This is a genomic window from Bradyrhizobium sp. AUGA SZCCT0222, from assembly GCF_018130205.1.
GTDB lineage: Bacteria > Pseudomonadota > Alphaproteobacteria > Rhizobiales > Xanthobacteraceae > Bradyrhizobium.
Window position 1 is genome coordinate 1 of record NZ_JAFCLX010000006.1, and the last position, 55,343, is coordinate 55,343.

Consider the following 55,343-nt stretch of genomic DNA (forward strand, 5'->3'; position numbering starts at 1 on the left):
TCGTGTGCATTTTGTTTTGTGCAAACCGCACGCGAGACCGCGGGTGCAGCGCGCACCCGGTCTTCCCTGCGCCCTCTTATTTTGGGGGCAAGGAAATTTCTGGCAAAGCTCGGACGCAATGCGCCGCGAGAGTGCGAAGCTGCGTTTGGATGACGGTGCAACAACAAACACCGCCGTCGTCCCGGCCTTGAGCCGGGACCCATACGCCGCGGCCTATCCGTGAGAGCGCTGACGTTAGATACCTTTCGCAAAATAACCGCCGCGGCGTATGGGTCCCGGCGTTCGCCGGGACGACATTTAGCAGAATGCGCGCTTCACCAGAATGTAACCGCCGGATGGCGCAAGCCTCCCCCGCACTCACCTTTTCGCCATTGCGGCATTTCACAAGGAGCGAAAACGCTTTAAGGTGCCGCGCGCTTTGTCGTTGGCGAAGGGTAATAATTCACAGATATCAAAGGGTTAGCGGAAGCTAGCGCCTTTGGAGGGCGGTTTGACGCGGTATATTTCGACGCGGGGGGAGGCTCCCACCCTGGGTTTTTGCGATGTGATGCTGACCGGGCTTGCCCGCGACGGCGGTCTCTATGTGCCTGAAACCTGGCCGCAGCTTTCGCCCGAGACCATCGCCGGATTTTTCGGACGGCCCTATTGGGAAGTCGCGGTCGAGGTGATCCGGCCGTTCGCCGGCGGCGAGATCTCCGACGCCGATCTCGGCCGCATGGCCAATGAAGCCTACGCCACCTTCCGCCATCCCGCGGTCGTGCCGTTGCGGCAGACCGGCTCCAGCCAGTTCGTGCTCGAACTTTTCCATGGCCCGACGCTCGCGTTCAAGGACGTCGCGATGCAGTTGATCTCGCGGCTGATGGATCACGTGCTGGCCAAGCGCGCGCAGCGCACCACCATCGTCGTGGCGACCTCGGGCGATACCGGCGGCGCCGCGGTCGACGCCTTTGCCGGTCTCGACAATGTCGATCTGATCGTGCTGTTTCCGCATGGCCGGATTTCCGACGTGCAGCGGCGGATGATGACGACGACGGGCGCGGCCAACGTGCACGCGCTGGCGATCGAAGGCAATTTCGACGACTGCCAGGCGATCGTGAAGGAGATGTTCAATCATCACGGCTTTCGCGATGCGGTCTCGCTGTCGGGTGTCAATTCGATCAACTGGGCGCGGGTGGTTGCGCAGGTGGTTTATTATTTCACCTCGGCGGTGGCGCTCGGCGCGCCCGCGCGCACGGTCGATTTCACGGTGCCGACCGGGAATTTCGGCGATATCTTTGCCGGCTACGCCGCCAAGAAAATGGGCCTGCCGATCCGCTGGTTGCGCATCGCGTCGAACATCAACGACATCCTGCCGCGCACGCTGAAGACCGGCATCTACGAGGTGCGCGAGGTCCATGCGTCCGCGTCGCCCTCGATGGATATCCAGGTGTCCTCGAATTTCGAGCGGCTGCTGTTCGAGGCTGGTCAACGCGATGCCGCCAGCGTGCGGCGGCTGATGGGTTCGCTGAAACAGTCCGGACGCTTCGTGCTGCCGGATGCGACGCTGGCCGCGATTCGCGAGGAGTTCGACGCCGGCCGCGCCGACGAGACCGAGACCGCGGCCACGATCCGCGCCGCCTGGCGCGAGGCCGGCGACCTCGTCGATCCCCATACCGCGGTGGCGCTGGCGGTGGCCGACCGCGACACCTCGGATTCGAAGATCCCCAATATCGTGCTGTCGACCGCGCATCCGGCCAAGTTCCCCGATGCGGTCGAGGCGGCCTGCGGCGTGCGACCGCAATTGCCGGCCTGGCTCGACGGCCTGATGACCAAATCTGAACACATCACGGTGATGAAAAACGATTCAGCCGAAGTGGAGCTATTCGTGCGCTCGGTGAGCCGTGCGGCGAAGCAGGGAGTTGCCGGATGAGTGTTGACGTCACCAAGCTAGTATCCGGCCTTACCGTCATTACCGATAGCATGCCCCATCTGGAGACCGCCGCACTTGGCGTGTGGGCCGGCGTCGGCGGCCGCGACGAAAAGCCCGACGAGCACGGCATCTCGCATCTGCTCGAACACATGGCATTCAAAGGCACCACGCGGCGCTCCTCGCGCGAGATCGTGGAAGAGATCGAAGCGGTTGGCGGCGACCTCAATGCGGGGACCTCGACCGAGACCACCGCCTATTATGCACGGGTGCTGAAGGCCGACGTGCCGCTGGCGCTCGACGTGCTCTCCGACATCCTCGCCAATCCGTCCTTCGTGCCAGATGAACTCGAGCGCGAGAAGGGCGTCATCGCCCAGGAAATCGGCGCGGCGCAGGATACGCCCGATGACGTCGTGTTCGAGCATCTCAACGAGCTCTGCTATCCGGACCAGCCGATGGGGCGGTCGCTGCTCGGCACCACCAAGACGCTGAAGAAATTCGATCGCGACATGCTGCGCGGCTATCTGACCAGGCATTATCGCGGGCCGGACATGGTGGTGGCAGCGGCGGGCGCCGTCGATCACAAGCGCGTCGTCGAGGAAGTGACGGAGCGCTTTGCAAGTTTTGAAGCAACGCCGGCGCCGAAACCGCAAGCAGCGATGTTCGGCAAGGGCGGCTCGCGCGTGGTGCATCGCGACCTCGAACAGGCGCATATGACGCTGGCGCTCGAGGGCGTGCCGCAGACCGACCTGTCGCTGTTCTCGCTGCAGGTGTTCACCAACACGCTCGGCGGCGGGATGTCGTCGCGGCTGTTCCAGGAAGTGCGCGAGAAGCGCGGGCTGTGCTACTCGATCTACACCTTCCATGCGCCCTATAGCGACACCGGGTTTTTCGGCCTCTATACCGGCACCGATCCGAACGATGCGCCGGAAATGATGGAAGTGATCGTCGACGTCATCAACGACGCGGTGGAAACCCTGACCGAGGCCGAGATCGCCCGCGCCAAGGCGCAGATGAAGGCGGGGCTCTTGATGGCGCTGGAAAGCTGCTCCTCCCGCGCCGAGCAGCTGGCCCGCCATATGCTGGCTTACGGCCGGCCGCTGACGGCGGAGGAACTGGTTGCCCGGATCGACGCGGTCAGCGTGGAATCGACCCGCAATGCCGCACGGGGCCTGCTTTCGCGCAGCCGGCCGGCGGTCGTGGCGCTCGGCAGCGGCAGGGGTCTGGACACGGCGGTGACTTTTGCGGAAGGATTGACCAAGGTGAAGGCAAAGACGCTGCTCCATTAGGGCATGATCCGGAAAAGTGGATACCGGTTTTCCGACAAGATCATGCCCAGATGGACAAGCGGGCGTTCTGGGAGTTAGGGCATGGCCCTGTTTCGGTTGCCATCCAGCGGACCGGCCGCACTCGTGCCGCGCGGCCACGGCCTGTTGCTGCGCGCCCCGCAGATGGCGGATTTCCTGCAATGGGCGCAATTGCGCGAATCGAGCCGGGCCTATCTGACTCCGTGGGAGCCGATCTGGCCGTCGGATGACCTTACCCGGGCCGGCTTCCGGCGGCGGCTGCGGCGCTATGCCGAGGATATCGCGGCCGACCGGTCCTATCCGTTCATCATTTTCCGCGAATCTGATGGCACCATGATCGGCGGCATCACGCTGGCCAATGTCCGCCGCGGCATCGTGCAGGCCGGCACCATCGGCTATTGGGTCGGCCAGCCCCATGCCCATCGCGGTTACATGACGACGGCGCTGCGGGTGCTGCTGCCGTCGCTGTTCGGCGAGCTCAATTTGCACCGTATCGAGGCCGCCTGCATTCCCACCAATACGCCCTCGATCCGGGTGCTCGAGAAATGCGGCTTTACCCGCGAGGGGCTGGCGCGGCGCTATCTGTGCATCAACGGCGTCTGGCAGGACCATCTGCTGTTCGGCATGCTGCATGAGGATTTCCGCGGCTAACCCATGATTTCAGGCCTTGCCGGGTGCCTCACGCGCCTTCAGGTGGCCTTGGGTTCGCCGCCATTGGCCTGCTATAAGGCCCGCCGGGGGAAGATAACTTCGAGATGACGTGGATACCGGGGACGTCGCATGGGTAATGATCGGTTGTTCAGGGTAGCGCTCGCGGCCACGGTCGTGGCCGGGCTCGGCTGCGGCCTCGCGCAGCCTGCGTCGGCGCAGTCGCTGACCGACCGCTTCAAGGGCCTGTTCGGCGGCAAGTCGGACGAGCCGGCCCCGGCCCCGGGCGCAGCGCCGAAAGCTGAAGAGGATATCGGCGACCTCACCTGTCCGGAGGTGAGGGTCAGGGCCGGCGCGTCGACCTATGCCGTGGCCGCGCCCGGCAAGCAGCCGGTCGGCAACGATTTGCGGTTCCAGGCGACTATCGGCAAGACGGCGCGGGAATGCAGCCTCAATGGCGGCGTCATCACCGCGCGGATCGGGATTCAGGGGCGCGTCATTGCCGGTCCTGCCGGCGCGCCGTCGTCGGTGCAGGTTCCGCTTCGCATCGCGGTGGTGCAGGGCGGGGTCAGCGAAAAGACCATTGCCACCAAGGCCTATCAGACCACGGTCACCATGACCGAGACCGGGAGCGAGCCCTTTACGCTGGTGGTCGAAGATCTGGTCTATCCGGTGCCTGCGCCCGGGACCAGCGACAACTACATCTTCTACATCGGCTTCGACCCGCAGGCCCTGAAGCCGGAGCGGCCGGCGCCGCGCAAGAAGGCGGCGCCCACGCAATAAAAAAACCGGCGCGAAATGATCGCGCCGGCTTCCGTCTCTTGATTTGAAACCGCTCAGTTCAGCTTGTCAGTTCAGCTTGGCGCGAACCTCGGCGATACCCTTGGCCATCAGGTCATCGGCCACCGAGCCCTTCACCGACTGCGACAGGATGGTCGACGCTGCGGCGACTGCGGCATTGGCCGCGGCGGAACGGACGTCGGCGAGCGCCTGCGCTTCGGCGAGGGCGATCTTGCTCTCGGCGGTCTTGGTGCGGCGTGCGACGAAGTCTTCCATCTTGGCCTTGGCTTCGACCGCGATCCGCTCGGCTTCGGCCCTGGCGTTGGAGATGATTTCCTCGGCCTCACGCTCGGCGCTGGTGCGCTTGGTCTTGTATTCCGCGAGCAATGCGGCGGCCTCGTCCTTCAGGCGGCGGGCGTCGTCGAGTTCGGCCTTGATGCGCTCGGCGCGATGGTCGAGCGCCTTGAACACCGTGCGATGGATGCCGAGATAGGCAAACAGCGCCATCAGGATGACGAACGCAATGGCAACCCAGGTTTCTGGCAGGGCGAACATCATCTATCCCTTCAACGAAGCATCGACGGCGCTGTTCAGCGCGCCGCCGTCGGGCAGCACGCCGGTCAGCCGCTGCACGATCGCGCCGGCCGCATCCGCGGCAATGCCACGGACGTTGCTCATGGCGGTCTCGCGCGTTGCCGCGATAGTTTTCTCGGCCTGGGCGAGCTTGGCGGAGAGCTGGTCTTCCAGCGTCTTGCGCTCGGCTTCCGAGGCCGCGTTCAGCTTCTCGCGGGTCTCGGCGCCGATGGCCTGGGCGCGGGAGCGCGCCGAAGCCAGATCGGCTTCATACGCCTTCAGCGCCGCGGCTGACTCGTCCTTCAGCTTCTGCGCTGCCGCCAGATCGCCTTCGATCGCATTCTGACGTGCATCGATCACGCCGCCGACGCGCGGCAGCGCAATGCGCGACACGATCAGGTAAAGCGCGACGAATGCGATGACCAGCGACACCAGCTGCGAAGCGAAGGTGCTCGACTCGAACGGAGGAAATCCTCCGCCGTGATGGCCACCATCGGCTTCGGTGTGGGCGCCGGTCTTCTGGCCCTTCGCGGGGGCGCCCTGACTCTTTTCAGCCACGGGGTACTCCTGTTGCTGTCATGCGCGCCGCCGGAGGGCGGCGCGGGAAGGTGCAGCTCAGAGCGGAACGAACAGCAGCAGCAGCGCGATCAGCAGCGAGAAAATGCCGAGCGCTTCGGTCACGGCGAAGCCGAAGATCAGGTTGCCGAACTGGCCCTGGGCTGCGGAAGGATTGCGCACCGCTGCGGCGAGGTAGTTGCCGAAGATGATGCCCACGCCGACGCCCGCGCCGCCCATGCCGATGCATGCGATGCCCGCGCCGATGAGTTTTGCTGCTGATGCTTCCATTTTCTTGAGCTCCTTAGAGGGATAGACGAAGTTGTGGGTGGGAATTCTCCGGACCGCTTAGTGTCCCGGATGAATGGCGTCGTTGAGGTAGATGCAGGTGAGGATCGCGAACACGTAGGCCTGCAGGAACGCGACCAGCAGTTCCAGCGCGGTCAATGCGACGGTGAGCGCCAGCGGCAGGATGCCGCCGATCCAGCCGACCGCGCCCAGCGAGACGCCGAGCATCGCGACGAAGCCAGCGAACACCTTCAGCGCGATGTGCCCGGCCAGCATGTTGGCGAACAGACGCACGCTGTGCGAAACCGGCCGCAGGAAGAACGACAGGATTTCGATGAACATGACCAGCGGCAGGATGTAGATCGGAACGCCGGAGGGGACGAAAATCTTGAAGAACTTGAGGCCGTTCTTGTAGATGCCGTAGAACAGCACGGTGAAGAACACCAGGAACGCCAGCGCGGCGGTCACGATGATGTGGCTCGAAATCGTGAACGTGTAGGGAATGATGCCGACGAGGTTCGAGACGCAGATGAACATGAACAGCGTGAAGATCAGCGGGAAGAACTTCATGCCTTCCGAGCCGGCGGTGCTGCGAATGGTGCTGGCGACGAACTCGTAGGAGATTTCGGCGACCGACTGGAAACGGCCGGGAACCAGCTGTCGCCCGCCACCGAGCATCAGCACCGCCGTCAGCGCCACCGCGATGAACATGTAGAGCGACGAGTTGGTGAAGGCGATCGTCTGATTGCCGATATGGCCGATCGTGAAGAGGGGCTCGATGTTGAACTGATGAATCGGGTCGATTTTCATCGCGCGGGCCTTGGTCCGCCGGCCTAGCTTGCCGGCAATCGAATTTCAAATGTCGTGACTTCCCGTCGGCGCTCAGCGTTTGCCCGAGGCTACGCCCGCGTATCTCACCACGTTGACCACGCCGGCGACGAAGCCGAGCAGCAAAAACACGATGAAACCGAACGGCGATGTCGACAACAACCAGTCGAAACCCCAGCCAATCCCTGCCCCGACGGCAACGCCCGCAACCAACTCCGAGGAAAGGCGGAAACCAAGCGCCATCGCCGAAGCTCTGGCCGCCCTGTCGCCGCTTTCAGTACCGGGTTGATCAGTCCTGATTTTTCGGCTGTCACGAACTTCGGACAACCGGTGATCGAGACTTCCGAGCCTTGCGGAAAGCGCAGCTTCATCGGACGACGATTGATCGCGATTTCCACCTGCGTTGTCGCTTTTGTCTTCGGCCATGCCCAAGACATTAAACGATGCTGCGGTTGATGGAAATTACGCCCGTCACCCTTAAAAGCCGCGCGGACCATACTTACCGCGTCTAATCAAGTCAAGATTGCGCCGTAACCAGTTAGTGCTTTGATTTCGCTGGATTTATTTAGAGATATTCCACGAGCCTGTGGACCCGTCATCGCAGTGCAGCAGCAAAAGCGTTTTGAAGCGAAGCAGAGGCTGGTTCGCGTCAAGAAAATCCGTTCGAACATAAAGGCCATGGCGCGGCAAGGGGCGATCTTGCGCCGATTCGGCTGACCTGTTGGGATGCCGCTAGCGCCTCTCATCAGCCGTTCCCGGAGCCCGCATGCCGCGCCAGGTCGATTACTATTTCTCGTTTCAATCGCCATGGGCCTATATCGGCCATGGGCCGTTTAGCGATCTCGTAAGTACCTACGATCTCAAGGTAAATCACAAGCCCGTGGTGCTGGTCGATCTGTTCTCGGAAACCGGCGGGTTGCCACTGATGAAACGCCATCCGGTGCGGCAGCGCTACCGGATGGTCGAGCTGCAGCGCTGGCGCGACAAGCGCGGCCTGAAATTCCATCTTCAACCCGCGAATTGGCCGTTCAACGCACGGCTCGCCGACGGCGTCGTGATCGCGGCGATCGAGGCCGGGCTCGATCCCGAGCGGTTTCTGCTGCGGGGCTTTGCCGGCGTGTGGGAGGATCAGCTCAATCTGGCCGATCCCGCGACGATTGCGCAACTGGCCGACGAATCCGGGCTGCCCGGCAAGCAATTGGTGGAGCGATCCGCCACTGATGCGATCAGCACGGCCTATGAGCAGAATCGCCAGGATGCGCTGGCGGCCGACGTGTTCGGCTCGCCGGTCTATGTGCTGGATGGCGAAGTGTTCTGGGGACAGGACCGGATAGAATTGCTGGGAGACGCGTTGAAGTCCGGTCGCGCGGCCTATAGCTCAAAGGTCCAGGGCGTTGCGTGAAGAGGCGTCGTGTGATGCGCTTCTGTGTGTGTCCTGGCGGTTGAGGAAACCGGTACTGTCTTTAAGGCGGAGCAAGCCCATGAGCACAGCGTCGTCCTCCAGAATGTCTCACTGCAGATTGTTTCTCTCCGTTGTTGCCGTGCTGGCGCTGGGTGTTGCCGGCGCCGGCGCCGCGCCTCCGAAGGCAATGCCGGATACCGAGAACGGCCGTTATGCGCTGTCCTCGACGCCGGATGGCGTGCTGCGGCTCGATACCCGAACCGGCGCGATTTCAACCTGCAGCAATTCGGGCGCGGGCTGGGCCTGTTACGCGGTGCCCGATGAGCGTGCGGCGCTGGATGCGGAGATCGGCCGGCTGCAGGCCGACAACGAAAAACTCAGGAAGAACCTTGCTTCGCGCGAACCAACCGTTGCCGGCAAGATCGAAGAGCCGATGCCGAAATCCGACTCGCTGAAGAAGAACGAGCCCAAGAACGACCCAAAGATCGCCGAGGGCGAACGCAAGATCGAAATTCCACTGCCGAGCGATCGCGACATGGATCGCATGATGTCGTTCCTGGAGCGGGCCTGGCGGCGGTTGATCGAGATGGCCAACCGCGTGCAGAAGGACGTCAACGGCAGGATTTGACGGAGTGTTGCGGCTGTCGTCCCTGCGAAAGCAGGGACCCATAGCCACCGTCGCGGATTGTTTGCAAGAGGTATTAACTCCGCGCGCCCGCAATCGAGAGGCCGCGGAGTATGGGTCCCTGCTTTCGCAGGGACGACATGTGGAGAGATAATTCGTGCCTCCAAATAAATCGCTGTCCCGCACGCCATCCTCCAGCGTCACCGCGACGAGCGTCGCCTCCTCGCTGCTGACTGTACAAACCCCGGGACCGGGCTTTACCGACCTTACGGCCGAGATCGCAAAATTCGTGCGCGAGGCCGGCGCGCGCGAAGGGGCGGTGACGCTGTTCATCCGTCACACCTCGGCGTCGCTGACGATTCAGGAAAATGCCGACCCGACGGTGCTGGGCGATCTCTTGACGGCGCTGAACCGGGCCGCGCCCGAAAACGCCGGATGGCGCCACGACACCGAAGGCCCCGATGACATGCCCGCGCACATCAAGACCATGTTGACCGCGACCTCGCTGCAGGTCCCGGTGCTGCGCGGCGCGCTGGCGCTGGGAACATGGCAGGGGATCTATCTGATCGAGCACCGGGCGCGGCCGCATCGGCGCGAGATCGTGCTGCAGTTTATCGGCGTCACGGCTTGATTCGCGCCAGCCAAAAGTAGAACCGGCCGCGGATCGCTCCGCGGCCGGTTCGTGTTGTGATCGTCCGCCGGCTTCCCGACGGACGAAACCGGGTTACTTCGTGATGTCGACGTCCTTGGTTTCCGGCAGGAAGAAGAAGCCGACGACCGCGGTGATCGATGCGAAGATGATCGGGTACCAGAGACCTGCGTAGATATCGCCGGTCGAAGCCACGATCGCGAACGAGGTCGCGGGCAAGAGACCGCCGAACCAGCCGTTGCCGATGTGGTAGGGCAGCGACATCGAGGTGTAGCGGATCTTGGTCGGGAACAGTTCGACCAGCATCGCCGCGATCGGCCCGTACACCATGGTGACGAAGATCACCAGGATGAACAACAGCCCGATCACCGCCGCGACCCGCGGTTTGAAGATGTCGAACGGGTGCGCCATCTTCACGATCTGGGCGTCGCCGGCCTTCGGATAGCCTGCGCCCTGCACCGCGGCCAGCACCGCCGGGTTCGATGTCTTGGCATCCGTGTAAGCCACGTCCTTGCCGTTGACGACGACCTTCACGCCGGTGCCTTCATAGCGGGTCGAATACTTGACCGACTGCTGGGCGAGATAGGCGCGGGCGGTGTCGCAAGGCGCGGTGAAGACGCGGGTGCCGACCGGGTTGAACAGGTCGCCGCAGGCCTTGGGATCGGCGACCACCTCGACCTTGACCGTCTCGATGGCTTTCTCCAGCGCCGGGTTGGCGTTGGTGGTGATCATCTTGAAGATCGGGAAGAAGGTCAGCGCCGCGATCAGGCAGCCTGCCAGAATGATCGGCTTGCGGCCGATCTTGTCGGACAGCGCACCGAACACGATGAAGAAGCCGGTGCCGAACAGCAACGACCAGGCGATCAGCAGGTTGGCGGTGTAACCGTCGACCTTGAGGATCGATTGCATGAAGAACAGCGCGTAGAACTGGCCCGTGTACCAGACCACGCCCTGGCCCATCACGCCGCCGACCAGCGCGATAATGACGATCTTGGCATTGCTCCAGTTGGCGAAGGCTTCGGTCAGCGGAGCCTTTGAGCTCTTGCCCTCGTCCTTCATCTTCTGGAACACCGGCGATTCGTTCAGGCGAAGCCGGATCCAGACCGAGATGCCGAGCAGCAAGACCGACACCAGGAACGGAATACGCCAGCCCCATGCGGCGAAATCAGGCTCGCCCAGCGCCGTACGGGTGAACAGGATCACCAGCAGCGACAGGAACAGGCCGAGCGTTGCCGTGGTCTGGATGAACGAGGTGTAATAGCCGCGTTTGCCCATCGGGGCATGTTCGGCCACGTAGGTCGCCGCACCTCCGTATTCGCCGCCGAGTGCGAGGCCCTGCAACAGTCGCAAGCCGATCAGGATGATCGGCGCCGCGATGCCGATGGTCGCCGCATTGGGCAGGATGCCGACGATGAAGGTCGACAGGCCCATGATCAGGATGGTGACGAGGAAGGTGTATTTGCGGCCGACGATGTCGCCGACCCGGCCGAACACGATGGCGCCGAACGGACGAACGATGAAGCCCGCGGCGAACGCCAGCAGCGCGAAGATGTCGCGGGTGGCCTGGTTGAACATCGGCTGATTGGTTGCGGGATCAATGACGCCGAAGAATTGCGCGCCGATCACGCTGGCAAGCGAACCGAACAGGTAGAAATCATACCATTCGAAAACCGTGCCGAGTGACGAAGCCAGAATGACGAAACGTTCGTCCTTCGTCATTCCCCCCGTTCGCGTGGATGTTGCAGCCATTGTGGACATCTCGATCGCTCCCCTGAATATCTATTGATGCAAAGTCCGCCCGTCGCCGAACTTGGCCGGATTGAGCTGTGGGCTTCGTCTTACGGTAACATCCCCGTGAAACCTGCCCCAATACGACTTTTGGCCCTTTGCACGGCTGCAACAGGGGCGTCGGGCATCCCGGCACCGTCGATCGTGACCCGGATCGGGTCGGTCAGGCCCGCACTATTGCGGCGCACAAGCGGGCGGATTAACTGCTTTCAGACGTGATAGGATTGCGCTCTTGCACGTGGCCGCCTGCCGGGAGACAAAGCGATTACAGGCTTACCGCAAGCCGATTGCGAGACATCCATGACGACCGTTGCCAGCACCCATCTCGTCATCGCCGATGACCACCCGCTGTTCCGCGACGCCCTGCGGCAAGCGGTCGCGAGTGTCGTCAGCTCGGCCGTGATCAGCGAGGCGGGCTCGTTCGACGACCTCACGGCGCTGCTGGAACGGGACTCCGACGTCGATCTGATCCTGCTCGATCTGACCATGCCGGGGATCTCGGGCTTCTCCGGCCTGATTTACCTGCGCGCGCAATATCCGGCGATTCCGGTCGTGATCGTCTCCGCCAGCGACGACGCCGGAACCATCCGACGGTCGCTCGATTTCGGGGCCTCCGGTTTCATTCCCAAGCGCTTCGGGGTCGAGACGCTGCGCGACGCCATCATGAAGGTGATGGAAGGCGACGTCTGGGTTCCGCAGGACACCGACCTGTCTTCCGCCGCCGACCCGGACATGACGCGGCTGCGCGACCGGCTGGTGACGCTGACCCCGCAGCAGGTGAGGGTGCTGATGATGCTGTCGGAGGGGCTGCTCAACAAGCAGATCGCCTATGAACTCGGCGTCTCGGAAGCGACCATCAAGGCGCATGTCTCGGCGATCCTGCAGAAGCTCGGCGTCGAAAGCCGTACCCAGGCCGTGATCGCAGCCGCGAAAATCTCCGGCGGCCAGTGGCGCCAGGGTACGCCGACGGCGTAACGGCAAAGCAATCCGAATGCCGCCAGTATCAGGGAAAGCGCTGCTGTTCGACATCGACGGCACGCTGGCCGACACCGATGCGCTTCATCTGGAAGCGTTCAATCAGGTCCTCGGTCCCCGCGGTCACACCTTTGATCACGCGCGCTTCAGCAAGGAGCTTCAGGGCTTCTCCAACGCCTCGATCAGCGCGCGGTTTCTGGCCGAGGAACCACCGACGCGCCAGACGGCGATCATCGACGAGAAGGAAGCAACCTTCCGCAAGCTTGTTGCCGGGAAAGTCCAGCCATTGCCCGGCCTGATGGCGCTGCTTGCGCGCGCGGATCGCGCTGGCATCCCCATGGTCGCGGTGACCAACGCGCCGCGGCTGAACGCCGAGATGTTGCTCTCCGGACTTGGGATCATGGACCGGTTCAAGGCGCTCGTCATCGGCGATGAACTTGCCCACGGCAAGCCGCATCCCATGCCGTATCTGGAAGGCTTGCGCGCGGTGGGTGCCGCAGCCGCTCTGTCCGTTGCGTTCGAGGATTCCCGCTCCGGCATTCAATCCGCCTCGGCCGCAGGTATTGCGACGATCGGGATAAGAACGAGCCTTGCTCATGCTGACATGGTCGCGGCAGGCGCCGTCACGACGGCCGCGAACTTTGACGATCCGGAATTGGCTCGGATGGTCGGGGCGACGATGGATTGGTAATGGTGGCAGATTGTAGGATGGGTATCGCTGCGCTCCACCCATCCTACGCTCTTCGCGCCATGTCCGCGCCTACTCCGCCGCGACCAGTTGCTGGGCGCGCCACTGGCCGAGCAGCGCCCGCAGCGATGCCGGTTTGACCGGCTTGTTCAGCACCGCGATATTTTCCTCGCGCGCGGCCGCCCGCACGTTCGGACTGCGGTCCGCCGTGATCAGGATGGCCGGAATATTCTCGCCGAAACGGCGGCGGATCTCGCGGATCGCGGCGACGCCGTTGCCGCGGTCGAGGTGATAGTCGACCAGAAGGCCGGTGACGCTTCCGCCTGACGTCTCGATCGCGGCGATCGCAGCCTCGGGGTCAGCCACCGCGATCACCTCGGCGTCCCACGCCGTGAGCAGCGTCTTCATGCCATCAAGGATCGCCGGATCGTTTTCGATGCAGACGATCAATGCGCCGCTCATCGGCGTTTTCGAGAGCGGCGTCGCGCTGGTGACCGCGGCGGTATAGTTGACCGCCTTGGCGACCGGCACCGTCACCGAGAACACCGAGCCGCCGCCGGCATTGGCTGATAGCGCGATGCCGTGGTTGAGCACCCGCGCCAGCCGCTCGACGATCGAGAGCCCGAGGCCGAGCCCGCGCGCGATCCGCGCGCCCTGTTCGAGACGGTGGAATTCCTTGAAGATCTCGCCGCGCTTCTGCACGGGAATTCCGACGCCGGTATCATAGATGCCGATCTGTAGGGTTTGCCCGCGGCGGCGGCAGCCGACCAGCACCCGCCCGCGCGGGGTATATTTGATGGCGTTGGATATGAAGTTCTGCAGCAGCCGGCGCAGCAGCGCGCGGTCGGATTCGACCGGCAGCGAGCACGGCACGAAGGTCAGCTTCAGCCCCTTGGCGCGGGCGATCGGGGCGAATTCGATTTCCAGCGACCGCATCAAATCGGCCATCTTGAAGCTGGTGATCGAGGTGGTCATCGCGCCGGCGTCGAGCCGCGAGATGTCCAGCAGCGCGCCGAGGATTTCCTCGATCGCTTCCAGCGAGTCGTCGATGTTCTCGACCAGGCGCGAATCCTCGCCGCCGCTCTGGCGCTCGACCAGGCTCGTGACATAAAGCCGCGCCGCGTTCAGCGGCTGCAGGATGTCGTGGCTGGCGGCCGCGAGAAACCGCGTCTTCGAGATGTTGGCGTCCTCGGCGGTGCTCTTGGCCAGCGCCAGTTCGGAATTCAGCCGGGTGAGTTCCTCGGTGCGGTCCCGTACCCGCTTCTCCAGCGTCGCATTGGCGCGCTCCAGCGCTTCCGCCGCCTCGAAGCTCGGCGTGACGTCGGAGAAGGTGATCACGAGCCCGCCGCCCGGCATCCGGTTGGAGCGGACCTCGATCACCATGTGGCGGTCGGGCAGGCGTTCCAGATAGGGCTCGCCCTCGGTGGTGTAGGCTTTCAGCCGCAGCGCCAGCAGGGCGTCGCTGTTGCCGGAGCCGGGAGGGCTGACGGCGTCCATGAATTCGAGGATTTCCTGCAAGGGAATCCCGAGCTGGACCAGATGCGGCGGCAGCGCGAGGATTTCGCCGAACTGCGCGTTCGAGCAGATCAGCTGCAGATCGGCGTCGAATACCGCAATGCCCTGGCGCACATGGTTTAGCGCGGTCTGCAGGATCTCGCGGTTGAAATGCAGCGCGGCATGGGAATCGTCGAGCAGTTTCAGCGCCGCCTTGGCGGAGACGGTGCGTTTGCGCAGCAACAGCGACATCACGAGGCGCGAGGAGGCCGCTCCGATCGAGGACGCGATCAGGCGCTCGGCGTGCTGCAGCAATTCGAAATCGGCGGGCGCGGCCGGATCGAGATGGCCGGGATGGTCGGCGGTAAACGTCTCGAACGCCTGGCGGGCGCGGTCGGGGCCGAGATATTGCGCCACCGTGCTCTGGATATCCTGCACCGTGACCGTGGTGCGCCAGCGCCGGAAAGTCGGCGTGATCGGCGTCAGCGTGCTCGGCACGAACAGGTCGGCCTGCAACCGTTCGATCGACGACGGCTGGCGCGCCATCGACATCGCGACGTAGGTCAGGATGTTGAGCCCGAGCGACCACAGCACGCCATGCATCAGCGGCGGCAGATCGGCGCCGAACAGCGCCCGTGGTCGCAGCGCCTCGATGCCGAACGGTCCGTGCTGCAGGAATTGCAAACCCGCAGTGGTGGTTTCGAGGAAGCTCGGCAGGAACAGCGTATAGGTCCACACGGCGACGCCGACCAGCATGCCGCCCATGGCGCCGTGCGCGGTGGCCCGCCGCCAGAACAGGCCGCCGAAGAAGGCCGGCGCGAGCTGGGCGAGGGCCGCGAACGACAACAGCCCGATCGCCGCCAGTTGGGTGCTGCCGAGCGCGCGGTAGTAGAAATAGGCCATCACCATGATGGCGAAGATCGCAAAGCGCCGCACCTTGAGCAGGAAGTCGCCGAAATCCTGCTGGCCCACGCGCGTGCGCGGGCTCCGCTGCAGCACCAGCGGCAAGACGATGTCGTTCGAAACCATGATGGAAAGCGCCACGCATTCCACGATCACCATCGCGGTCGCGGCCGACAGGCCGCCGACAAAGACGGCGATGCTGAGCAAGGGAGCGTTTCCCTCGATCGGCAACGCCAGCACGAACATGTCGCTGTCGACGGCGCCGAACGGGAAGGTGACGAGGCCGGCGATCGCGATCGGGATCACGAAGAGATTGATGGCGACCAGGTAAAGCGGAAACAGCCAGCGTGCGCGATTGACCTCGTCGATGCTGGAATTTTCGACCACGCTGACGTGAAACTGCCGCGGCAGCAGCATGATCGCGCAGAACGACAGCAGCGTCATGGTCAGGAAATTGCCGATTGAAGGCGAGTAGTTGATCGCGCGCATCGCTTCCGGCGTCTTCATCGCGCGTTCGATCAGTTCGACCGGCGAGAACATCCAGAAGGTGACGAAGAGGCCGGCGGCGAGAAACGCCACCAGCTTGACGAGGGATTCGGTGGCGATCGCCAGCATCAACCCGTGCTGGTGTTCGGTGGCGTCGGTCTGGCGGGTTCCGAACAGCACGGCGAACACGGCCATCGCCAGCGTCACCACCAGTGCGATGTCGCCTATCAGCGGGATCGAGGAGAACAGCTTGTCTTCGCTCAGGATTGTCTCCAGCGAGGAAGACATCGCCTTGAGCTGCAGCGCGATGTAGGGCACCGATCCGATAATCGCGATGACGGCCACGGTCGCGGCCACCGCCTGGCTCTTGCCGTAGCGGGCGGCGATAAAGTCGGCGATCGAGGTGATGTTCTGCGATTTGGCCAGCTGGATCACGCGGCGGAGCAGCGGCGTGCACAATCCGATCATCAGGATCGGGCCGACATAGATCGCGAGGAACTCGACGCTGGTGCGGCTGGCGAAGCCGACCGAGCCGAAGAAGGTCCAGGAGGTGCAGTAGATCGCCAGCGACAGCGGATAGATCATCATGCTGGCGCGGCCGCGTTGGCTCGGCGACAGGCGGTCGCCATAGCTGGCGACGAAGAACAGCAGTCCGATATAGGCGAATGCGGCGGCGATCACGCCCCAGTCGTGCAGCATTGCTGCCTGTCTCCCTTCCCGGCCTCTGTTCGGGCGCCTCTTGTTCCGCCGCGCCGGACCGGAAGCACCAGTATAAACGCATTGAGCCGGCAGCGCACCGCGCTACCGGCTCAATTTCCCGGAGTTCGGATTGGTAGGGTTACTCGGCCGCCAGCGATTTCTGCTTCAGCGGCAGGCCAAGCCGTTCCCAGACCTGCAGCAGCGCTTCGGCCAGGTGATCGATCAGGCTGTCATCATGGTAGGGCGAGGGCGTGATCCGGAGGCGCTCGGTTCCCTTGGCGACGGTCGGATAGTTGATCGGCTGGATGTAGATGCCGTGCTCTTCGAGCAGGATGTCGGACGCCTTCTTGCAGTTCTCGGGGTCGCCGACGAACAGCGGCACGATGTGGGTCTCGCTCGACATCACGGGCAGGCCCGCGGCGTTCAGGATCGCCTTGACGCGGGCGGCGCGGTCCTGGTGGCGCTCGCGCTCCCAGTTCGAGGTTTTCAGGTGGCGGATTGCCGCTGTCGCGGCCGAGCAGATCGCCGGCGGCAGCGCGGTCGTGAAGATGAAGCCCGGCGCGTAGGAACGGACGGCATCGATGATGTCGGCCTTCCCTGCGATATAGCCGCCGAGGCAACCGAATGCTTTGGCCAGCGTGCCTTCGAGCACGTCGATGCGGTGCATGACGCCGTCACGCTCGGCGATGCCGCCGCCGCGCGGGCCGTACATGCCGACGGCGTGCACTTCGTCCACATAGGTCATCGCGCCGTATTTTTCGGCGAGATCGCAGATTTTGGCGAGCGGCGCGATGTCGCCGTCCATCGAATAAAGGCTCTCGCAGGCGATCAGCTTGGGCCGGTCGGGGCCTGCGGCAATCAACAGCTCTTCCAGATGCGCCATGTCGCTGTGGCGGAAGATCTGGCGATCGCAGCCGGCCTGGCGCACGCCTTCGATCATCGAATTATGGTTGAGCGCGTCGGACAGAATGAGGCAGTTCGGAATCAGTTTGGCGATGGTCGCGATGCCGGTCTGGTTCGAGACGTAGCCCGAGGTGAACAGCAGCGAGGCTTCCTTGCCGTGCAGATCGGCCAGTTCGGCCTCCAGCTGCACCAGCGGGTGATGGGTTCCGGCGATGTTGCGGGTGCCGCCGGCGCCGGTGCCCACTCTCGTGGCGGTCTCGACCATGGCGCCGACCACTTTCGGGTGCTGGCCCATGCCGAGATAGTCGTTGGAGCACCAGATCACGACGCTGCGCTGGCCCTTCGGCGAGTGCCAGACCGCATGCGGGAAGCGGCCCGCGATCCGCTCGAGGTCGGCGAAAACCCGGTAGCGCCGCTCGTCATGCAGGCGGTTGAGGGCGGCGGAGAAGAATTTGCTGTAATCCATCACAAGACCCGAAACGGAACCGGCCGGAGCGGCGTGGGCTCTTTTTAGAGCTTTTCCAGGTTTGGTGTCTATGTGAAATCCCACAATTCAGCGGGCCTCCGGGATGCACCCGAGGCAGGGCAAATATTGATCTCGATCAACGCGCTAGGCGCGATTTACGGTCCCGGTATTTTGGCGGTGCGGCTGAAACCACGAGTAATCCAAGGGGCGGCCGAGCCGGTTCAGGAATCGAGTTCCCTGATGGCGCGATTGGCCGCGATCAGGGCGTCGTCTTCGGACTTGCTGTCTTCGGCCGTCACAAAGCCCCGGATCGCCGCGCCCCGCGTGATCGTCGGGGGCTGGACGATAGGCGTCATATTGGCCCGCCAAAGTCCGGGCTGCCGCTGAAAGGTAATGATTCGATAGTCCGACACTTTGGCCATTGTCGTCCTTCTTCGTCGGCCGTGGCTCAGCAGCCGCGACAGATGTTGTTCAGTTTGGACGTGGTGCGGGCGTTCTCGGCGAGGAAAGGATCCTTGTATTCGGGTCGTAAGGCGTCGCTCTCGATCGCCCTGGGTTTTTCCTTGGATATTTCCCTCGATATTTCCTTGGGCGTTGCGATTTTCGGAGGCTGCGCTGCGTCGTAGCAGGCGAGCCGTGCGCTGTTGCCTTCGACCGCGCGGCATTCCGGGCTTGCAGCGAACGCGTTCTGTGCGAAGGCGCACAGCGCCAGGACGGCGACAATTATTTTCATCTATTTTCCTTTGCGGGCGTAATCACCCGGGCGCAGAAGGTACGGTCAGAAAGGTCACATTTCAGAAAGTCACATCGACGAATAGCGAACCGCGCTCTTCAGCGCGCCGTCGATCTCGTCAGCCAGTTCGGCCTCTCCGATCTCCTGAAGCGCCGCTGCCATGTTCGATGCCTGCACCGCGCTCATCGAAAGCGGCTCGCTCGCCTCATAGCTGAATTTGATGCGCCAAATTCCGCCGGGATTGCGATGCGGCTCGATCAGCAGCGCCGGAAGATCAGGCAATCCGTTCTCAAAAAGCAGTGCCGCGCGCGTCAGCATGACGGCGTCAAATCAATGCCGCCGCTGGGAAAGGCTTCAATGTGGAAGTTCGTCTGGCACGACAGCCGGGATAGCATGGCGCGACCGTGCGCCCTTTTAGGCCCAATAGCTATGGATTAGTTGGGCGCGTCAGGTGGTCCGGAAATACAGCACGCCGTCGGTGACCTCAGAAGTCAGACGTCCCTCGACCAGCATGTAGTTGACGTGGGCGATCAGTTCGCCGGCGGCAAAGCCCATCTGGTGGGCGTCGAGCACGTGCTTGTGGAACACGACCGGCACCAGTTCCTTCGAGGTCTGCGGCACGGTCCGGCAGGCTTCGGCGATCAGGCGGCAGCGGTCCTCGTGATGATCGGCCAGCTGCTTGATCCGGGTCTTGAGGCCGTAGAATGGTACGCCATGGCCGGGCAGCACCATGACGTCATAGGGCAGCGTGGTGGTGAGGCTCGCCAGCGAGGCCAGATATTCCCCGAGCGAGTTCTGGTTGGGCTCGACCGCCCAGACGCTGACATTGGGCGAGATCTTGCTCAGCACCTGGTCGGCGGAAAGGAACAATTTGTCGGCGGCGCAATACAGCATCACCTGGTCGAGCGCGTGGCCGCCGCCGGTGATGACCTTGAAGCGCCGCGTGCCGATGGAAATCTCGTCGCCATGCGCGATGCGGCGATAGGACGGCGGCAGGATCGACACCTGCTTCAGATAATCCTGGCCGCGGCTCAGCAGCGTGTCGGTCAGGCTCTCGTCCATGCCGTGACGGCGGAAAAACAGCCGCTGCGCGTTGCGGCGCTCCTCGGTGCCGCGGTTCTGGTGATAGACCGACTGCAGATATTCGACCTGCGACATCTGCAGGGGACAGTCGAAGCGCTCCGTGACCCAGCCTGCCAGACCGACGTGATCGGGATGCGAATGGGTCACGATCAGGCGGGAGATTTTCACGTGCCGGAGCGGGCCCTCGAACAGCGTGGTCCAGGCTTCGATGGTTTCCTCATTGCCGAACCCGGAATCGATCATCGCCCAGCCGTCGCCGTCGGCGAGCAGGTAGATGTTCACGTGATTGAGCCGGAACGGCAGCTTCAGCCGGACCCACAACACGCCCGGCAGCACCTCGACGACCTGATCCTGGCCGGGGTGATGTTCCCAGGGGTATCGGAGGGCCTCGGCGGAGGACTGAACGGGGTCGGTTTTCGAGTGCATCCCACCGACTTACCCGCACAATTGGTGCGGCGCTAGCCGAAAAAACGGGTGCTGGTTTGGCCAAAACACATGGACGGCCGATTGGTCGTCATTCCGGGGCTATGCGAAGCATAGAACCCGGAATCTCGAGATTCCCCGGTGCGCAATTGCGCACCTGAGGTTCGTCCTTCGGACGCCCCGGAATGACCGCGCCTTTGTGGCCTACGCCGCCCGGATATTCCCCAGGAACGCGTCGATTTCCGCGCGCAGCACGTCGGCTTCGCGGCGGAGCGCGCCGGAGGCGGTCAAGACTTCGCTGGCGGCGGAGCCGGCTTCGGTCGAGGCGCTGGAGACACCGACGATGTTGCTGGAGACCTCGCTGGTGCCGCCGGCGGCATGCGAAATGTTGCGCGCGATCTCGCGCGTCGCCGCGCCCTGCTCCTCGACCGCGGCCGCGATCGCTGTCGTGACGTCGTTGATCTCGACGATCGTGGTGCTGATGCTGCGGATCGCTGACACCGCCGATGTCGTCACCGTCTGCATGCTGACGATCTGCTGGCGGATCTCGTCGGTGGCCTTCGCGGTCTGGGTGGCGAGGCTCTTGACCTCGGAGGCGACCACGGCGAAACCGCGGCCCGCTTCACCGGCGCGCGCGGCTTCGATGGTGGCGTTCAGCGCCAGCAAATTGGTCTGCGAGGCGATGGTCTGGATCAGATCGACCACCACGCTGATGCGGGCGGCGTTGTCGGCCAGGCCCTGCATGGTGGCATCGGTGGCGCCGGCTTCCTCGACCGCCTTGCGGGCAATCTCCGCCGAGGTGACGACCTGGCGGCCGATTTCCTCGATCGACGACGACAGTTCCTCGGTGCCCGACGACACGGTCTGCACGTTGACCGAGGTCTCCTCGGCGGCGGAGGCCACCGCGCTCACCAGCGCGCTGGACTGATCGGCGGTCGCCGACATGCTCTGCGCGGTGGTCTGCATCGAGCCGGCCGCTTCCTGCAAACTGTCCAGCGCCGTGCGCACGGTGGTTTCGAACTCGACGATGCGGGCTTCCATGCGGGTGGCGCGCTCGGCCTTGGCGATGCGATCCTGGTCCTGGTCGGCGGTGAGCGCCCGGCTCTGGATCATGCTCTCGCGGAACACGTGCAGCGAATTGGCCATCGCCGCGATCTCGTCCTTCTGGCTGGACTGATAGATCTCTGATTCAAGGTCGCCGCTGGAGAGCAGCTGCATCGAACGCTGCAGATTGCCGATGCGCCGCAGAATGTTGCGGCCGACATAGAGCCAGACGAACAGCACCGATCCGATCAGGGTCGCCGCACCGAGCGCGAGCATGACGGTGGTTGCGAGCGAAATCTCCTTGCCCGCCTGCTGGGTCGAGGCGTCGGTCTCGCCGCGCACCCCGTCCACCAGTTGCTGCACGCTGATGCCGAGGCCGACATTGAGCTTGCGGGTTTCTTCCAGGATGGTCTGGCCGTAATCCGTGGCGTCCAGTTCCTTCTGGCGGACCTTGAAGACGCCGGTCTTGCCTTCGCCGAGCGCCAGCAGGGCTTTCGAGGCGTTGCTCAGTGCAGTCGTCAGCGAACCCTTGGGAAGCTGGTCGAGGTTCGATTTAACGCGCTGCTGCGCAATGCGGGTTTGCTTCTCGATGGTCTCGAGCGTGTCGCTGCTCTCGGATGAAAGCGCGGCCATCATGTTGAACGCGGTCAGATTGCCGGCGGCGATGATGTCGCTGATCTGCTCGACCGTTTTCTCCGCCTTGGTGGCTTCGTCCTGGTTGAAGCTGGCGGCGCCGAAGATGCTGCTGAGCTGGGTCTGGGCGTCGACCATCGCGGGCGCGGCGGCCTTGACGAACGCGGCCTGGGCCGTGCGCAGCGCTTCATACAGTTTTTCGTGCTGGGCGCCGGTTTCGAGCCGTTCGCGTGCCGCGCCGCCCAGACTCTTGATCATGTCCTCGATGTTTTTCACCGTCTCGGTGAGGGCTGCGACGGTATCCTTGTTGGCGCCGAGCTTGGTGATCTCGGCAAGCCTTTGCAGGGTGATGCGCTGGGTCTCCTGCATTTTTTTGGAGCGTTCGTTCAGCATCTCCTCGCTGCGGGAGGCGAGCAGCCCCGGGCCCTGGCTGGCAAGACTGGCGCTTTCCGCCGACAATTGCAGGCTGGCCGCGAGGCGGGGGATGTCCCGTCCGCTCAGGTCGACCATGGCGCCGCCGAGATGTCCGAGCACCAGGCCGGCGCCGGCGCTGATCACGATCGCCATGCCGGCGATGACGGCGAAGGCGGCAAACAGGCTGCCTCTAACGCCGAATTTCGGAAAGCTGAAACCCTTGAGCCTGATCTTGCCGATGCTGAATCGTAACGCCATTTGCCGCCGCCCCGTCCCGCTATCCCTGGATGATTCCCCGCGCGGCAGTATCGTGGTACCCGGTTAACAAGTCGGGAAAATGCGGACGCTTTTCGCGATTTGAGCGCTGGCCCGCCATCCAACAATGTTTGAAAGGTGGGAGCCGCTTCGCTGGGAAACGCCATGGCGCAAACAACATGGCGCAAACAAAAAGGCCGGCGTTCAAGCCGGCCTTTTCGCGCCTCCCTGTAGAAGCGATCAGTAGCGCGCGCCCGCGAAGTTGAACCGATAATTGACGCCAACCTTCAACGTATGCTCGTCGTTATGGAAGGTGCCAAAGGGGACCAGCGCGACCGGGGTCACGAAGCGGGTGGTGCCGAAATCGTAGTACATGTATTCGCCCTTGGCCGACCAGTTCGGAGCGAACATGTATTCGACGCCGGCGCCGACGGTGTAGCCATTGCTGTGATTCTTATCGAGCGTGAACCCGACCGGAACGCCGGCAAAGGTCAGGGTGTCGCGATTGTCCGAATAGGCGTAGCCGCCTTTGACATAGAGCATGCCCGGACCCCAGGTGTAGCCGATCCGGGCGGTGATCGAAGCGATCGCGCGCTGATCATTGTTGTAGACGAAGCCGTTCGGGAACACCGAACTGAGGTTGTTCTGGCCGAGCCAGCTGTACTGGCCCTCGGCGCCGATGACCCAGTTCGGCGCGAACTGATAATCGGCACCGGCCTGCACGCCGCCCAGCAGGCGCGCGCTGTAGTCGCTGAGCACCAGGCCGTTGAAAGTGTTGCTGCTCGAGAAGGCGCCGCCGACATGGGCGCCGAGATAGAAACCGGTCCAGTTGTAGAGCGGCGCGGCATAGGCCGGCGCCTTGTTGTAGTAGGGCCGTGCGCCCATGTCGGCGCCGAGCGCCGGGGACGCCGCGCCGATGGCTGCGAGAGCGACAGTAGCGAGCAGAAACTTCTTCATGGTCGTGGGTCTCCGGAAAATCGTTGGGAGGCGCCACATGCGGGCGCCGTCCATGGCGTGCAGTTAGACAGCTTTTGAATAAAATGCTGTCACTTGCCGGGCACACCGATCGATTACCCAACCCATTGGAGAACAAACGTTTTTTGTGCTTAACGAAGCCCTATTTTCTGTGCTTAACGGCGTCCTAATGCAAGCTTAATGAAGCCTTAAAATCGGGTCCCTCGGGCGCGCGGCGCGAAAGCTTTGCCTTAGGCAATGCGCCGCCGCACGTCGCCGCGCATCTGTTCGCGGAACGCCTGCCGCCGTGCCGGCCGGTCCTTTTCGTCGACGTCATGGCGGTCGAACACGTTGAACATGTCGAGGATGGGATAGCGGTCGCTGGCCATCGCCAGGATGCGCAGCAGTTCGGCGACGGGGCCGGTCGGGCCGGTGACTTCCCATTTCCGAATCGTGTTGGCGCCGTCTTCAGGCGGCAACCCGCAGAGCTTGGCCATGTCGGCTACGCCAAGGGGTTGGCCGATCGCCTCACCGAGGTCTTCGCGCAGTTTCTTCAGTTCCGGACCGGTCACGGGTTCTCCATTTTAAAGCGGCTTCTGTGAAGTACGTCACACACCGGGGCCGGAGTGCAAGCTATACGCAGCGCCATCAGTTCCTCGAGGAGGAGGCAGTCATGCGCAGCTTGATCGAAAGCCTGACCCCCGACAGCCGCCGGATCTACTGGCGCCGCGTCGGTGGCATCTTCGGCCTTTATGTCGTCTTGATGGTCGGCGCCGCCAGCATGTTTATCAGCCACGAATCGTCGCGGAACGTGCGGCATGAACGCGCCGTGACTGTGGCGGTCAAAGGTGATCGCGCGCCGTCACACCAGGCTTCGATGCCCCAGCCGCAGCTGGTGCGCTATTATTGAACGGCTTCAGGCGCCGATCGCGTTGCGCGTCACCACGTCGCGATAAAACGACGCACTGAGCTTCGGTGTCCGGCGCTGGGTTTCAAAATCGACGTGGATGAGCCCGAAGCGCTTTTCGTAGCCGTAGATCCATTCGAAATTGTCCATCAGCGTCCACAGGAAATAGCCGCGGACCGGCACGCCCTCGGCCACGGCGCGCTGCAGCTGCCGCAAATAATTGCGCAGGTACATGATGCGGTCGAGATCGTAGATCTTGCCGTCGGCATGCACCTTGTCCTCCGACGAGGTGCCGTTCTCGGTGATGTAGATCGTCTTGATGTTCCAGACCTTGGCCGCGAGCCGCGGCGCCCAATAGATCGTTTCGGGACCGATACGCAGCCAGTCGGCACTCATGTGCGGAAACGAGGCGGGAAACGGCAATACCGACCAGCCCGGCTTCTTGTCTGACGCTGCGATGTAGAATTGCGGCGCGTAGATGTTGAGGCCGACGAAATCGTTGGGCGAGCCGATGATCTTCAATTCGTCGGCGGTGAATTTCGGCGCGTCCTTGCCGGCATATTCGAGGAAGCCGTCGGTGTATTTGCCTTCCAGCATCACGCCGAGCAGGCCCGAGTTCAGTTCGCGGGTCGCGATCTCGGCGGCGCGGACGTTTTCGGGCGTGTCGAACGCCGGCACGCAGGTCGCGATGTTCTCGGCCGGGCCGACCTTGGTGCCGGCGCGGGCGCGGGCGCGGATCGCCTGCACCGCAAGGCCGTGGCCGAGGACGACGTTATGCCGTGCCTGGTTCAATTCCGCCGCCGGCAGTTTCAGGCCGGGTGCGTCGATGCCCCATCCGTAGCCGAAATTCAGGAAACGCCCGGCTTCGTTCAGCGTGAAGATGTATTTGACGCGGTCGGTCAAACGCTCCGCGACATAGCCGGCGTAATCCGCGAACGCTTTTGAGGTGTCGGTGGACTGCCAGCCGCCGACGCGGTCCTGCAGCGCCTGCGGCAGGTCCCAATGATACAGCGTCGCGTAGGGTTCGATGCCCTTGGCCAGGAGTTCGTCGAGCAGGCGGTTATAGAAATCGAGGCCCTTGGGATTGGGCTTGCCGGTGCCTTCCGGAAACACCCGCGGCCACGCGATCGAGAAGCGGTAGTGCTTGACGCCGAGATCGCGCATCAGGCCGACGTCTTCCTTGTAGCGATGATAGTGTTCGTTGGCGCGGTCCCCGGTGGTCTTGTCCTCGATCTTGCCCGGGGTGTGGGCGAAGGTGTCCCAGATCGAGCGGCCGCGGCCGTCCTCGTTGACGGCGCCCTCGATCTGATAGGCCGATGTCGCGGTGCCCCAGCGAAAGTCTTTCGGGAAACGGGCAGGGGCGTGCGGGTCGGCGGCCGGCTTTTGTTTGGGCGCCGCATTCGCCGATGTCGCCGCCAGACCAAGTGCGGAGATGCCCGCCAGCTTGGCAAATTGCCGGCGCGAGAATTTCCCGGACATCATGTTCTCCGTCAGCTTCGGTGCTGCCGGCGTGCGCGTCCCGGCCGGTTGCAATGATCAGTATGTATCAATTTGATAAGCCGAAATCCGGTCGATTTCGAATTCCACGACATTGGGAGACAGGCCGTCGACGAATCCGACGCCTTCCATCGTCTTCGAGCCCATCGCAAGGTTGACGATCATGTACATGGGAGCGTCGAAGCCGACCGGGACCTTGATCTCCGACACCGGCTGGCGGTCGATGAAATAGATGATGCGGTCGCGCTGCCACAGCACACCATAATTGTGGAATTCGCTCCGCGTGTCGGCGACCGTGAAGTCGAACCCGCAACGTTCGACCCGCCCGGTGGCCGGAATCCGCCAATGCGTGGTCATGACGATGTTGTCGTGCTGCTGTCCGCGGCCCTCCATGATGTCGATTTCCGGCGGCCAGCCGCCGTCATCGGCGAGCATCCAGAACGCCGGCCACACGCCGACCCCGGCCGGGATCTTGGAGCGCATTTCGAAATAGCCGTACTTCTGCGTGAACTTGCTCTGCGTGGTCAGGATGCCCGAGATGTACTCATTGCTGAACAGCAGGGATTTCAGGTCGGGTGGGGTCCTGCTTGCGATGATCGAGAGGATGCCGCCCCGGACCCGGAACGGATCGAGCCCGAGCGGCACCGTGCCACGCCCGCCATACACCGAATCGACGTAGATCTGCTGTTCGCCATTATAGCTGGTCTTGCGCTTGAAATCGGAGCCTTCGCCGCCCCAGTAGCGCGACTGCGGCCAGGCGGCGCCACCGGCGTAGTGCGGCACCCACCGTGCCTCGACCAGCGGATGCACGTCGAAATCATCGTGGAAGGTCCGATGCAGGGACACCGGCACGCGCGGATCATCCGCTTCGATCTTGCGGCACTGATCGCCGAGCGCGCGGGTCGGCACCTGCAAGGTGAGCTCGGCTAGCGCCAGCGTGGGATCGCTTTGCGGATAGGCCGGCATGGCCGTGAAAAGACAGCCGATCAATGCGAGAGCGTGCGGCCTCAACCTCTTGATCCCCAGGGTTCGCGCGTGCGAATCCCGGGGTTCGCGCATGCGCTGAAGTCGACGGGCGAAACACATAGCAGATCGCGGAAGCGAAAAGGATGCGGCTATTTGATCGTCGCGTTCACCGTAATGACCGACGTGCCGGAGGCCGTCGGCCCCTTGCCCGTTGCCTTGATCACAAAAGTGTCGCTCCCCTTGTATTTCGCCTTCGCCCTGTATTCGTAAGTGGATGCGTCGAGCTTCTTCAACTTGCCGCGTGCCGGCTTTTGCGAAATTTCAGAGCTGGTCACCGTGCCGCGTATCTTGATCGGAAACACGCAGCTTTCCCCGGCCGCGATGTCAATGTCGCCGGTCGAGTTCTCGCCCCAATTCGCCAGTGTCGTTGATGCCGAACAGTCAGAAGCGGCCGGCGCCGAAGATGCCGGCGCCACGCTCGTGGCTGCAACGATCAGCGCCAGGGCCGCGACTTTGGAAAAGCGCATAGTCAACTTCCTCATTTTCATGCAAACCCGATCAAGGTCTCCCCAATTGAGGGCTATCATAATCCGGATTTGGACGCGCGCGTGGCGTGTGGAGCAACGATGCCGAATTGATGGGCATTACGACGGGCGGTCAAGCAAACCGCGCAACAATCACCGAGCCTGATCCTCGGGCGTCGCTAGCCGATCGCAACTCAAAACCGTTTTCGGCCACACGCTGGTCGATCTTATCAAGGCATCGGACAAGATCGCTCGAAGCTGATCGAGATGGCATCCGGGACAGAATAGATGGTGAGTGCGCGCAGATCTTTGAGCGCGGCGATGTCTCGAGTGAGGCAGTGCCAGGAATGGTGCTGCCAGACAGGATTGAACTGACGGTGTCTTTGGCTAATCCTTGCGGAACAAAGGTGGAACGTCTGTGGTTCCTCAAGGTTCGCCTCAGCTTTACTGGCATGGCGCGTTAAGGTACTCAGCAAATGTCGTATCCATGACGGCCGTTCGAAGCCGGCGCGATGAAAGTGGAGTTGGTGTCGGCGCAGCGCAGAAGGCATTCCAGCCAAAGACATTCCAGGAGAGCTGCGTGTTCTTCTGAGGGAGGAAGTCTCTCGTGATGGGACGTCTGGCGAGCGCCGGTAATCGTCTTCTCGCCGCGTTGCCGTTGGCAGACCTCGCGTTGCTCGCCCCTCATCTCCAGAAGGTGTCGCTTGAACAGGACGCCGTGGTGATACGAGCGGGAGATCGACGCGACCATGTTTGCTTTCCCCACAGCGGTGCCATCTCCTTCATGCTCGGCCTTCCGAACGGAGAAGCGATCGCAACTGCGGTAATCGGGCGCGAGGGAGCGATCGGCGCATTATCGGTGCTGGGACCTTCTTTCATGTCGTCCGTGACCGCGGTCGTGCGGGTGGGCGGTACCGCATCGCAAATCTCCGTGTCGCGGTTTCATGCAGCCTACATGAAGAGCGGCGCCATCAGACATGTGGTCGAGGCGCACACGCGGTCGATACTCATGCAGTTCCAGCACGTCTCAGCCTGCAACGGACTGCACTCGGTCGAGGCCCGCATGGCCCGGTGGCTGCTTCACCTGCACGATCGAACCGAGGACAACAACACCCTGCCATTAACGCAGGAGACGCTTTCGCAGTTGCTCGGGGTGCGACGAACGACCGTGACGCAGGTGATTGCCAAACTCCGCGTCTTGGGTGCCATCAAATCCGTTAGGCGAGGCTTGGTCGAAATCGACAGGGCGCGGCTCGAGGAAGCAACCTGTGAATGCTACGACATCATACGCGGTGCAACCGATCGGATCGTCCCGCATGAAGTCGTGGGGTCGCACCCGCATTTTGCGACGGCCGACAAACTCCACGGTGTATGATCGTTTTCAACCTTACATAGCCGCCTGAAGACGGCCACGACGAGGCTCAAGAAATCGTCGTGTTTTCGGGGATCGGCGACGACCTTCGTAGACCCGGACGAGCCGGTCATCACCCCGCGCGGTGGACGCGGGTTGCAGAACATGACGCTGATAGGGAAAAACTGGTGCTGCCAGACAGGATTGAACTGTCGACCTCTCCATTACCAATGGAGTGCTCTACCACTGAGCTACGGCAGCATGCCCGGTATCCGAGGAATCGGCCCAAAAGGCCTCTACAGGCGGCCGGTTCTTGCCACAAGGGCCCCTCCGGTGCAAGCACGCGGCGGGGTCGGGAAGGGCCCAAAACGGCCAAAAATCGACGCGAGGTCGGGCTTTCTGCCACAACCGGGCCATCTCCAGCTCGATCCGGTTCCATTTCCAGCTCCACGGCCTGAGAAGTCGGTTCGGACGAATCATTGGACTGCGACCGGGAGGACGCGATTGCGCGACAGGCGGACGAAACCCAATATGTTCGGACGGTAGAGAGCGCCGCGACGGCGTACGCAACGGACCCGGGATGAAGGACGATCAGGACAAACGCGCAGGGACGGCCAAGCCTGACGTGAAGGATTCGCGACAGCAGCGCTTGAAGCTGGCGCTGCGCGAAAATCTCCAGCGGAGGAAGTCGCAGGCGCGCGGGCGCAGCGATGAAGCTGCCGCACCTTCCGAAAACACCGATGTCTCCCTAGATGACGCAGGCGGAGTAAAGCCGGGCCAGTAGCGGACAGGAAAATTTCCGGCCGCTCGCCGGGTGGCCAGCTCTCCGCAAGAAAGCTGAATTCTTTTTTGGGTGGCGAGATGAGTGCAGACACCACGACAGCCGGTCCGGCGGCCGGCCAGGCCTCCTTCGCGTTTCCGCGCCACGAGCAGACCTTCCCGACGCTGACGCCGCTTGAGATCGAGCGCATGCGCCGGTTCGGCGAATTGCGCAGCTACAAGCACGGCGAAGCGCTGTTCGAGACCGGCAAGCCCGGGCCCGGCATGTTCGTGGTGCTGTCGGGCCATGTCGCGATCACGCTGCGCGACGGCCTCGGCCATGTCACGCCCGTCATCGATCAGTGCGTTGGACAATTCGTGGCCGAGATCGGCCAGCTCTCCGGCCGCGTCGCGCTGGTCGACGGCCATGCCGAGGGCGATGTCGAGACACTGCTGATTCCGCCGGACCGGTTGCGGGCGCTGCTGATGGCCGAGGCCGATCTTGGCGAGCGCATCATGCGCGCGCTGGTGCTGCGCCGGGTCAGCCTGATCCAGGGCGGCGTCGGCGGCCCGGTGCTGATCGGGCCGGCCTCGCTCGGCGACATGGCGCGCTTGCAGAATTTTTTGACGCGCAACGGTCAGCCGCATCATCTGCTCGATCCCGAGAACGACAAGGACGCCGCCGATCTCGTCGAGCGTTATTCGGCCGCGCGCAGCGATTTGCCGCTGGTGGTGTGTCCTGACGGCACCGTGCTGCGCAATCCCTCGGAAACCTCGCTGGCGCTCGCCATGGGCATGATCACCAACCATGCGCATGACAAGCTCTACGATGTCGCCGTGGTCGGCAGCGGTCCGGCCGGGCTTGCCACCGCCGTCTATGCGGCGTCGGAAGGATTGTCTGTCGCGGTGTTCGATTCGCGCGCCTTTGGCGGGCAGGCCGGGGCCAGTGCGCGGATTGAGAACTATCTGGGATTCCCCACCGGCATTTCCGGCCAGGCGCTGGCCGGGCGGGCCTACAACCAGGCGCAGAAATTCGGCGCCGAGATGCTGATCCCGGTCTCCATCCGCTCGCTGGATTGCACGAAGCCCGATGGTTTGTTCGCGCTGGCGACCGAATGCGGGCAGTCGCTGAAAGCCAAATCGGTCGTGGTCGCGAGCGGCGCGCGCTACCGCCGGCCCGAGATCGAAAATCTCGACGCCTATGAAGGTCGCGGGGTCTGGTACTGGGCCTCGCCGATCGAGGCCAAGCTGTGCGTCGATCAGGACGTCGTGCTGGTCGGCGGCGGCAACTCCGCCGGCCAGGCCGCGGTGTTTTTGTCCGGCCATGCGCGGAAAGTCTACATGATCATCCGCGGCGGCGGTCTCGGCGCCAGCATGTCGCACTATCTCATTGAGCGCATCGAAGCGACTGACAATATCGAATTGATCTTCAACGCCGAGGTCGTCGGCCTCGAGGGCGAGGACGCCTCGCTGCGGCGCGTGCGCTGGCGCAGCCGTCTGGCGCCGGACGAGGTGCAGAGCCTCGACATTCGCAATCTCTTTCTGTTCGTCGGCGCCGATCCCGCGACCGGCTGGCTCGAGGGCTGCGGCGTCAAGGTCGATCGCGCCGGTTTTGTTCTCACCGGCGTCCAAAGCAGCTTCCAAGGCAGCGTCCAAGGCAGCCAAAATGCCGAGCGTCCGGTGCCGTTTTTGGAAACCACAGTGCCCGGCGTGTTCGCGGTCGGCGACGTCCGCTCCGGCTCGGTCAAGCGCGTCGGCGGCGCGATCGGCGAGGGCGCGCAGGTGGTGGCGGCATTGCACGGCTTTCTCGCCGACGGCTCGAAGCCGGCGCTCTGATCCGCGTGCGACTTTCGTCGATGCCTCGCGCACTGCCGCACATGCCTGCGTTGCCGAAGCTGCAACGGACGCGTGTGGCAATTTGTTCTGCTGCGTCGTAACGTTCGGCGGGTTTCCAACGAAGGGGGCGCTTCATGATACTCGGTATGAGTACAGCGACATTTGTTCTCGTGCATGTCGTCATCAGTTTGATCGCAATCGTGACAGGCCTCATCGTGATGTTCGGAATGCTCGGCTCGAAGCGGCAGCCGGGGCTGACCGCGATCTTCCTGCTGACGACGATCCTGACCAGCGCCACCGGCTTTGTGATTCCGCCGCTGCTGTTCGAAAAGATGTTGCCGTCGCATTTGTTCGGCCTGCTCTCGCTGGTGCTGCTGGCGATTGCCTGCTTCGCGCTCTACATCATGAAGCTGCGCGGCGCCTGGCGCTGGATCTACGCGCTGACCGCGCTGGTGGCGCTTTATCTCAATGTGTTCGTGCTGGTGGTCCAGTCATTCCTGAAGGTGCCGGCGCTGCACGCGCTGGCGCCGAGCGTGCCGCCGGCCGAGCCGCCCTTTGCGGTCGCGCAGGGCATCGTGCTGGTGTTCTTCGTGATCGTGATAACAGGCGTGATCCGGCGGTATCGGCCGGCGATGGCTGTTTGATTTCGTCATTCCGGGGCGGCGCGTAGCGTCGAACCCGGAATCTCGCTCTATTACTTCTGGATTCCGGGTCCACGCTGACGCGTGTCCCGGAATGACGGCGTAAGAACAATAAGAGGAGTTTCCCCATGCCCATGATCACAACAAAAGACGGCGTCGAGATCTTCTACAAGGACTGGGGCTCCGGTCAGCCCATCGTGTTCAGCCACGGCTGGCCGCTGTCGGCAGACGACTGGGACGCGCAGCTGCTGTTCTTCCTCCACAACGGCTTTCGCGTCATCGCCCATGACCGCCGCGGCCATGGCCGCTCTGCCCAAGTCGGCGACGGCCATGACATGGACCATTATGCCGACGACCTCGCGGCGGTGACGGCGCATCTCGATCTGAAGAATGCCGTTCATGTCGGCCATTCCACCGGCGGCGGCGAGGTGGTGCATTACATCGCCCGCCACGGCGAGAGCCGGGTCGCGAAGGCCGCGATCCTCAGCGCGGTGCCGCCGCTGATGGTGAAGACGCCGGCCAATCCGGGCGGCCTGCCGAAGGACGTGTTCGACGGATTCCAGGCCGCGCTCGCCGCCGGCCGTTCGCAATTCTATCGCGACGTCGCGGCCGGTCCCTTCTATGGCTACAACCGGCCCGGCGCCAAACCGTCCGAAGCCGTGATCGAGAATTGGTGGCGCCAGGGCATGATGGGCGGCGCCAAGGCGCATTACGATGGCATCGTCGCCTTCTCGCAGACCGATTTCACCGAGGACCTGAAGAAGATCAATGTCCCCGTGCTGGTCATGCATGGCGACGACGACCAGATCGTGCCCTATGCCGACTCCGCGCCGTTGTCGGCAAAGCTGCTGAAGAACGGGATACTGAAAACCTACAAGGGCTTTCCGCACGGCATGCCGACCACGGAAGCGGCGACGATCAACGCCGACCTGCTCGCCTTCATCAAGGGATGAGCCAAGCTCACCCTGACATGAAGGTAATTCTGTTCGGCGCCACCGGCATGGTGGGGCAGGGCGTGCTCCGCGAATGCCTGCTCGACACCGGCGTCGAGCGCGTGCTGGTGGTCGGGCGCAGCCCGACCGGGCAGCAGCACGCCAAGCTTCGTGAAGTCCTGCATAAGGACTTCACGGACTTCTCCGCAATCGAGCCCGATCTTGCCGGATATGACGCCTGCTTCTTCTGCCTCGGCGTTTCCTCGGTCGGCATGGACGCCGAGCGCTACCGGCATCTGACCTATGACGTCACGATGGCTGCGGCGAACACGCTGGTTCGGCTCAACCCTGGCATGGTGTTCACCTACGTCACCGGCCGCAGCACGGATTCAACCGAGCAGGGCCCGGTGCGCTGGGCGCGCGTCAAGGGCAAGACTGAGAACGATCTGCTCAAGCTGCCGTTCAAGGCCGCCTACATGTTCCGGCCCGCCGGCATCCAGCCGCTGCACGGCGTGCGCTCGAAGACAGGCTGGGTGAACGCGATCTATGTCGTCGCCGCACCGCTGTTGTCATATCTCGCCCGCACCTCGCCGAAGTTCATGACAACAAGCGAACAGCTCGGCCGCGCCATGATCAAGGTCGCACGCGATGGCTATTCGAAGCCGGTGCTGGAGAGCGAGGATATCAACGCGGTGTAGCCGTCGTCCCTGCGAACGCAGGGACCCATACGCCGCGGCGCCAATTGTTTTTGCACGCTGGTCGACGGCTTCGCGTCAATAATCGATGACCGGGATTATGGGTCCCTGCGTTCGCAGGGACGACGTATCGTGCTTGGCCCGGAATGGCCGTGTGTGGGGAACCCCACCCCATCAAATAGCCGCAAACTTCAAGGCTTTTGCCATTGGGGTTTCGCGGCCCCCATACGTTCTACATAACAAAGGGGGGGTGGCATGGACCGCATTCGGATTGTCGGCGGAAGCCCGCTCAACGGCACCATCGCGATTTCTGGCGCGAAGAATGCCGCGCTGCCGCTGATGATCGCGGGGCTGCTCACCGAGGAAACCCTTGTTCTCGACAACGTGCCGCGGCTTGCCGATGTCGCGCAGCTGCAGCGCATCCTCGGCAATCACGGCGTCGACATCATGTCCGCGGGCAAGCGGCCCGGCGACCGCGAATACCAGGGACAGACCCTGCATATTTCGGCGGCTGATATCATCGACACGACAGCGCCCTACGAGCTGGTGTCACGGATGCGCGCCAGTTTCTGGGTGATCGCGCCGCTGCTGGCGCGGATGCACGAGGCGAAGGTCTCGCTGCCGGGCGGCTGCGCGATCGGCACGCGGCCGGTTGACCTGCTGATCATGGCGCTGGAGAAACTCGGCGCCGAGATCACCATCGACGCCGGCTATGTGGTCGCCAAAGCGCCCGGCGGCCTGCGCGGCGCGTCGATCGATTTCCCCAAGGTGACGGTCAGCGGCACCCATGTCGCGCTGATGGCGGCGACGCTGGCCAGGGGCACGACCATCATCGACAACGCGGCCTGCGAGCCCGAGATAACAGACGTCGCCGATTGCCTGAACAAGATGGGCGCGCGGATCACCGGCGCCGGCACGCCGCGCATCGTGGTCGAGGGCGTCGAAAAACTGCACGGCGCGCGGCATACCGTGCTGCCCGACCGCATCGAGGCCGGCACCTATGCGATGGCGGTGGCGATGACCGGCGGCGAGGTGCAGCTGGCGGGCGCACGGCCGGAGCTGCTGCAATCGGCGCTCGACGTGCTGACCGAGGCGGGCGCCGTCATCACCGTCAACAAGGATGGCATAAAAGTTTCCCGCAACGGTGCGGGGATCAAGCCGGTCAACGTGTCGACCGCGCCGTTCCCGGGCTTCCCGACCGATCTGCAGGCGCAGCTGATGGCGCTGATGGCCTGCGCCGGCGGCTCCTCGCAGATCACCGAAACCATTTTCGAGAACCGCTTCATGCATGTGCAGGAGCTGGCGCGGTTCGGCGCGAAAATTTCGCTCGACGGCGAAACCGCCACCATCGACGGCACCGCGAGCTTGCGCGGCGCGCCGGTCATGGCGACCGACCTGCGCGCGTCGGTGTCGCTGGTCATCGCCGGCCTTGCCGCCGAAGGCGAGACCATGGTCAACCGGATCTATCATCTCGACCGCGGTTTTGAGCGGCTGGAGGAAAAACTGTCGGCCTGCGGCGCCTCGATCCAGCGTATCAGCGACTGACGCGCGTATCCCGCCAAAGCATGTCGTCGGACTTGATCCGGGGATGGGAACCGGTTTTGCGGCTAGGCTACGCCCAAATTAAAGGTAAAGTTGGTGCATGGGTTCGCCTGAACAGCTCAAACTGATCGCGCTCGATTCCGATGATCTTTCGGTGATCTCGGCGCATGTCCAGGATGCCCGTGTGCAGGCCTCCGACATCGTCTGGCGACAGGACGAAAAGCGCCTGGTGGTCGGCATGAACCGCCTCGACTGGGAGCAGACGCTGTCCGGCGGCACCACCCCGCGGCGGACGATCGCAGCATTGCGCTTCGACCGGGTGCTGGCATGCAAGTCGCGCAATATCGACCTGGATGCGCCGGACGCCGTGCTGGAACTGGTCGGGATCGAATTCCACCCCGGCGAGGCCCCCGGCGGCAGCGCCTTGCTGCTGTTCAGCCATGGCGGGGCGCTGCGGCTGGACGTCGAATGCCTGGAATGCGAGCTGACCGACCTTGGCGCCGACGATCTCGGCACCAGCGATATCGGCATCGCGCCGTCGGGGCAGGAGGCCTGAAAAGCCCCGCCATCGTCGTCCCGGCGAAGGCCGGGACCCATAACCACCGCTGTTTGCTGCTGCACCGGACTGTGGCTCCAGCCTTTTCAATAACAAGCGATGGTGGCTATGGGTCCCGGCCTTCGCCGGGACGACGGGGTTTTGGGCTTGCCCCCTTTGAACCATCCTGTCATGGCGGACTCAAAGGGTTGACGGCCCTTGGCCGCCGCGCCATTGAGCATAGGCCGCAAGCCTCCACAGAAAGCCACCATGCCCATTCGCCTGGACAGAAGCAGCGCCGATTTCGACCAGCGCTTTGACGCCTTTCTCGGCGCCAAGCGCGAAGCATCCGCCGATGTCGAGCGGGCGACCCGCGCCATCGTCGATGACGTGGCCGCGCGCGGCGACGCCGCGCTGCTCGAGGCGACCCGCAAATTCGACCGGCTGGACATCGCAGCCTCCGGCCTGCGCGTCACCGCCGCCGAAATCGAGGCCGCGACCAAAGCCTGCGACAGCGCCACGTTGGATGCGCTGAAATTCGCGCGCGACCGGATCGAGATGTTCCATCGCCGCCAACTGCCCAAGGACGAGCGCTTTACCGATGCGCTCGGCGTCGAGCTTGGCTGGCGCTGGAGCGCGATCGACGCGGTCGGCCTCTATGTGCCCGGCGGCACGGCGGCGTATCCGTCCTCAGTGCTGATGAATGCGGTGCCGGCCGCGGTGGCCGGCGTGCCGCGCGTGGTGATGGTGGTGCCGTCGCCGGACGGCAAGCTCAACCCGCTGGTGCTGGCGGCAGCTGAACTCGGCGGCGTCTCGGAAATCTACCGCGTCGGCGGCGCGCAGGCGGTGGCGGCGCTCGCCTACGGCACCGCCACGATCGCGCCGGTGGCAAAGATCGTCGGCCCCGGCAACGCCTATGTCGCGGCTGCCAAGCGGCAGGTGTTCGGCAAGGTCGGCATCGACATGATCGCCGGCCCCTCCGAAGTGCTCGTCATCGCCGACGACACCGGCAATGCCGGCTGGATCGCGGCTGATCTTTTGGCGCAGGCCGAGCACGATGCCAGCGCGCAGTCGATCCTGATCACCGACAGCGAGCGTCTCGCCGCCGAGGTCGAACAGGCGGTCGAAGCGCAGCTCGTCACGCTGCCGCGCGCGGAAATCGCCCGCGCCTCGTGGAAGGATTTCGGCGCCATCATCATGGTGAAAAAGCTCGACGACGCCGTGGAGCTGGCGAACGCCATCGCCGCCGAGCATTTGGAAATCATGACAGCGGACGCCGAAGCATTGTCGGTAAAAGTCCGCAACGCCGGCGCGATCTTCCTAGGAAGCCATACGCCCGAGGCGATCGGCGACTATGTCGGCGGCTCCAACCACGTGCTGCCGACGGCGCGTTCGGCGCGGTTCTCGTCGGGCCTCGGCGTGCTAGACTTCATGAAGCGCACCTCGCTTCTCAAATGCGGGCCGGACCAGTTGCGCGCGCTGGGACCCGCCGCGATGACCCTGGGCAAGGCCGAAGGTCTCGATGCCCATTCACGCTCGATCGGATTGCGTCTCAACCTGTCATGACCAAGCCGCCCGCAGACGAGGATCCGCAGAACCGCATTGTCGCGGTGACGCTGGACGAAGAATCGATCGGGCGTTCCGGGCCTGACATCGAGCACGAGCGCGCGATCGCGATCTACGACCTGATCGAGCAGAATCTGTTCGCGCCTGACGGGGCGGAGAGCGGCCCGTTTACGCTGCACCTTGCCATCACCGGCAACCGGCTGATGTTCGACATCCGCCGCGAGGACGGCACGCCTGTGGTGGCGCATCTGTTGTCGCTGACGCCGTTCCGGCGGATCGTGAAGGACTATTTCATGATCTGCGACAGCTACTATCAGGCGATCCGGACCGCGACCACGGACAAGATCGAGGCCATCGACATGGGCCGCCGCGGCATCCATGACGAGGGCTCGCGCACGCTGCAGGAACGGCTCAAGGGCAAGGTACGGCTCGATTTCGAAACCGCGCGGCGGCTGTTCACGCTGATCTGCGTCTTGCACTGGAAGGGGCAGGACGCATGACCCCGACCCACGTCATCCTGAGGTGCGAGCGAAGCGAGCCTCGAAGGATGGGCCGCAGGGTGTGTCCATCCTTCGAGGCGCGCAAGAGCGCGCTCCTCAGGATGACGGGTCCCCGCACAAGAGAAGCGTAACGCATGGACGCGCCGCCCCGCGCGCGCAATCCGCAGGCCGTATTGTTCTCATGCGGCCTGAACAGCGTGCGTTCGCCGATGGCTGAAAGCCTGCTGCAGCAGATGTTTCCGCAGGCGCTCTATGTGAAATCGGCCGGCGTCAAGAAGGGCGAACTGGATCCGTTCGCGGTCGCGGTGATGGCCGAACTCGGGCAGGATATTTCCGGTCACAAGCCGCAGACGTTCGAGGAACTCGAGGATTGGGAAGGGCTCAATTTCGATCTCATCATCACGCTGTCGCCCGAGGCGCATCACAAGGCGCTGGCGCTGACGCATACGCTGGCCGCCGACGTCGAATACTGGCCGACGCCGGATCCGACCGACACCGAAGGCAGCCGCGAGCAGAAGCTGCAAGCCTATCGCGACGTCTGCGACGGCCTCTCGCTGCGCATCCGCCGGCGATTTTCGAAGGTGGGCGCGGCGAGCGGGTGATTGTCCGTCGGTGTCGTCCCTGCGAACGCAGGGACCCATACGCCGCGGCGGGTATGGTTTAGGGCGGTCGTTGTGAAAGCTTTCTTTCAGCTACACCCGCCGGTGGTTATGGGCCCCTGCGTTCGCAGGGGCGACGCGAGATTTTTCTTCGCAGCAACAACCACTTGCCACCCGGTTGTGAAAACCACGCCCTTCCGATAGGTTCCGCGCGCATTCGCCCCCTCGATTCCTCTGCCTCCCAAAAATCAGCATGCTTGGCCGTCCCAAATTCGTTCTTGCCTCCGGTTCGCCGCGACGGCTCAGCCTGCTCAACCAGGCCGGCATCGAGCCCGACGCGCTGCGTCCCGCTGACGTCGACGAGACCCCGAAGCGGGGCGAGCTGCCGCGCGCCTGCGCCAATCGCCTGGCGCGCGCCAAGGCCGACGCCGCGCTGAAATCCGTGCAGCTCGATGACGAGCTGCGCGGTTCCTTCATCCTCGCCGCCGACACCGTGGTCGCGGTCGGCCGGCGCATCCTGCCGAAGGCCAATCTGGTCGACGAAGCCTCGCAATGCCTGCGGCTGCTGTCGGGCCGCAACCATCGCGTCTACACGGCGATCTGCGTGGTGACGCCGAAGGAAGCCTTTCGCCAGCGCCTGATCGAGACCCGCGTGCGCTTCAAGCGGCTCAACGAGGACGACATCCAGGCCTATATCGGCTCCGGCGAATGGCGCGGCAAAGCCGGCGGCTATGCGGTGCAGGGCATCGCCGGATCGTTCGTGGTCAAGATGGTCGGCTCCTACACCAACATCGTCGGCCTGCCGCTCTATGAAACGGTCACGCTGCTCGGCGGCGAAGGTTTTCCGATCCGCTTCGGCTGGTTGAATGCCAGCTGACCCGCCCAAAGATGCGGGCAAGGATACGGGCCAGGCCGGATCTGGCGTGTCGAAACCGGCATCGAAGTCTTCATCGAAGCCTTGCCCGGAATGCGGCAGGCCCGCCGAGAACGCCAAAACCCTGCCGTTCTGTTCCCCGCGCTGCCGCGACGTCGACCTGAACCGCTGGCTCTCCGGCCGCTACGTCATCCCCGGCAAGGAGAATGAGGCAGAAGACGAGGAGTAGGGGCGATCTTTCCCTCCCCCGCAAGCGGGAGAGGGAGCCTAGTCCCTTCGCGGTGACACCAAATACCACTTATTCCCCAACAATTTGGCGGATAAGTCACAGGCGGGCCGCGCCCGGCGAAGCCAAAGGCGAAGCCGGGTGGACACGGCCCTCTCGCCCCACTATAAACCGCCCGCTCCGGGCCGTTTTCGCCCCGCAGTGCCCAGGTAGCTCAGTTGGTAGAGCATGCGACTGAAAATCGCAGTGTCGGTGGTTCGATCCCGCCCCTGGGCACCATTTCACTCAGTAACGCTGCATCCTAAAAACGCGCCGAGCAACGGCTTGCCGCGGCGTAGCCGTCAGGCGAAGCGCAGGATCGCAGCTATCTCCGTGATGTTACGGGGGGTTTTGACGATAAACATTGAACCTGCACGAACACGAAAACTTAAGGCTGCCGACGCTACGTTCGGGGATTGCAAGATCTTGGCGGTGCCCGGCCGCGTCCATGCGGACCTCGGGCGGTTCAGGCGAAGATAGTCGATGTCATATTTAAAGGCGTTGCTATGCGCTGAGAGCGCAACCGTGGGTTTCCGGCTCGCGCGGGATTGCGTGCTGTGATTCACGCCCGCAGATTGGTCCGCAAAGCTGCAAAGGGAATCCTGCGAAATGCCCCGCTGCAAATCGCGCTGTTCTTTTTGCCGCTGGTGTGGATCGGCTACTTCGCGATCACGTCTTCGGAACGGGCGGAGGCGCTGCAACAGGCGCGGGTGCACGGAAACAGTGTCGCTCAACTGTTTGAGGAAAATACCGAGCGGATATTCGAACGGGTAGATCAGTCACTGCTGGTCGTGCGTGCGCTTTACGCACAGGACCCGGCCGCCTTCAGCCTGAAATTCTGGGCCGGTAAAGCGCAGATGGCGAGCGGCGACGTGGTGCAGTTCTCGCTGATCGGAGCAAACGGCTATTTGTCCGATACCACGACCGGCTACTCCGGCCCGCCGCTCTATCTCGGGGACCGGGAGCACTTCGCCAAGGTGATGGAGCTGGCCGAAGATCGGCTCTACGTCGCAAAGCCGGTGTTCGGGCGGGCGTCGAACAAATGGACCATCCAGATCGCCAGAAAGCTGTTCGACCACGGCAAAGGTCCGGCGGGCGTCGTCGTAGGCTCGATCAGCGTGGATCTGGTCGGCAGGTTCTACGACACCGCAAAGCTCGGTATCGGAGGAACCCTTGTCCTCAGGAATGCCGACTACATCGTGCTCGCCGCGCGGGGAATAGACCAGGGCACGGTGCTCGGACAGCGCAATCCCGGCCTCGTCGAAGGCGCGTTACGGGACAGCTCCTATAGCCAATATTGGAACTGGAGCGGCAGCGAAGGTCGCCCGAACCGGAGCAACAGGTTGGTCACCGCGCGCAGATCGCGCGTTTTTCCGCTGATCTTTACCGCCGGCATTTCGGAGCAGGAGATCTATTCGCGCTCTCAAGCCAGGCAGAAAATCTATCTCGGTGGCGCGCTTCTGCTCACTTTCATCATCCTGGCGGCGACCGCGCTCCACTGGCGAAGACAGAAGGCGCTCGACGGGGCACAGCGCGAATTGCGCGACTCCGTGAGCAAATTCGAGGACGCGCTGCGAAACCTTCCGCAGGGGTTGAGCATGTTTGATGGCCAGGATCGCCTGATCGCGTTCAATCGGCAATGGCTCGATGCCTATGAGCTTTCGCCTGACAACATCAGGGTGGGCATGAATTTCCGCGAGGTGTTTGCAAACCAGGAGGCCGTGAGTGATCTCGACGCCTATCTGGTTGACCTCAAGGACCGGCTCGCCAAATCGGAAAACACCTCGAACACGGTGCAGTTTCCGGACGGGCGCGTCATCTATATTTCCTATGGACGGCGCGAGAGCGGTGGCTGGGTTGCGACGCATGAAGACATCACCGCCCGCAAGGCTTCCGAGGACCGGATCGAGAAGCTGGCGCACTATGACAGCCTGACCGGCCTTGCGAATCGTAACCTGTTCAAGGGGTGCCTTGACGAAGCGCTGGACAAGTATCTTCTGCACCATACGGCGTTCGCCGTGCTCCTGCTGGATCTCGACAAGTTCAAGTCCGTCAACGACGCGCTCGGCCACCACTGCGGCGATGCGCTTCTCAGGCAGGTCGCTGGTCGGATCAAGGCGCAGGCCCGAACCGTCGATATGGCGGCCCGGATCGGCGGTGACGAGTTTGCGCTGATCGTGGTGCCGGGGCCGTCCGCGCTGCAGGACGACGCCGCGACACTCGCCGCGCGCCTGGTCCAGGCCATTGCCGAACCCTATGAAATAGACGGCCACCCGGTCGTGATCGGATGCAGCATCGGTGTCGCCGTGGTGCCCGAGCATGGCACGCGCATCGATGAAATTCTTCGCAATGCCGATCTTGCACTCTACAAGTCGAAGAATGCCGGTCGAAACTGCTTCCATCTCTACTCGCCGGAGCTCAAGGCCGAGGCCGACCAGCGCGACATCCTTGAAATCGAGCTTCGCGAGGCGATCTGGCGCGAAGAGATTGAGGTGTTCTATCAGCCCATATTCGAGCTCTCTACGGGCCGTGCGAAATCGGTCGAGGCCCTCGCGCGCTGGCGCCACAGGACCAGAGGCCTGATCCCTCCCGCTGAATTCATTCCGGTTGCGGAACGGGGGGGACTGATCGGCGAGCTCGGCGATCTGGTGCTCGCCAAGGCGTGTCGCCATGCCGTGATGCTGCCGCATGATATCAAGGTTGCCGTCAACCTCTCTGCTCTGCAATTTGCGGGCGGCACTCTTGTCGATTCCGTCATGGCCGCGCTGGCGGACAGCGGACTTGCCGAGACACGGCTGGAACTCGAGATCACCGAGAGCGTCTTTCTGGCCGACAGCCAGGAAAATCTCAAGACGCTCGAACGCCTGAAGCGGCTTGGCGTTTCCATCGCGCTCGACGATTTCGGCGTCGGCTATTCGTCACTGTCCTATCTGACCGCTTTTCCGTTCAACAAGGTCAAGATCGACAAGTCCTTCATCGACAGGATCGGTCGCGCCGAGACCGTCGCCGTCCTCGGATCGATCGTTCAGCTTGCGAAGACGTTGAACCTTTCGATCGTCGCCGAAGGCGTCGAGACCTACGACCAGGTCGAAAAGATCCGCGCGCTCGGAATTGCCCTGGGCCAGGGATATCTCTTCAGCAAGCCCGTGCCGTTCGGCGAACTGTTGCTGCAGGTGCTTCCGGAGAGCGAGCGGCAGGCGGTGGCTTGACAGGTCGGTGGGGCCTTGCGCCCGGCCGGTTCACCAAAGTGAACGCCTGGCGAGCGTAGCCCGGATGAGCCAACGGGTCGTGCGAATGCGCGCCCGATGACAGGCTCCGCGACATCCAGGTTTTGGTTGGCCCTGGACGGCAACCGCATTTTCTTAGGCCACGCTACTCGAGCTTGCCGAGTAAAGGCCTATCGCGGAGTAGCCAACCGGCGAAGCCGGGTGGCGTGAGACAATGAACGCATGCTAGTTCACCATATTTTATGGACGTGAAATTTTTATTCGCAACTCGGTGTGGAAGTCAGCCCATCTAGTCCTCTGGCGGGATGTTCCATGCATTTAATTCTGCTTGCACGTTCTTGATCTCACTCTGTCGCTCCTTCGGAGCATTCAGCCGCACTATTTCGAGTTTTCCTTCCCACTGGTGACGGATTTGCAAAAGGAAACGCCGACGTTCGCCGCAAGCCGATTCCAGCTCCTCCGCAATTTCAACTAAACGCTTTCGGCATATGGCGATTTGATCGTGCAGCTCACCAACAACTCCAGCAATTAGATGCTCCCCGATCAGTTTGGCCTGGTGACCCCGCTTGGTGATCTGGTTGGTAGTCGATCGCAGCTCTACTAACAGTGATCCCAAGGACGTTCGCACTTTCTCAATGGGCGATGTAGGGAAGTGGTCGTCCATGCTACTGAAGTGTAATGCCTTTATGTGGTCGGCAATCTTTCGGTCGCTGAAAGACGTTGGCTCCCAATTGTGCGCAAATTCGTTCCGAATCCGCCGGAGTCTGTCGAGGTCCGCACGCTGACGCTTTGTGACCAAGCCTAAAGAATAGGCCATCATAATGCGCGCGGAAAATGTGCCGAGTGGCGCGTTGAAACCCTCAAGCAGTCGCTTCGCTGGATCACCAGAAATCAGGAATGCTTCGATAAGATCACCTAACGCTTCCTCTGCGAAAGCAGCCAATGCAAGGATCAGCCCCCGCTCGTCCAACTGCCCCAAAATTCGGCTTAGACGATTTAGGTTGCCAAAAACCAAGTCTTTATCAGCCTCAGCGTTCTTAGCTTCGCTCATAGCTCACTCGCTCTTGAGTTCGCCGACTTTGAGATATTCCGAGATGGTATTCACTCTATGTGCAGTGCCTGCCTCACCGCTCTCAACTGAGAAGCCGTATGAGGCCGGTAATGTCGTCTGTTAGCTTTCCAAAACGTAAAGCTTCATCTTTCGAAAACTCATTTCCGTCTTGGCTGTGCGCAGCACGGTTTCCGATTACGCGCAGGTCGTCCAACAGCGCAGACGTTTTTTCGTCAATAACATTTTGCTGACGCAGAGCACGGATAGCGCTCGTCAAGGGCAATGTCTTCCATGACTTGGCGATTGAAGTCGAAACGTACGGCTCGGCCGCAGTTTTAACCACCTGTTCTAGTTCAGCTCGTTTTTCGAGAATTGCTGCTCTTGGGGAATGCTCGGCTACCTTCTCAAAGCGGCTTTTTTCCTCCGGCGTCGGTTCTAGATCTGGCGACGGTGGTGGAGGCGGAATAAGAGCCGCTTCTTTCTCCGCTTGGTCCAAGCGGAAAGAAACGTCGAAGTCTCTATATTTCATGCGAAGGAATGGGAGCAAAGTGTTGAGTTTTTCTCGAAACAGCCAAACGCACGCTACCGCCGCTGCCGGCCACGCCAATGAAACGAGCGATTGAAACATCGCTGCGACAAACTGATAGCCGTCCATGAGAATCCCCAATGCAGTGATGCATCATAGCACACCGCTGTAACTATGCTTGTCTCGGCAAGAGACAGAATCGGAGCGAGAGTCGCGCGGTGGGATAACTATTTGGTGCACGTCAAATTGAAGGCGGTCCATCCGCATCCGCCACCGCCGTTGTTCTGTGTCTGCACCTTGGTCATTTTATCCTTCGAGCCGCAAAGATCATTGGCTAAGTCATCCCAGGCTTTCTGGCTCCATGCCCGGTAAGTATTGCATCCGTACTTGATGTCAGCACCCGAGAGGCAATTATTACCGCCGCCTTCTCCGAAACAAAGCTTGAAGGAGGTTTTACCGGGAGGCTGTGGAGGAGGTGCCGGTGGTGGGACTGGCGGCGCAGGTTGGTAGCCGACAAATATTGCTGCAATTACAATCAGGGCGAACAGCGTGGTTAGAATGTATCCGATCGAACCGGGAAGCGGCTGCCCGCTGCGGGAAGTATCCTTGGTGAGAAGCCAGCCGATTGCGGCTATACCTGAGATACCGAACGTAAAGACCAAGAGCGCGAAGATTATTGCGAATGCCTGCGCTTGGGACAGTCCGGGAAAAATACCCAGCTCGAGCACGCGGCTGTTGAGTAGCAGAAATACGCCGAGTGAAATGCCTGCTAGGCCAGCGACGCCGCCTAGCACCTTAAACAGATTGGGTTGCATTCTGGGCCCCATGCAAAGCGTCATGCTACCGCGGCGACCGAAAAACACAACCCCAGATATAATTTTGGAAAGATTCCCACCAACGCGCGCTTGGCGCATCTGCTTTGCATTGCGGTAACAGTGAGCTAGTTACGTGACAGCGAGCTAAACATTCTCGAACGCACGGCACGCGCAGCCCGGTCGACCAAACTCACCCCTCCACCAACAACCGCAACACCGCATCATACCGAATACCCTGCTCACCAACGAGCGCCATAGCATCCACCTTGGCGCCAGCGTCGTTGTAGGTGCCAAAAAATCCGATGTACTGGACGCGGGCCACCATCGGTCGGTCTGTCGGGGTATGTTCGTTGCTGGTCATCTTGCCTTTCCAGCTTCCACCCGAGCATTCATAGCTGCCGGTGTAATAGACATACGCGTCGCCGCCATGGATCTGGCCGTCGCGGAAGATCAGGATGCCGCCAACGTCATCGGCCACGCCATCGCGGGATTTGGCATGTAACGAATAGAGCCCGTTCTTGATCATGATTATTTCCACGCCTGATTACCGGCAAACATTGCGGGCGCATACAAGCTGCTTTCCTGCGCGACTTGTCGCTCCGGGATGCGCAATTTAAGCTTATAGCTGGCGGACACCGAAATGGCGACGTAGTCGCCCGGGAAGCCTGATATTGCCGAAACCGCGATCACGCGAGGTTTTCCTATGCTGCCCATTCCCGCCGACATCTTTACCGAGCCTGACAACGTGTCGCCTGATAGCCTCGCCAATCTCGGACCGCTCCGTCATCTTGCGGGTGTCTGGCAGGCGGGCAAGGGCGTGGACGTCAACCCCAAAGCCGACGGCCCGGAGCGCCGGGTGTTTCGCGAGCATATCCGGATGGACCCGATCGACCCGCAGGCCAACGGACCGCAGCTGTTTTATGGTCTGCGCTATCACATCCACATCAACACGCCGGAGGAAGACATCACCTTCCACGACCAGGTCGGCTATTGGCTCTGGGAGCCCGCAACCGGCCTGATCCTGCAAAGCGTGACCATTCCGCGAGGCCAGGTCTTGCTCGCAGCGGGCCATGCCAAGCCGGATGACAGGAAAATCTCCGTCACGGCCAAGCGCGGCGATACGCGTTACGGAATCTGCTCGACGGAATTTTTGGACGAAGCTTTCCGCACGGAAAGCTACCGGTGCGACATCACCTTCAACGACGATGGAAGCTGGACCTATCTCCTTGAAACCGAACTTCTGGTGAAGGGGAGAGACCAGCCCTTCAATCATCACGACACCAATACCTTGAAGCTTGTTGCGGCGGCGACACCGAATCCGCTGGCTGTTATCCTGAAGGATCGCGCGGAGAACTCGTAGGATGGGTAGAGCGAAGCGAAACCCATCATCTCTCCCCGTGCAAGCATCGACGGGCTTCGCGGGGTTTATCATCGGGCCGGCCGAAGGCCGGACCCGTTGGCTCTCCCCACCTTACGATCTACTTGTCGTACGGTCCGCCCGCTACCGGCTCCGCCAGATGCAGGAATTCGTCGAACGCGGCGGCGCCTTCCGCAAGGGTGTGGCACGCGCGACTGTCAATAAAGATTTGCGCGTCATGGTCGAAGATCTCGACGATAAAAAGGGGCTGCCTTGCGGCGCAAGCCGCTGAGCCTGCGTGCATGCGAATTTCATAGTCGCCGATCCACGCCAGCGAAATCGCCTCACCCTCGGGGCGGGACACCAGGCTGACATAGGCTCGGGAAATTCGCAGCGTTGTAAAATTGTACTCCAACGCACGTCCCACAACGAAACCTCGCGCTTTGTTGGTCGGCCGCACGATTACCAGCCCCGCCATTACGGGACGCTGGCGGTGAAATTAATGTTTCGAAAGATGGGCCGCGGAATGACTGCCTAATCTGGACGCCGTCCTCTCCCGTCATTGCGACCCGGTGGCTCGCAATGACGACATGGAGACAGTAGTGCGACAAATTAACCCGACGGACAAAATTCCGCTTTCCTCGTCGGGCAAATCATCTCTACGAATTTGCGCATCCCGTCCTATCAAGAGGGGCGTCGGCCGTCGTCACGACGAGGGGCGGGTTGCGGTGGACGTGACAGTTGCGATTGACGGTCGCGGCTGAAGCGTACGGCGAAGGCGTGTGGTCCTGGCGCCCGTAACGGCGTCAAGTCCCGCGGGAGCTAACGCTTCCGAGGGGCGACGGTGGCAATAGAGGCCGTCTCACCGGGGAGAGCGCGTTATAAGCCGTAAAGCCATTGCGCAGGGAAGGCCGGATGCTCTCCGCTGGACCTGTATGCTCGTGTGCGCATTCTTATGCACAATTGCACACGGGACCGCGGGTGCAGCGCGCACCCGGTCTTCCCTGCGCCCTCTCGTTTCGAGGGCAAGGAATTTTCTGGCAAAGCTCGGGCGCAATGCGCCGCGAGAACGTGAAGGTGTATCCGCCGTCATTGCGAGGAGCGAAGCGACGAAGCAATCCATGCTTCCGCGGGTGGATAGATGGATTGCTTCGCTTCGCTCGCAATGACGGCTTTGGCTGTTTGACAATCAAATCAGTAACGCTGCACCGGGCCTCCCACCGCGCAGCCTATCCCCCGAAGCCCGGGCCGCGCCCGGCGTAGCCCGCAGGGCAAATTAACCTCTGCGGCGATCCTTCACACCAGGGTCGCATTGGAGTCACGTTGTCGCGCTACATGAGCGCCAACGGGAGTGCGCATGACCAAGATTTCGCCGAACAACTTCAATCCGGAACTGGTTTCAATGATGAGATCGGTGCTGGAAGCGGCGTCGGCCCATGTCGACAGCGCGTCGGGCAAGCCAGCCACGCCGGCGATCAAGGTCAAGATGGCGTCGCGCATCCTGGCAACCGCGGCGGCAGGCATCACCGACGCCGGCCAATTGCAGTCGGCCGCGATCGAAGAAGGGCTGTGCCCGGCGGATTGAGGCGCGCCTGCCTTAGAAAGCTTTGCCTTTAGAAGTTTGCCACCCCGAGATCGTAAGAGCCGCGGCTGCCGCGCACGTAAACGCGGGCGGCTGCGGCGCAGATCTTGTCGCGGTTGGCGTCGAACGCGTTCAGAAAGCCCGATTCATCGAGCGGCACGTCCGGCTGGATTCGCGCCAGCGCCTCCTCGTTGACATAGAACGAGGCCTCGATCGCGCTGTCATAGCCCCAAAACCGGACGGCGCGTCTTGTGTGGTCATAGCTGCGGCTATGGTTCGGAAAATCGATCATGGTGATTTTCACCAGTGGCCACGGCTACGACCCCAATATCCGCCGCCACCCAACAAGAGCACTACAAGAACAATAATCAGGATCATTTCCATCGGAATTCTCCGCTGGCGCCAACGGCTGTGTTCGCCGCGCGCCGGAGGATTCAACGGCCCATTCAGGTCATTGTTCCCGGCAAACCGCGCCTAACCGCCGCAGGCCACGGCAAATCCGGGCATACGGCCCAGCGTCCGCCGCCTCAACCGCCGTACAGATATTTCGGCAGCCACAGCGTCATGCCCGGCCACATATACATGATGACCATGCAGATGATCACGATGAACATGTAAGGCATCATGCCGGAAAAGATCTGGTTCAGCGTGACGTGCTTGGGCGCGACGCCTTTCAGGTAGAACGCCGACATCGCCACCGGCGGCGACAGGAAGGCGGCCTGCAGGTTCACGAACACCAGCACGCCCCACAGGATCGGATCGACGCTGAAGTGCTTCAGCATCGGCAGGAAGATCGGCACGAAGATCACGATGATCTCGGTCCATTCCAGCGGCCAGCCCAGCACGAAGATGATCGCCTGCGACAGGATCATGAACTGGACCGGTGTCAGGTTGAGCGACAGCACCCAGCTCTCCAGCAGCGCCTGGCCGCCGAGTATAGCGAACACCGCCGAGAACAGCGCCGAGCCGACGAACAGCCAGCACACCATCGAGGTGGTCTTGAGGGTGAGGAACACGGCCTCCTTGGTCTTTTTCCAGTTCAGCGTGCGGGCATGGAACGCCAGCAGGAAGGCGCCGGCGGCGCCCACCGCCGCCGATTCCGTGGCGGTCGTGATGCCGAACAGGATCACCGCGAGCACGATCACGGTCAGCAGGCCAAGCGGCATCACCGAGGTGATCAACAACCGCAGCACCTCGAACTGCTCGGCCTCCATGATCGCGTAATAGTAGAACAGCAGCAGCAGCAGGACGGCGGCCGTGAACCCGAAATACAGGTAGAAGCCTTCCGGCGGACCGGAGGCCGACGGCGGAGCGGTGGTTTCGCTCTGCAGATTACCCATCTGCTGCAGCACCTCGGGCTCGCCCTTTTTGGCCGCGCCGGACTGCTGGACCGAGCTGCCCAGTTCCTGAAGCTTTTCCTCGACCGGCTCGCTGCTCGGCGCGCCCTGTCCGAGCGGGGTCGGAGCCTCGCTGCGCTCGATGGCGGTGGGCGCGTCCGGCTGCTGGTGGATCACGACGTACCACCAGATGCCCCACAGGGTGCCGAGCGTCATGACCAGCGGCACCAGCACGAACGACAGGCTCTTGAGGATCGTGCCGTAGCCGAGCCGTGCGCCATCCACCGTGATGGCAAGGGCCCGCGACGGGGCCACAGTCGCGGCCAGCAATGCCGGCAGCATTTTTCGCGAGTAGAGCTGCTGGACCTGCGTCACCCACGGCCGCACCGGTACCCGGGTTTCACTCTCCGGCAGCTTCGGCGCGATTTTGGGGTTAATCAGCGCCCAGCCGATGATGTAGACGAGGTAGAGGAACGCCAGGAAGAAACTCGGAAACATCGCCGCGGCGTACAGCTTCACCACCGATTGCCCGGCGACCGCCGCGTAGACGATGATCATGACCGAGGGCGGGATCAGGATGCCGAGCGTGCCGCCGGCGGTGATGACGCCGGAGGCGAGTTTCACGTCATAGCCGGCCTTGAGCATCGGGTTGAAGGCGATGACGCCCATCAGCACCACGACGGCGCCGACGAGGCCGGAGGCAATGCCCCAGAAGGTGCAGACGATCAACGAGGCGACCGCGAGCGCCGCCGGCACGCGCCGGAACGCCAGCTGGATCGCGTAGAACATCTTGTCCACCAGCGCGCCGCGTTCCATCACGTAGCCCATCAGGACAAACAGCGGGATGGAAATCAGGACGTCGTTGGTCATCGCACCATAGGTGCGCTGGACCATCAGGTCGAAGATGTGGTTATCGGCCCAGGATTCGCCGGCGCGGTAATAGGCGAAGAAGCCGAAGAACATGCCGAGCCCCATCAGCGTGAACGCCGTGGGGAAACCCATGATGATGACGACGACGATGAGTCCGAGCATCAAAAGCCCGAGTGCCGGATCGCTCATCGCTGCACGTCCCCGCCCAAGCCGCGCTGGCGCGCGCTCTCCTCGATGTTCTGCGCATGCTCGATCGCGCTTCGGCGCGCTTCGTCGTCGACATGCTCGCTCAGCGCCAGTTGCTCCTCGACGACGTCGATTTCGCTGACGTCCTTGAGGCGGCTCGGCCACACGCCGGTCTTGAGGCAGATGACGCAGCGCGCGATTTCAGCGGACCCTTGCAGCAACAGCAATATGCCCGCCAGCGGGATCATCGCCTTGAAATGATAGACCGGCGGTCCGTCCGCGGTCACGTTGGAGTGCTCGTTGATGCGCCATGACAGCGCGGCATAGTCCCAGCCCGCATAGGCCAGCGCCGCGATGCCGGGCAGGAAAAACACGATGTAAAGCACCAGATCGAGCCCGGCCTGGGTGCGCGGCCGCATCGAGGAGTAGAGAAAGTCGCCGCGGACATGGGCGTTCTGCGCCAGCGTATAAGCGCCGCCGAGCATGAACGCCGCGCCGTACATCATGTTCGACGCATCGAAGATCCATGCGGTCGGCATGTTCAGGATGTAGCGCTTGAAAACCTCGGCGCAGACGAGAAGCATCAGGCCCATCACCAGCCAGGCGGCCGCCTTGCCGGCAAAGGTGCTGATACCGTCGATGGTATGCAGAAAACGGTCGCTGTTCATGAAATCTGGACTGCTTGGTACGGGCTGCTCAATAAAGGGCTGCTGCTTGGTACAGGAATGATCCGGGCGAAGCCGGGCGTAATGGCCGACCTGAGATCCGGCGCCGCGTCCGGCCGCGTCCACGTCGTGAATGCGCAGGCGATGGCCAGCCGACGATACAAGACCCCGCCCGGGATTGCCATCCCGGACGGGGTCTGCTGGTCGATTCTATCGCCTCAGGTCCGCTTCTTGGCGTTGGGTCCGAAGTAGTGGTTATACGCCATGCGGCGGTTCACCACCGTGTCCTGCTCCCATTGCGTCGCACGCTTGGCGAACGCCAGCTGGGACGCGACGATCTCCTTGAACAGCGGATTCTCCGCCGACTTTTTCTCGACGACCTGATCGTAAATATCGAGCTGCGCCTGCAGCACCGAGTCAGGGGTCTTGTAGAACTTGACGTTATCCTTGGTCTGCATCTCGGCGTAGTCTTTCGAATACCGGTCGATCGCCTTCCAGGCCATGTCCTGTCCGGCCGCTTCGGCGGCGTTGTCGAGGATCGCGCGGATCTTCGCCGGCAGCGCGTCGTACTTGTCCTTGTTGAACATGATCTCGAACTGCTCGGCATTCTGGTGATAGCTCTGCAGCATGCAGATCTTGGACACGTCGGGGAAACCGAGGATGCGGTCCGAGGAGGCGTTGTTGAACTCGGCGGCATCGAGCAGGCCGCGATCGAGCGCGGCGACGATTTCACCGCCGGGCAAGGCGTTGACCGCAGCGCCCATGCCGCTGAACACGTCGATCGAAATGCCGACCGTTCGGAACTTGACGCCCTTCATGTCGTCGGCCTTGGTGATCGGCTTCTTGAACCAGCCGAGCGGCTGGGTCGGCATCGGCCCATACGGGAACGAGACGACGTTGGCGCCGATCGAGGCGTACAGCTTGGCCAGAAGCTCCTTGCCGCCACCGTACTTGTGCCAGGCGAGCAGCATGTTGGCGTCCATCGCATAGCCGGGACCGGAGCCCCACAGCGCCAGCGCGTTCTGCTTGCCGTAGTGATAGACCAGCACGCCGTGGCCACCGTCGAGCGTACCCTTCGAGACCGCCTCGAGCAGGCCGAAGGCAGGCACCACGGCGCCGGCCGGCAGAACCTCGATCTTGAGGTCGCCGCCGGTCATGTCGTTGACCTTCTTGGCGTAGTCGAGCGCGTATTCGTGGAAAATGTCCTTGGCCGGCCAGGTGCTCTGGAAGCGCATGCTGGTCGCGCCTTGCGCGCTTACGACGCTGGGCGCCGCGACCGTTGCTGCAGCGCCCGCGGCGGCCACTTTCAGGAAGCGGCGGCGGCTGGTGGTGTCCTTTTTGGATGTCGTCATGGTTTCTCCCGTTTTGACGGCGATCCAACCAAGGATGCGCCCTTATTATTGGAAGGGAGACAAAGGCTTGCGCAGGTGTTTGGCAAGAATGTTCGGGAAGATGCGACGCTTCGACGCGGCAGATGGTGAACAACGTCGATGGCGGCTTCCGGATTTATTCCGAAGGCGCTGAATAAAATTTCTCAAGCGGCGATGGCGTATGCGACTTTCGTTTAAGTCGCCGTGCGCGCGCGCCGTCCCTCGATCGGATAGGCGGGATCGTTGAACCCCGGTGTCGATGGATGCCCACTCACGACCAGCCGGTCGATCAGCGCCTCGTCCTCCGCCGTGAAACGATAGTCGAGCGCTTTAAGATAATCGTCCCACTGCTGCTCGGTACGGGGACCGGCGATCACGGCGGACACGAATGACGAGTTCAGCACCCATGACACCGCGAATTGCCCGGCGGTGATGCCGCGCCCTTCGGCGTGCTCCTTGATTTGCTGCGCGAGCTGCAGCGATTCCGGCCGCCATTCGGTCTGCATCATGCGCTTGTCGTTGCGGCCGGCGCGGCTGTCCTTGTCGGGCGCGGCATCGGGCAGGTACTTGCCGGTCAGCACGCCGCGCGCCAAGGGGCTATAGGGTACGATGCCGAGGCCGTAATAGCCGCAGGCCGGGAAGTGCTCGACCTCCGGCATCCGGTTCATGGCGTTGTAATAGGGCTGGCTGACGATCGGGCGGTCGATGCCGTTGCGGTCGCAGATGTTGCAGATCTCGGCGACGCGCCAGGCGCGGTAGTTCGAAACGCCGAAATAGCGGATCTTGCCCTGCCGCATCAGGTCACCCATCGCGCGCACGGTCTCTTCGAGCGGCGTCGAATGGTCTTCCTTATGCAGATAGTAGATGTCGATATAATCGGTGCCGAGCCGCTTCAGGCTCTCTTCCGCCGCCTGCAGCACCCAGCGCCGCGACAGCCCGCCGCAATTGGGATCGTCGCCGATCTGGTTGGCGAGTTTTGTTGCGAGCACCCAGCTGTGCCTGACGTTGGCAATGGCGCGGCCGACCACTTGCTCGGACTTGCCGCCATTGTAGGCGTCCGCGCTGTCGATGAAATTGATCCCGGCCTCGCGTGCCTTCGCCACGATCCGCGACGATGTGGCCTCGTCGGTCGGCCCGCCGAACATCATGGTGCCCAGGCAGATCGGCGAAATCTTCAGGCCGCTGCGGCCGAGTTGGCGATATTGCATAGTGTGGGCTCCTCAAACTTGAGCCGTCATTCCGGGATGGTGCGAAGCACCAGACCCGGAATCTCGAGATTCCGGGTTCGATGCTTCGCATCGCCCCGGAATGACGGCGCGCATCACGTATCATTCTTCAATATCTTAAACACGCCCGACGCCATCGCGACACAGCGCTTGTCGACGGTGACTTCGGTGGTGATGAAAATCAGGCTGCGGGTGGCGCGCACCACGTGCGGTTTGGAGATCAGCACCTCGCCGATCTTGCCGGACTCGACGAAATGCGTGTCGAGCTGCACGGTCGCCAGCGTCGGCTTGCCCGAGACGTGTCGCGCGGTGATGCCGCAGGTGCGGTCGGCAAACGTCATCAGCACGCCGCCCTGCACCAGGCCGCGGCGGTTGTGGTGCTTGTCCTCGGTGATCAGCGCGAATTCAAGCTCGCCGTCGACGAGCCTTTCCCATAACGGCCCGATCAGATGCATGAAGCCGGTCGTTTCGACGATTTTCCAGCCATCGGATTTGAGCTTCTCCGTGGCGGCCCTGGTCGTCATCTGATGCATTCCGTTTCCTGCAGGCGGTCATGTCTCGACAGTCATTTCATCAAACGCGGGAGTATTGTAGTCAAGCGTCATGGCCCGTTCATTTGATGATGCCACCCGGCGAAATATCGCAGAGCTCGTTGCAGCTTTTTCGCGGGCGACGGCAGATGAGCCGGAGCCTGCGCTGAAGCGGGCCGCCGTCGTCATCGCGCTCACCGAAAGCGAGAATGGTGGCGAAACGGCGTTTCTGCTGACGCGGCGTGCCGAGGGCCTGCGCTCGCATTCGGCCCAGTGGGCGCTGCCGGGCGGACGCTGCGATCCCGGCGAGACGCAAGTCCAGTCGGCGTTGCGCGAGCTTCATGAAGAGCTCGGCCTGGAGCTCGGAGAGGGCGATGTGCTGGGCCTGCTCGACGACTATCCGACGAGGTCCGGCTATCTGATCACGCCGGTCGTGGTGTGGGTGAGCACAACGGCCGCGCCGATGCCGAACCCGGCGGAGGTGGCTTCCGTGCATCGCATCGCGCTTGATGAGATCGAGCAGCAAAACGCGTTCAGCTTCACCAGAATTCCCGAAAGCACGCGGCGCGTGATCCGCTTTCGCCTTGGCGGCCAACACATCCACGCGCCGACGGCGGCGCTGATCTATCAATTCCGTGAAGTGCTGGCGGGCCGCAACACCCGCGTGGCCGAACTGGAACAGCCGGTGTTCGCCTGGAAATAGGGCTCAACCGTCATTGCGAGCAAAGCGAAGCAATCCACCGTTCGGCAAAGCAAGATGGATTGCTTCGTCGCTTTCGCTCCTCGCAATGACGATTGGGTGGGTTGCCTGGAGCCGGGTTGCGGACAGCGATCGTTTCGGCAACCATACGACCAACAAGAACAATGATCTCAAGGGAGGTGCCGAATGCGCATCCGGAACGCTTTAGCCGTCGCCATCGTGTTGGGCTCAGCCGTAAGCCTCGACGGCGCGCATGCGCAAACCTATCCGACGCGAGCGATTACGCTGGTGATTCCGTTCGCACCGGGCGGCTCGACCTCGATCGTCGGCCGTGGCATCGCTGACAAGATGAGCGAACTGCTCGGCGAGAAGGTCGTGGTCGACAATCGTCCCGGCGCCGGCGGCACGAT

60 protein-coding genes and 2 tRNA genes (1 of these 62 running past the window's edge) are annotated in these 55,343 nt (G+C 62.7%); 30 read left to right on the forward strand and 32 right to left on the reverse strand.

Going from position 1 to position 55,343, the window contains the following annotated elements:
- The first annotated feature begins 490 nt into the window (after positions 1-490).
- The 4 genes from thrC (at position 491) to JQ629_RS06660 (ending at position 4,644) form a co-directional block, all read left to right on the forward strand.
- The gene (thrC, locus tag JQ629_RS06645; RefSeq protein WP_212412004.1) at positions 491-1,909 is read left to right on the forward strand and encodes a threonine synthase; all 1,419 of its coding nucleotides are present in this window, start codon (positions 491-493) and stop codon (positions 1,907-1,909) included.
- Complete coding sequence (locus tag JQ629_RS06650; protein WP_212412005.1) at positions 1,906-3,195, forward strand: M16 family metallopeptidase; 1,290 nt, start codon at positions 1,906-1,908, stop codon at positions 3,193-3,195. Before thrC ends, JQ629_RS06650 begins: the two co-directional genes overlap by 4 nt.
- 81 nt (positions 3,196-3,276) lie before the next feature.
- Entirely contained in the window at positions 3,277-3,864 is a 588-nt protein-coding gene (locus JQ629_RS06655) for a GNAT family N-acetyltransferase (RefSeq protein ID WP_192735366.1), read from the forward strand.
- 129 nt (positions 3,865-3,993) lie between these two features.
- Positions 3,994-4,644: a hypothetical protein gene (locus tag JQ629_RS06660; protein WP_212412006.1), complete on the forward strand. Its 651-nt coding sequence runs from the start codon at positions 3,994-3,996 to the stop codon at positions 4,642-4,644.
- Between the two features lie 66 nt (positions 4,645-4,710).
- Here the strand turns inward: JQ629_RS06660 and JQ629_RS06665 are convergent, their stop codons facing one another.
- The 5 genes from JQ629_RS06665 to JQ629_RS06685 form a co-directional block, all read right to left on the reverse strand.
- Positions 4,711-5,196: a F0F1 ATP synthase subunit B family protein gene (locus JQ629_RS06665; protein WP_192735364.1), complete on the reverse strand. Its 486-nt coding sequence runs from the start codon at positions 5,194-5,196 to the stop codon at positions 4,711-4,713.
- A gap of 3 nt (positions 5,197-5,199) precedes the next feature.
- A complete protein-coding gene (locus tag JQ629_RS06670) occupies positions 5,200-5,772 on the reverse strand; it encodes a F0F1 ATP synthase subunit B family protein (protein WP_192735363.1) in 573 nt (190 codons plus the stop codon).
- A gap of 57 nt (positions 5,773-5,829) precedes the next feature.
- The gene (locus tag JQ629_RS06675) at positions 5,830-6,060 is read right to left on the reverse strand and encodes a F0F1 ATP synthase subunit C (RefSeq protein ID WP_192735362.1); all 231 of its coding nucleotides are present in this window, start codon (positions 6,058-6,060) and stop codon (positions 5,830-5,832) included.
- Positions 6,061-6,117: 57 nt separating this feature from the next.
- Positions 6,118-6,867 carry a F0F1 ATP synthase subunit A gene (locus JQ629_RS06680; RefSeq protein ID WP_192735361.1) on the reverse strand — a complete coding sequence of 250 codons (750 nt, stop codon included), beginning with the start codon at positions 6,865-6,867 and terminating at the stop codon, positions 6,118-6,120.
- A gap of 72 nt (positions 6,868-6,939) precedes the next feature.
- The gene (locus tag JQ629_RS06685) at positions 6,940-7,311 is read right to left on the reverse strand and encodes an AtpZ/AtpI family protein (RefSeq protein ID WP_212412007.1); all 372 of its coding nucleotides are present in this window, start codon (positions 7,309-7,311) and stop codon (positions 6,940-6,942) included.
- A 340-nt stretch (positions 7,312-7,651) separates the two neighbouring features.
- On the opposite strand from JQ629_RS06685, the gene JQ629_RS06690 reads away from it, so the two are divergent.
- The 3 genes from JQ629_RS06690 (at position 7,652) to JQ629_RS06700 (ending at position 9,543) form a co-directional block, all read left to right on the forward strand.
- Positions 7,652-8,287 (forward strand): 2-hydroxychromene-2-carboxylate isomerase, encoded by a 636-nt coding sequence (locus JQ629_RS06690; protein ID WP_212412008.1) that lies wholly within the window; start codon positions 7,652-7,654, stop codon positions 8,285-8,287.
- 79 nt (positions 8,288-8,366) lie between these two features.
- Positions 8,367-8,915 carry a hypothetical protein gene (locus tag JQ629_RS06695; RefSeq protein ID WP_249134867.1) on the forward strand — a complete coding sequence of 183 codons (549 nt, stop codon included), beginning with the start codon at positions 8,367-8,369 and terminating at the stop codon, positions 8,913-8,915.
- Between the two features lie 154 nt (positions 8,916-9,069).
- Positions 9,070-9,543: a secondary thiamine-phosphate synthase enzyme YjbQ gene (locus JQ629_RS06700; RefSeq protein ID WP_212412009.1), complete on the forward strand. Its 474-nt coding sequence runs from the start codon at positions 9,070-9,072 to the stop codon at positions 9,541-9,543.
- 93 nt (positions 9,544-9,636) lie between these two features.
- On the opposite strand, the gene JQ629_RS06705 is transcribed toward JQ629_RS06700, so the two are convergent.
- On the reverse strand, positions 9,637-11,280 hold the full coding sequence (locus tag JQ629_RS06705; RefSeq protein ID WP_212265250.1) for an MFS transporter: 1,644 nt from the start codon (positions 11,278-11,280) through the stop codon (positions 9,637-9,639).
- Positions 11,281-11,649: 369 nt separating this feature from the next.
- Between JQ629_RS06705 and JQ629_RS06710 the strand changes: the two genes are divergently transcribed.
- Positions 11,650-12,324, forward strand: coding sequence for a response regulator (locus JQ629_RS06710; RefSeq protein WP_212038440.1), 675 nt, complete (start codon positions 11,650-11,652; stop codon positions 12,322-12,324).
- A 16-nt stretch (positions 12,325-12,340) separates the two neighbouring features.
- Positions 12,341-13,015, forward strand: a complete 675-nt coding sequence (locus JQ629_RS06715; RefSeq protein ID WP_212412010.1) for an HAD family hydrolase — start codon at positions 12,341-12,343, stop codon at positions 13,013-13,015.
- 69 nt (positions 13,016-13,084) lie between these two features.
- On the opposite strand, the gene JQ629_RS06720 is transcribed toward JQ629_RS06715, so the two are convergent.
- From JQ629_RS06720 to JQ629_RS06760, 9 genes are all read right to left on the reverse strand, one after another.
- A complete protein-coding gene (locus JQ629_RS06720) occupies positions 13,085-16,594 on the reverse strand; it encodes a PAS domain-containing hybrid sensor histidine kinase/response regulator (protein WP_212412011.1) in 3,510 nt (1,169 codons plus the stop codon).
- 139 nt (positions 16,595-16,733) lie between these two features.
- Entirely contained in the window at positions 16,734-17,963 is a 1,230-nt protein-coding gene (gene hemA / locus JQ629_RS06725) for a 5-aminolevulinate synthase (protein ID WP_212412012.1), read from the reverse strand.
- Positions 17,964-18,184: 221 nt separating this feature from the next.
- Positions 18,185-18,385 carry a hypothetical protein gene (locus tag JQ629_RS06730; protein WP_192735352.1) on the reverse strand — a complete coding sequence of 67 codons (201 nt, stop codon included), beginning with the start codon at positions 18,383-18,385 and terminating at the stop codon, positions 18,185-18,187.
- 26 nt (positions 18,386-18,411) lie between these two features.
- The gene (locus JQ629_RS06735; RefSeq protein WP_212412013.1) at positions 18,412-18,696 is read right to left on the reverse strand and encodes a hypothetical protein; all 285 of its coding nucleotides are present in this window, start codon (positions 18,694-18,696) and stop codon (positions 18,412-18,414) included.
- Between the two features lie 69 nt (positions 18,697-18,765).
- On the reverse strand, positions 18,766-19,014 hold the full coding sequence (locus JQ629_RS06740; RefSeq protein ID WP_212265245.1) for a hypothetical protein: 249 nt from the start codon (positions 19,012-19,014) through the stop codon (positions 18,766-18,768).
- Positions 19,015-19,143: 129 nt separating this feature from the next.
- Positions 19,144-20,205, reverse strand: coding sequence for an MBL fold metallo-hydrolase (locus tag JQ629_RS06745; RefSeq protein WP_212386411.1), 1,062 nt, complete (start codon positions 20,203-20,205; stop codon positions 19,144-19,146).
- Positions 20,206-20,406: 201 nt separating this feature from the next.
- Positions 20,407-22,551: a methyl-accepting chemotaxis protein gene (locus JQ629_RS06750; protein WP_212412014.1), complete on the reverse strand. Its 2,145-nt coding sequence runs from the start codon at positions 22,549-22,551 to the stop codon at positions 20,407-20,409.
- Positions 22,552-22,788: 237 nt separating this feature from the next.
- On the reverse strand, positions 22,789-23,505 hold the full coding sequence (locus tag JQ629_RS06755) for an outer membrane protein (RefSeq protein WP_212412015.1): 717 nt from the start codon (positions 23,503-23,505) through the stop codon (positions 22,789-22,791).
- Positions 23,506-23,753: 248 nt separating this feature from the next.
- Positions 23,754-24,074, reverse strand: a complete 321-nt coding sequence (locus tag JQ629_RS06760) for a helix-turn-helix domain-containing protein (protein ID WP_212412016.1) — start codon at positions 24,072-24,074, stop codon at positions 23,754-23,756.
- Positions 24,075-24,175: 101 nt separating this feature from the next.
- Here JQ629_RS06760 and JQ629_RS06765 point away from each other — a divergent pair, with 101 nt between their 5' ends.
- Positions 24,176-24,412 (forward strand): hypothetical protein, encoded by a 237-nt coding sequence (locus tag JQ629_RS06765; RefSeq protein WP_212412017.1) that lies wholly within the window; start codon positions 24,176-24,178, stop codon positions 24,410-24,412.
- A gap of 6 nt (positions 24,413-24,418) precedes the next feature.
- On the opposite strand, the gene JQ629_RS06770 is transcribed toward JQ629_RS06765, so the two are convergent.
- The 3 genes from JQ629_RS06770 to JQ629_RS06780 all read right to left on the reverse strand — a co-directional run bounded on the left by JQ629_RS06770 (position 24,419) and on the right by JQ629_RS06780 (position 27,459).
- Positions 24,419-25,888 (reverse strand): GH1 family beta-glucosidase, encoded by a 1,470-nt coding sequence (locus JQ629_RS06770; protein WP_212412018.1) that lies wholly within the window; start codon positions 25,886-25,888, stop codon positions 24,419-24,421.
- Positions 25,889-25,945: 57 nt separating this feature from the next.
- Complete coding sequence (locus tag JQ629_RS06775) at positions 25,946-26,917, reverse strand: glycoside hydrolase family 16 protein (protein ID WP_502752510.1); 972 nt, start codon at positions 26,915-26,917, stop codon at positions 25,946-25,948.
- Between the two features lie 104 nt (positions 26,918-27,021).
- The gene (locus JQ629_RS06780) at positions 27,022-27,459 is read right to left on the reverse strand and encodes a hypothetical protein (RefSeq protein WP_249134868.1); all 438 of its coding nucleotides are present in this window, start codon (positions 27,457-27,459) and stop codon (positions 27,022-27,024) included.
- Positions 27,460-27,485: 26 nt separating this feature from the next.
- Between JQ629_RS06780 and JQ629_RS06785 the strand changes: the two genes are divergently transcribed.
- Entirely contained in the window at positions 27,486-27,860 is a 375-nt protein-coding gene (locus JQ629_RS06785; protein ID WP_212412019.1) for a hypothetical protein, read from the forward strand.
- Positions 27,861-28,006: 146 nt separating this feature from the next.
- Positions 28,007-28,771 (forward strand): Crp/Fnr family transcriptional regulator, encoded by a 765-nt coding sequence (locus tag JQ629_RS06790; protein ID WP_212412169.1) that lies wholly within the window; start codon positions 28,007-28,009, stop codon positions 28,769-28,771.
- A gap of 162 nt (positions 28,772-28,933) precedes the next feature.
- On the opposite strand, the gene JQ629_RS06795 is transcribed toward JQ629_RS06790, so the two are convergent.
- A tRNA-Thr gene (locus JQ629_RS06795) sits at positions 28,934-29,008 on the reverse strand.
- 319 nt (positions 29,009-29,327) lie between these two features.
- Here JQ629_RS06795 and JQ629_RS06800 point away from each other — a divergent pair.
- The 14 genes from JQ629_RS06800 (at position 29,328) to JQ629_RS37000 (ending at position 42,700) form a co-directional block, all read left to right on the forward strand.
- Entirely contained in the window at positions 29,328-29,531 is a 204-nt protein-coding gene (locus JQ629_RS06800) for a hypothetical protein (protein WP_212412020.1), read from the forward strand.
- A 77-nt stretch (positions 29,532-29,608) separates the two neighbouring features.
- The gene (locus tag JQ629_RS06805) at positions 29,609-31,342 is read left to right on the forward strand and encodes an FAD-dependent oxidoreductase (protein WP_212412021.1); all 1,734 of its coding nucleotides are present in this window, start codon (positions 29,609-29,611) and stop codon (positions 31,340-31,342) included.
- Positions 31,343-31,476: 134 nt separating this feature from the next.
- Positions 31,477-31,986, forward strand: a complete 510-nt coding sequence (locus tag JQ629_RS06810; protein WP_212412022.1) for a hypothetical protein — start codon at positions 31,477-31,479, stop codon at positions 31,984-31,986.
- 125 nt (positions 31,987-32,111) lie between these two features.
- Positions 32,112-32,936 carry an alpha/beta fold hydrolase gene (locus tag JQ629_RS06815; RefSeq protein WP_212412023.1) on the forward strand — a complete coding sequence of 275 codons (825 nt, stop codon included), beginning with the start codon at positions 32,112-32,114 and terminating at the stop codon, positions 32,934-32,936.
- Positions 32,937-32,953: 17 nt separating this feature from the next.
- A complete protein-coding gene (locus JQ629_RS06820) occupies positions 32,954-33,613 on the forward strand; it encodes an NAD-dependent epimerase/dehydratase family protein (protein ID WP_212412024.1) in 660 nt (219 codons plus the stop codon).
- Between the two features lie 252 nt (positions 33,614-33,865).
- Positions 33,866-35,155, forward strand: a complete 1,290-nt coding sequence (murA, locus tag JQ629_RS06825; RefSeq protein ID WP_212412025.1) for a UDP-N-acetylglucosamine 1-carboxyvinyltransferase — start codon at positions 33,866-33,868, stop codon at positions 35,153-35,155.
- Between the two features lie 97 nt (positions 35,156-35,252).
- Positions 35,253-35,708, forward strand: coding sequence for a DUF2948 family protein (locus JQ629_RS06830; protein ID WP_212412026.1), 456 nt, complete (start codon positions 35,253-35,255; stop codon positions 35,706-35,708).
- Positions 35,709-35,957: 249 nt separating this feature from the next.
- Positions 35,958-37,253 carry a histidinol dehydrogenase gene (gene hisD / locus JQ629_RS06835; protein ID WP_212412027.1) on the forward strand — a complete coding sequence of 432 codons (1,296 nt, stop codon included), beginning with the start codon at positions 35,958-35,960 and terminating at the stop codon, positions 37,251-37,253.
- Positions 37,250-37,753, forward strand: coding sequence for a UPF0262 family protein (locus tag JQ629_RS06840; RefSeq protein WP_212412028.1), 504 nt, complete (start codon positions 37,250-37,252; stop codon positions 37,751-37,753). The genes hisD and JQ629_RS06840 overlap by 4 nt, the downstream gene beginning before the upstream one ends.
- A 134-nt stretch (positions 37,754-37,887) precedes the next feature.
- Positions 37,888-38,355 (forward strand): arsenate-mycothiol transferase ArsC, encoded by a 468-nt coding sequence (locus JQ629_RS06845; RefSeq protein WP_211997833.1) that lies wholly within the window; start codon positions 37,888-37,890, stop codon positions 38,353-38,355.
- Between the two features lie 250 nt (positions 38,356-38,605).
- Entirely contained in the window at positions 38,606-39,229 is a 624-nt protein-coding gene (locus JQ629_RS06850; RefSeq protein ID WP_212038174.1) for a Maf-like protein, read from the forward strand.
- Positions 39,219-39,455: a DNA gyrase inhibitor YacG gene (gene yacG, locus JQ629_RS06855; protein WP_212412029.1), complete on the forward strand. Its 237-nt coding sequence runs from the start codon at positions 39,219-39,221 to the stop codon at positions 39,453-39,455. Before JQ629_RS06850 ends, yacG begins: the two co-directional genes overlap by 11 nt.
- Before the next feature lie 200 nt (positions 39,456-39,655).
- Positions 39,656-39,731, forward strand: a tRNA-Phe gene (locus JQ629_RS06860).
- A gap of 317 nt (positions 39,732-40,048) precedes the next feature.
- Complete coding sequence (locus tag JQ629_RS37000; RefSeq protein WP_212412030.1) at positions 40,049-42,700, forward strand: bifunctional diguanylate cyclase/phosphodiesterase; 2,652 nt, start codon at positions 40,049-40,051, stop codon at positions 42,698-42,700.
- A gap of 307 nt (positions 42,701-43,007) precedes the next feature.
- On the opposite strand, the gene JQ629_RS06870 is transcribed toward JQ629_RS37000, so the two are convergent.
- The 5 genes from JQ629_RS06870 to JQ629_RS06890 form a co-directional block, all read right to left on the reverse strand.
- Positions 43,008-43,769, reverse strand: a complete 762-nt coding sequence (locus JQ629_RS06870) for an MltR family transcriptional regulator (RefSeq protein WP_212412031.1) — start codon at positions 43,767-43,769, stop codon at positions 43,008-43,010.
- An 82-nt stretch (positions 43,770-43,851) separates the two neighbouring features.
- A complete protein-coding gene (locus tag JQ629_RS06875) occupies positions 43,852-44,424 on the reverse strand; it encodes a DUF4145 domain-containing protein (protein WP_212412032.1) in 573 nt (190 codons plus the stop codon).
- A gap of 98 nt (positions 44,425-44,522) precedes the next feature.
- On the reverse strand, positions 44,523-45,110 hold the full coding sequence (locus tag JQ629_RS06880; protein WP_212412033.1) for a hypothetical protein: 588 nt from the start codon (positions 45,108-45,110) through the stop codon (positions 44,523-44,525).
- Between the two features lie 190 nt (positions 45,111-45,300).
- Positions 45,301-45,636 carry a GrlR family regulatory protein gene (locus JQ629_RS06885; protein ID WP_212412034.1) on the reverse strand — a complete coding sequence of 112 codons (336 nt, stop codon included), beginning with the start codon at positions 45,634-45,636 and terminating at the stop codon, positions 45,301-45,303.
- A gap of 2 nt (positions 45,637-45,638) precedes the next feature.
- The gene (locus JQ629_RS06890) at positions 45,639-45,800 is read right to left on the reverse strand and encodes a hypothetical protein (RefSeq protein WP_212412035.1); all 162 of its coding nucleotides are present in this window, start codon (positions 45,798-45,800) and stop codon (positions 45,639-45,641) included.
- 13 nt (positions 45,801-45,813) lie between these two features.
- Between JQ629_RS06890 and JQ629_RS06895 the strand changes: the two genes are divergently transcribed.
- The gene (locus JQ629_RS06895; protein ID WP_212412036.1) at positions 45,814-46,470 is read left to right on the forward strand and encodes an FABP family protein; all 657 of its coding nucleotides are present in this window, start codon (positions 45,814-45,816) and stop codon (positions 46,468-46,470) included.
- A gap of 118 nt (positions 46,471-46,588) precedes the next feature.
- Here the strand turns inward: JQ629_RS06895 and JQ629_RS06900 are convergent, their stop codons facing one another.
- The gene (locus JQ629_RS06900) at positions 46,589-46,945 is read right to left on the reverse strand and encodes a hypothetical protein (protein WP_212412037.1); all 357 of its coding nucleotides are present in this window, start codon (positions 46,943-46,945) and stop codon (positions 46,589-46,591) included.
- A gap of 879 nt (positions 46,946-47,824) precedes the next feature.
- On the opposite strand from JQ629_RS06900, the gene JQ629_RS06905 reads away from it, so the two are divergent.
- Entirely contained in the window at positions 47,825-48,052 is a 228-nt protein-coding gene (locus JQ629_RS06905; RefSeq protein ID WP_211994224.1) for a hypothetical protein, read from the forward strand.
- A 28-nt stretch (positions 48,053-48,080) separates the two neighbouring features.
- On the opposite strand, the gene JQ629_RS06910 is transcribed toward JQ629_RS06905, so the two are convergent.
- The 7 genes from JQ629_RS06910 to JQ629_RS06935 form a co-directional block, all read right to left on the reverse strand.
- The gene (locus JQ629_RS06910) at positions 48,081-48,341 is read right to left on the reverse strand and encodes a DUF1488 family protein (RefSeq protein ID WP_212265216.1); all 261 of its coding nucleotides are present in this window, start codon (positions 48,339-48,341) and stop codon (positions 48,081-48,083) included.
- A gap of 8 nt (positions 48,342-48,349) precedes the next feature.
- A complete protein-coding gene (locus tag JQ629_RS37860) occupies positions 48,350-48,433 on the reverse strand; it encodes a DUF3309 family protein (RefSeq protein ID WP_502752578.1) in 84 nt (27 codons plus the stop codon).
- A gap of 143 nt (positions 48,434-48,576) precedes the next feature.
- The gene (locus JQ629_RS06915; RefSeq protein WP_212412038.1) at positions 48,577-50,445 is read right to left on the reverse strand and encodes a TRAP transporter large permease; all 1,869 of its coding nucleotides are present in this window, start codon (positions 50,443-50,445) and stop codon (positions 48,577-48,579) included.
- The gene (locus JQ629_RS06920) at positions 50,442-51,110 is read right to left on the reverse strand and encodes a TRAP transporter small permease subunit (protein WP_212386370.1); all 669 of its coding nucleotides are present in this window, start codon (positions 51,108-51,110) and stop codon (positions 50,442-50,444) included. The genes JQ629_RS06915 and JQ629_RS06920 overlap by 4 nt, the downstream gene beginning before the upstream one ends.
- A gap of 215 nt (positions 51,111-51,325) precedes the next feature.
- The gene (locus tag JQ629_RS06925) at positions 51,326-52,459 is read right to left on the reverse strand and encodes a TRAP transporter substrate-binding protein (RefSeq protein WP_212412039.1); all 1,134 of its coding nucleotides are present in this window, start codon (positions 52,457-52,459) and stop codon (positions 51,326-51,328) included.
- 212 nt (positions 52,460-52,671) lie between these two features.
- Positions 52,672-53,685: an aldo/keto reductase gene (locus JQ629_RS06930; RefSeq protein ID WP_212412040.1), complete on the reverse strand. Its 1,014-nt coding sequence runs from the start codon at positions 53,683-53,685 to the stop codon at positions 52,672-52,674.
- Positions 53,686-53,798: 113 nt separating this feature from the next.
- Positions 53,799-54,227, reverse strand: coding sequence for a PaaI family thioesterase (locus tag JQ629_RS06935; RefSeq protein WP_212412170.1), 429 nt, complete (start codon positions 54,225-54,227; stop codon positions 53,799-53,801).
- Between the two features lie 79 nt (positions 54,228-54,306).
- On the opposite strand from JQ629_RS06935, the gene JQ629_RS06940 reads away from it, so the two are divergent.
- A complete protein-coding gene (locus JQ629_RS06940; RefSeq protein WP_212412041.1) occupies positions 54,307-54,936 on the forward strand; it encodes an NUDIX hydrolase in 630 nt (209 codons plus the stop codon).
- A 183-nt stretch (positions 54,937-55,119) separates the two neighbouring features.
- Positions 55,120-55,343, forward strand: partial view of a Bug family tripartite tricarboxylate transporter substrate binding protein gene (locus JQ629_RS06945; RefSeq protein ID WP_212412042.1) — the 5' end (the start) only. 751 nt of this gene lie beyond the right edge of the window; only the first 224 of its 975 coding nucleotides appear in the window; the start codon lies at positions 55,120-55,122; its stop codon lies off the right edge, out of view.

Coding starts and splice junctions, on each gene's coding strand:
- JQ629_RS06650 (WP_212412005.1), top strand. CDS start 1,906: ATGAGTGTTGACGTCACCAAGCTAGTATCCGGCCTTACCGTCATTACC.
- JQ629_RS06655 (WP_192735366.1), top strand. CDS start 3,277: ATGGCCCTGTTTCGGTTGCCATCCAGCGGACCGGCCGCACTCGTGCCG.
- JQ629_RS06660 (WP_212412006.1), top strand. CDS start 3,994: ATGGGTAATGATCGGTTGTTCAGGGTAGCGCTCGCGGCCACGGTCGTG.
- JQ629_RS06665 (WP_192735364.1), bottom strand. CDS start 5,196: ATGTTCGCCCTGCCAGAAACCTGGGTTGCCATTGCGTTCGTCATCCTG.
- JQ629_RS06675 (WP_192735362.1), bottom strand. CDS start 6,060: ATGGAAGCATCAGCAGCAAAACTCATCGGCGCGGGCATCGCATGCATC.
- JQ629_RS06680 (WP_192735361.1), bottom strand. CDS start 6,867: ATGAAAATCGACCCGATTCATCAGTTCAACATCGAGCCCCTCTTCACG.
- JQ629_RS06685 (WP_212412007.1), bottom strand. CDS start 7,311: ATGGCCGAAGACAAAAGCGACAACGCAGGTGGAAATCGCGATCAATCG.
- JQ629_RS06690 (WP_212412008.1), top strand. CDS start 7,652: ATGCCGCGCCAGGTCGATTACTATTTCTCGTTTCAATCGCCATGGGCC.
- JQ629_RS06695 (WP_249134867.1), top strand. CDS start 8,367: ATGAGCACAGCGTCGTCCTCCAGAATGTCTCACTGCAGATTGTTTCTC.
- JQ629_RS06705 (WP_212265250.1), bottom strand. CDS start 11,280: ATGACGAAGGACGAACGTTTCGTCATTCTGGCTTCGTCACTCGGCACG.
- JQ629_RS06710 (WP_212038440.1), top strand. CDS start 11,650: ATGACGACCGTTGCCAGCACCCATCTCGTCATCGCCGATGACCACCCG.
- JQ629_RS06715 (WP_212412010.1), top strand. CDS start 12,341: ATGCCGCCAGTATCAGGGAAAGCGCTGCTGTTCGACATCGACGGCACG.
- JQ629_RS06720 (WP_212412011.1), bottom strand. CDS start 16,594: ATGCTGCACGACTGGGGCGTGATCGCCGCCGCATTCGCCTATATCGGA.
- hemA (WP_212412012.1), bottom strand. CDS start 17,963: ATGGATTACAGCAAATTCTTCTCCGCCGCCCTCAACCGCCTGCATGAC.
- JQ629_RS06730 (WP_192735352.1), bottom strand. CDS start 18,385: ATGGCCAAAGTGTCGGACTATCGAATCATTACCTTTCAGCGGCAGCCC.
- JQ629_RS06735 (WP_212412013.1), bottom strand. CDS start 18,696: ATGAAAATAATTGTCGCCGTCCTGGCGCTGTGCGCCTTCGCACAGAAC.
- JQ629_RS06740 (WP_212265245.1), bottom strand. CDS start 19,014: ATGCTGACGCGCGCGGCACTGCTTTTTGAGAACGGATTGCCTGATCTT.
- JQ629_RS06745 (WP_212386411.1), bottom strand. CDS start 20,205: ATGCACTCGAAAACCGACCCCGTTCAGTCCTCCGCCGAGGCCCTCCGA.
- JQ629_RS06750 (WP_212412014.1), bottom strand. CDS start 22,551: ATGGCGTTACGATTCAGCATCGGCAAGATCAGGCTCAAGGGTTTCAGC.
- JQ629_RS06755 (WP_212412015.1), bottom strand. CDS start 23,505: ATGAAGAAGTTTCTGCTCGCTACTGTCGCTCTCGCAGCCATCGGCGCG.
- JQ629_RS06765 (WP_212412017.1), top strand. CDS start 24,176: ATGCGCAGCTTGATCGAAAGCCTGACCCCCGACAGCCGCCGGATCTAC.
- JQ629_RS06770 (WP_212412018.1), bottom strand. CDS start 25,888: ATGTCCGGGAAATTCTCGCGCCGGCAATTTGCCAAGCTGGCGGGCATC.
- JQ629_RS06780 (WP_249134868.1), bottom strand. CDS start 27,459: ATGATAGCCCTCAATTGGGGAGACCTTGATCGGGTTTGCATGAAAATG.
- JQ629_RS06790 (WP_212412169.1), top strand. CDS start 28,007: ATGGGACGTCTGGCGAGCGCCGGTAATCGTCTTCTCGCCGCGTTGCCG.
- JQ629_RS06800 (WP_212412020.1), top strand. CDS start 29,328: ATGAAGGACGATCAGGACAAACGCGCAGGGACGGCCAAGCCTGACGTG.
- JQ629_RS06805 (WP_212412021.1), top strand. CDS start 29,609: ATGAGTGCAGACACCACGACAGCCGGTCCGGCGGCCGGCCAGGCCTCC.
- JQ629_RS06810 (WP_212412022.1), top strand. CDS start 31,477: ATGATACTCGGTATGAGTACAGCGACATTTGTTCTCGTGCATGTCGTC.
- JQ629_RS06815 (WP_212412023.1), top strand. CDS start 32,112: ATGCCCATGATCACAACAAAAGACGGCGTCGAGATCTTCTACAAGGAC.
- JQ629_RS06820 (WP_212412024.1), top strand. CDS start 32,954: ATGAAGGTAATTCTGTTCGGCGCCACCGGCATGGTGGGGCAGGGCGTG.
- murA (WP_212412025.1), top strand. CDS start 33,866: ATGGACCGCATTCGGATTGTCGGCGGAAGCCCGCTCAACGGCACCATC.
- JQ629_RS06830 (WP_212412026.1), top strand. CDS start 35,253: ATGGGTTCGCCTGAACAGCTCAAACTGATCGCGCTCGATTCCGATGAT.
- hisD (WP_212412027.1), top strand. CDS start 35,958: ATGCCCATTCGCCTGGACAGAAGCAGCGCCGATTTCGACCAGCGCTTT.
- JQ629_RS06840 (WP_212412028.1), top strand. CDS start 37,250: ATGACCAAGCCGCCCGCAGACGAGGATCCGCAGAACCGCATTGTCGCG.
- JQ629_RS06845 (WP_211997833.1), top strand. CDS start 37,888: ATGGACGCGCCGCCCCGCGCGCGCAATCCGCAGGCCGTATTGTTCTCA.
- JQ629_RS06850 (WP_212038174.1), top strand. CDS start 38,606: ATGCTTGGCCGTCCCAAATTCGTTCTTGCCTCCGGTTCGCCGCGACGG.
- yacG (WP_212412029.1), top strand. CDS start 39,219: ATGCCAGCTGACCCGCCCAAAGATGCGGGCAAGGATACGGGCCAGGCC.
- JQ629_RS06870 (WP_212412031.1), bottom strand. CDS start 43,769: ATGAGCGAAGCTAAGAACGCTGAGGCTGATAAAGACTTGGTTTTTGGC.
- JQ629_RS06875 (WP_212412032.1), bottom strand. CDS start 44,424: ATGGACGGCTATCAGTTTGTCGCAGCGATGTTTCAATCGCTCGTTTCA.
- JQ629_RS06880 (WP_212412033.1), bottom strand. CDS start 45,110: ATGCAACCCAATCTGTTTAAGGTGCTAGGCGGCGTCGCTGGCCTAGCA.
- JQ629_RS06885 (WP_212412034.1), bottom strand. CDS start 45,636: ATGATCAAGAACGGGCTCTATTCGTTACATGCCAAATCCCGCGATGGC.
- JQ629_RS06895 (WP_212412036.1), top strand. CDS start 45,814: ATGCTGCCCATTCCCGCCGACATCTTTACCGAGCCTGACAACGTGTCG.
- JQ629_RS06900 (WP_212412037.1), bottom strand. CDS start 46,945: ATGGCGGGGCTGGTAATCGTGCGGCCGACCAACAAAGCGCGAGGTTTC.
- JQ629_RS06905 (WP_211994224.1), top strand. CDS start 47,825: ATGACCAAGATTTCGCCGAACAACTTCAATCCGGAACTGGTTTCAATG.
- JQ629_RS06910 (WP_212265216.1), bottom strand. CDS start 48,341: ATGATCGATTTTCCGAACCATAGCCGCAGCTATGACCACACAAGACGC.
- JQ629_RS37860 (WP_502752578.1), bottom strand. CDS start 48,433: ATGGAAATGATCCTGATTATTGTTCTTGTAGTGCTCTTGTTGGGTGGC.
- JQ629_RS06915 (WP_212412038.1), bottom strand. CDS start 50,445: ATGAGCGATCCGGCACTCGGGCTTTTGATGCTCGGACTCATCGTCGTC.
- JQ629_RS06920 (WP_212386370.1), bottom strand. CDS start 51,110: ATGAACAGCGACCGTTTTCTGCATACCATCGACGGTATCAGCACCTTT.
- JQ629_RS06925 (WP_212412039.1), bottom strand. CDS start 52,459: ATGACGACATCCAAAAAGGACACCACCAGCCGCCGCCGCTTCCTGAAA.
- JQ629_RS06930 (WP_212412040.1), bottom strand. CDS start 53,685: ATGCAATATCGCCAACTCGGCCGCAGCGGCCTGAAGATTTCGCCGATC.
- JQ629_RS06935 (WP_212412170.1), bottom strand. CDS start 54,227: ATGACGACCAGGGCCGCCACGGAGAAGCTCAAATCCGATGGCTGGAAA.
- JQ629_RS06940 (WP_212412041.1), top strand. CDS start 54,307: ATGGCCCGTTCATTTGATGATGCCACCCGGCGAAATATCGCAGAGCTC.